Source organism: Bacillus coahuilensis m4-4, assembly GCF_000171615.1.
Lineage (GTDB): Bacteria > Bacillota > Bacilli > Bacillales > Bacillaceae_K > Bacillus_T > Bacillus_T coahuilensis.
The window spans coordinates 1-56,306 of the sequence record NZ_ABFU01000046.1 but is presented as its reverse complement, the minus strand read 5'-3'; the positions used below and the strand labels follow the sequence as shown (position 1 = coordinate 56,306).

Annotated in this window: 49 protein-coding genes, 1 other RNA gene, 11 pseudogenes and 1 other annotated feature; of the genes and pseudogenes, 9 read left to right on the top strand and 52 right to left on the bottom strand. The window is 38.7% G+C overall.

Features of this window, described 5'->3' with window-relative positions; genetic code table 11:
- Positions 1 to 220: 220 nt before the first annotated feature.
- The 3 genes and pseudogenes from M44_RS22740 to gpr all read right to left on the bottom strand — a co-directional run bounded on the left by M44_RS22740 (position 221) and on the right by gpr (position 2,959).
- On the bottom strand, positions 221 to 526 hold the full coding sequence (locus tag M44_RS22740) for a DUF3679 domain-containing protein (protein ID WP_010173873.1): 306 nt from the start codon (positions 524 to 526) through the stop codon (positions 221 to 223).
- A gap of 20 nt (positions 527 to 546) precedes the next feature.
- Complete coding sequence (gene spoIIP, locus M44_RS11910) at positions 547 to 1,695, bottom strand: stage II sporulation protein P (RefSeq protein WP_010173872.1); 1,149 nt, start codon at positions 1,693 to 1,695, stop codon at positions 547 to 549.
- 152 nt (positions 1,696 to 1,847) lie between these two features.
- A pseudogene (gene gpr, locus M44_RS22735) lies at positions 1,848 to 2,959 on the bottom strand (GPR endopeptidase).
- 199 nt (positions 2,960 to 3,158) lie between these two features.
- Between gpr and rpsT the strand changes: the two are divergent.
- Positions 3,159 to 3,407, top strand: coding sequence for a 30S ribosomal protein S20 (rpsT, locus tag M44_RS11900; RefSeq protein ID WP_010173871.1), 249 nt, complete (start codon positions 3,159 to 3,161; stop codon positions 3,405 to 3,407).
- Between the two features lie 40 nt (positions 3,408 to 3,447).
- Here the strand turns inward: rpsT and holA are convergent.
- Positions 3,448 to 4,462: pseudogene (gene holA / locus M44_RS22730) on the bottom strand (DNA polymerase III subunit delta).
- Positions 4,463 to 4,757: 295 nt separating this feature from the next.
- Between holA and M44_RS26300 the strand changes: the two are divergent.
- Positions 4,758 to 4,892 carry a YqzM family protein gene (locus M44_RS26300; RefSeq protein ID WP_010173868.1) on the top strand — a complete coding sequence of 45 codons (135 nt, stop codon included), beginning with the start codon at positions 4,758 to 4,760 and terminating at the stop codon, positions 4,890 to 4,892.
- 64 nt (positions 4,893 to 4,956) lie between these two features.
- Here the strand turns inward: M44_RS26300 and M44_RS11885 are convergent, their stop codons facing one another.
- The 3 genes from M44_RS11885 to M44_RS11875 form a co-directional block, all read right to left on the bottom strand.
- Positions 4,957 to 7,176, bottom strand: coding sequence for a DNA internalization-related competence protein ComEC/Rec2 (locus tag M44_RS11885; RefSeq protein WP_010173867.1), 2,220 nt, complete (start codon positions 7,174 to 7,176; stop codon positions 4,957 to 4,959).
- Between the two features lie 49 nt (positions 7,177 to 7,225).
- The gene (locus tag M44_RS11880) at positions 7,226 to 7,786 is read right to left on the bottom strand and encodes a ComE operon protein 2 (RefSeq protein WP_010173866.1); all 561 of its coding nucleotides are present in this window, start codon (positions 7,784 to 7,786) and stop codon (positions 7,226 to 7,228) included.
- Positions 7,787 to 7,854: 68 nt separating this feature from the next.
- A complete protein-coding gene (locus tag M44_RS11875; protein ID WP_010173865.1) occupies positions 7,855 to 8,454 on the bottom strand; it encodes a helix-hairpin-helix domain-containing protein in 600 nt (199 codons plus the stop codon).
- Positions 8,455 to 8,539: 85 nt separating this feature from the next.
- Here M44_RS11875 and comER point away from each other — a divergent pair.
- Positions 8,540 to 9,384 (top strand): annotated as a pseudogene (gene comER / locus M44_RS22725) (late competence protein ComER).
- Between the two features lie 45 nt (positions 9,385 to 9,429).
- Here the strand turns inward: comER and M44_RS11865 are convergent.
- The 8 genes and pseudogenes from M44_RS11865 to M44_RS11830 all read right to left on the bottom strand — a co-directional run bounded on the left by M44_RS11865 (position 9,430) and on the right by M44_RS11830 (position 14,438).
- Positions 9,430 to 10,167: a class I SAM-dependent DNA methyltransferase gene (locus M44_RS11865; RefSeq protein WP_010173862.1), complete on the bottom strand. Its 738-nt coding sequence runs from the start codon at positions 10,165 to 10,167 to the stop codon at positions 9,430 to 9,432.
- Positions 10,164 to 10,523, bottom strand: a complete 360-nt coding sequence (gene rsfS, locus M44_RS11860; RefSeq protein ID WP_010173861.1) for a ribosome silencing factor — start codon at positions 10,521 to 10,523, stop codon at positions 10,164 to 10,166. Before rsfS ends, M44_RS11865 begins: the two co-directional genes overlap by 4 nt.
- Positions 10,524 to 10,538: 15 nt before the next feature.
- Positions 10,539 to 11,102 carry a bis(5'-nucleosyl)-tetraphosphatase (symmetrical) YqeK gene (yqeK, locus tag M44_RS11855; RefSeq protein ID WP_010173860.1) on the bottom strand — a complete coding sequence of 188 codons (564 nt, stop codon included), beginning with the start codon at positions 11,100 to 11,102 and terminating at the stop codon, positions 10,539 to 10,541.
- Positions 11,095 to 11,658 carry a nicotinate-nucleotide adenylyltransferase gene (locus M44_RS11850; RefSeq protein WP_010173859.1) on the bottom strand — a complete coding sequence of 188 codons (564 nt, stop codon included), beginning with the start codon at positions 11,656 to 11,658 and terminating at the stop codon, positions 11,095 to 11,097. Before M44_RS11850 ends, yqeK begins: the two co-directional genes overlap by 8 nt.
- A gap of 14 nt (positions 11,659 to 11,672) precedes the next feature.
- Complete coding sequence (yhbY, locus tag M44_RS11845) at positions 11,673 to 11,963, bottom strand: ribosome assembly RNA-binding protein YhbY (RefSeq protein ID WP_010173858.1); 291 nt, start codon at positions 11,961 to 11,963, stop codon at positions 11,673 to 11,675.
- A pseudogene (gene aroE, locus M44_RS22720) lies at positions 11,957 to 12,807 on the bottom strand (shikimate dehydrogenase). The gene yhbY and the pseudogene aroE overlap by 7 nt, the downstream one beginning before the upstream one ends.
- A gap of 12 nt (positions 12,808 to 12,819) precedes the next feature.
- Positions 12,820 to 13,935: pseudogene (gene yqeH, locus M44_RS22715) on the bottom strand (ribosome biogenesis GTPase YqeH).
- Positions 13,917 to 14,438, bottom strand: coding sequence for a YqeG family HAD IIIA-type phosphatase (locus M44_RS11830; protein WP_010173851.1), 522 nt, complete (start codon positions 14,436 to 14,438; stop codon positions 13,917 to 13,919). The pseudogene yqeH and the gene M44_RS11830 overlap by 19 nt, the downstream one beginning before the upstream one ends.
- Before the next feature lie 327 nt (positions 14,439 to 14,765).
- Here M44_RS11830 and sda point away from each other — a divergent pair, with 327 nt between their 5' ends.
- Entirely contained in the window at positions 14,766 to 14,906 is a 141-nt protein-coding gene (gene sda, locus M44_RS11825; protein WP_010173850.1) for a sporulation histidine kinase inhibitor Sda, read from the top strand.
- 634 nt (positions 14,907 to 15,540) lie between these two features.
- Here sda and sigK read toward each other — a convergent pair.
- Positions 15,541 to 16,240: pseudogene (gene sigK / locus M44_RS22710) on the bottom strand (RNA polymerase sporulation sigma factor SigK).
- Positions 16,241 to 16,424: 184 nt separating this feature from the next.
- Here sigK and M44_RS11815 point away from each other — a divergent pair.
- Positions 16,425 to 16,871 carry a Dps family protein gene (locus M44_RS11815; RefSeq protein WP_010173849.1) on the top strand — a complete coding sequence of 149 codons (447 nt, stop codon included), beginning with the start codon at positions 16,425 to 16,427 and terminating at the stop codon, positions 16,869 to 16,871.
- Between the two features lie 206 nt (positions 16,872 to 17,077).
- On the opposite strand, the gene M44_RS11810 is transcribed toward M44_RS11815, so the two are convergent.
- From M44_RS11810 to M44_RS11790, 5 genes are all read right to left on the bottom strand, one after another.
- Positions 17,078 to 17,302 carry a YrhC family protein gene (locus M44_RS11810; RefSeq protein WP_010173848.1) on the bottom strand — a complete coding sequence of 75 codons (225 nt, stop codon included), beginning with the start codon at positions 17,300 to 17,302 and terminating at the stop codon, positions 17,078 to 17,080.
- A gap of 80 nt (positions 17,303 to 17,382) precedes the next feature.
- Positions 17,383 to 18,519, bottom strand: coding sequence for a bifunctional cystathionine gamma-lyase/homocysteine desulfhydrase (locus M44_RS11805; RefSeq protein WP_010173847.1), 1,137 nt, complete (start codon positions 18,517 to 18,519; stop codon positions 17,383 to 17,385).
- Positions 18,520 to 19,443 (bottom strand): PLP-dependent cysteine synthase family protein, encoded by a 924-nt coding sequence (locus tag M44_RS11800; protein WP_010173846.1) that lies wholly within the window; start codon positions 19,441 to 19,443, stop codon positions 18,520 to 18,522. It abuts the gene before it with no gap.
- 65 nt (positions 19,444 to 19,508) lie between these two features.
- Positions 19,509 to 20,198 carry a 5'-methylthioadenosine/S-adenosylhomocysteine nucleosidase gene (mtnN, locus tag M44_RS11795; RefSeq protein WP_010173845.1) on the bottom strand — a complete coding sequence of 230 codons (690 nt, stop codon included), beginning with the start codon at positions 20,196 to 20,198 and terminating at the stop codon, positions 19,509 to 19,511.
- Between the two features lie 14 nt (positions 20,199 to 20,212).
- Positions 20,213 to 20,851, bottom strand: coding sequence for a class I SAM-dependent methyltransferase (locus M44_RS11790; protein ID WP_010173844.1), 639 nt, complete (start codon positions 20,849 to 20,851; stop codon positions 20,213 to 20,215).
- Positions 20,852 to 21,055: 204 nt separating this feature from the next.
- On the opposite strand from M44_RS11790, the gene M44_RS11785 reads away from it, so the two are divergent.
- Positions 21,056 to 21,262, top strand: a complete 207-nt coding sequence (locus M44_RS11785) for a YrzA family protein (protein ID WP_010173843.1) — start codon at positions 21,056 to 21,058, stop codon at positions 21,260 to 21,262.
- 38 nt (positions 21,263 to 21,300) lie between these two features.
- Here the strand turns inward: M44_RS11785 and M44_RS11780 are convergent, their stop codons facing one another.
- The 22 genes and pseudogenes from M44_RS11780 to cymR all read right to left on the bottom strand — a co-directional run bounded on the left by M44_RS11780 (position 21,301) and on the right by cymR (position 40,878).
- Entirely contained in the window at positions 21,301 to 21,951 is a 651-nt protein-coding gene (locus tag M44_RS11780; RefSeq protein ID WP_010173842.1) for a YrrS family protein, read from the bottom strand.
- 63 nt (positions 21,952 to 22,014) lie between these two features.
- Complete coding sequence (locus tag M44_RS22705; protein ID WP_010173841.1) at positions 22,015 to 23,337, bottom strand: penicillin-binding transpeptidase domain-containing protein; 1,323 nt, start codon at positions 23,335 to 23,337, stop codon at positions 22,015 to 22,017.
- 41 nt (positions 23,338 to 23,378) lie between these two features.
- On the bottom strand, positions 23,379 to 23,666 hold the full coding sequence (locus M44_RS22700; protein WP_155814958.1) for a hypothetical protein: 288 nt from the start codon (positions 23,664 to 23,666) through the stop codon (positions 23,379 to 23,381).
- A 134-nt stretch (positions 23,667 to 23,800) separates the two neighbouring features.
- Positions 23,801 to 24,277, bottom strand: coding sequence for a transcription elongation factor GreA (greA, locus tag M44_RS11770; protein ID WP_010173839.1), 477 nt, complete (start codon positions 24,275 to 24,277; stop codon positions 23,801 to 23,803).
- Between the two features lie 139 nt (positions 24,278 to 24,416).
- Positions 24,417 to 25,058 (bottom strand): uridine kinase, encoded by a 642-nt coding sequence (gene udk, locus M44_RS11765; RefSeq protein ID WP_010173838.1) that lies wholly within the window; start codon positions 25,056 to 25,058, stop codon positions 24,417 to 24,419.
- A 10-nt stretch (positions 25,059 to 25,068) separates the two neighbouring features.
- Positions 25,069 to 26,339, bottom strand: a pseudogene (locus M44_RS22695) (peptidase U32 family protein).
- 26 nt (positions 26,340 to 26,365) lie between these two features.
- Entirely contained in the window at positions 26,366 to 27,295 is a 930-nt protein-coding gene (locus M44_RS11755; RefSeq protein ID WP_010173837.1) for a peptidase U32 family protein, read from the bottom strand.
- A 5-nt stretch (positions 27,296 to 27,300) separates the two neighbouring features.
- Positions 27,301 to 27,939 carry an O-methyltransferase gene (locus tag M44_RS11750; protein WP_010173836.1) on the bottom strand — a complete coding sequence of 213 codons (639 nt, stop codon included), beginning with the start codon at positions 27,937 to 27,939 and terminating at the stop codon, positions 27,301 to 27,303.
- A 220-nt stretch (positions 27,940 to 28,159) separates the two neighbouring features.
- Positions 28,160 to 29,248: an endolytic transglycosylase MltG gene (gene mltG / locus M44_RS22690; RefSeq protein WP_010173835.1), complete on the bottom strand. Its 1,089-nt coding sequence runs from the start codon at positions 29,246 to 29,248 to the stop codon at positions 28,160 to 28,162.
- A 134-nt stretch (positions 29,249 to 29,382) separates the two neighbouring features.
- Positions 29,383 to 29,670, bottom strand: coding sequence for a DUF1292 domain-containing protein (locus M44_RS11740; RefSeq protein WP_010173834.1), 288 nt, complete (start codon positions 29,668 to 29,670; stop codon positions 29,383 to 29,385).
- Between the two features lie 15 nt (positions 29,671 to 29,685).
- Positions 29,686 to 30,102 carry a Holliday junction resolvase RuvX gene (ruvX, locus tag M44_RS11735; protein WP_010173833.1) on the bottom strand — a complete coding sequence of 139 codons (417 nt, stop codon included), beginning with the start codon at positions 30,100 to 30,102 and terminating at the stop codon, positions 29,686 to 29,688.
- Position 30,103: 1 nt separating this feature from the next.
- On the bottom strand, positions 30,104 to 30,370 hold the full coding sequence (locus M44_RS11730; RefSeq protein ID WP_010173832.1) for an IreB family regulatory phosphoprotein: 267 nt from the start codon (positions 30,368 to 30,370) through the stop codon (positions 30,104 to 30,106).
- A gap of 81 nt (positions 30,371 to 30,451) precedes the next feature.
- A pseudogene (alaS, locus tag M44_RS22685) lies at positions 30,452 to 33,084 on the bottom strand (alanine--tRNA ligase).
- 310 nt (positions 33,085 to 33,394) lie between these two features.
- Positions 33,395 to 33,940, bottom strand: coding sequence for an AI-2E family transporter (locus M44_RS29490; protein WP_337444096.1), 546 nt, complete (start codon positions 33,938 to 33,940; stop codon positions 33,395 to 33,397).
- Positions 33,924 to 34,472, bottom strand: a complete 549-nt coding sequence (locus tag M44_RS29485; protein ID WP_010173828.1) for an AI-2E family transporter — start codon at positions 34,470 to 34,472, stop codon at positions 33,924 to 33,926. The genes M44_RS29490 and M44_RS29485 overlap by 17 nt, the downstream gene beginning before the upstream one ends.
- 92 nt (positions 34,473 to 34,564) lie before the next feature.
- Complete coding sequence (locus tag M44_RS26295) at positions 34,565 to 34,690, bottom strand: DUF3918 family protein (RefSeq protein ID WP_010173827.1); 126 nt, start codon at positions 34,688 to 34,690, stop codon at positions 34,565 to 34,567.
- Positions 34,691 to 34,706: 16 nt separating this feature from the next.
- On the bottom strand, positions 34,707 to 34,892 hold the full coding sequence (locus tag M44_RS11710; RefSeq protein ID WP_010173826.1) for a hypothetical protein: 186 nt from the start codon (positions 34,890 to 34,892) through the stop codon (positions 34,707 to 34,709).
- 122 nt (positions 34,893 to 35,014) lie between these two features.
- Complete coding sequence (gene recD2, locus M44_RS11705; RefSeq protein ID WP_010173825.1) at positions 35,015 to 37,414, bottom strand: SF1B family DNA helicase RecD2; 2,400 nt, start codon at positions 37,412 to 37,414, stop codon at positions 35,015 to 35,017.
- Between the two features lie 13 nt (positions 37,415 to 37,427).
- Complete coding sequence (locus tag M44_RS11700; RefSeq protein WP_010173824.1) at positions 37,428 to 38,093, bottom strand: tetratricopeptide repeat protein; 666 nt, start codon at positions 38,091 to 38,093, stop codon at positions 37,428 to 37,430.
- A 67-nt stretch (positions 38,094 to 38,160) separates the two neighbouring features.
- A complete protein-coding gene (gene mnmA, locus M44_RS11695; RefSeq protein WP_010173823.1) occupies positions 38,161 to 39,276 on the bottom strand; it encodes a tRNA 2-thiouridine(34) synthase MnmA in 1,116 nt (371 codons plus the stop codon).
- Positions 39,277 to 39,289: 13 nt separating this feature from the next.
- Positions 39,290 to 40,441 carry a cysteine desulfurase family protein gene (locus M44_RS11690; protein ID WP_010173822.1) on the bottom strand — a complete coding sequence of 384 codons (1,152 nt, stop codon included), beginning with the start codon at positions 40,439 to 40,441 and terminating at the stop codon, positions 39,290 to 39,292.
- 17 nt (positions 40,442 to 40,458) lie between these two features.
- Positions 40,459 to 40,878: a cysteine metabolism transcriptional regulator CymR gene (gene cymR / locus M44_RS11685; protein WP_010173821.1), complete on the bottom strand. Its 420-nt coding sequence runs from the start codon at positions 40,876 to 40,878 to the stop codon at positions 40,459 to 40,461.
- Between the two features lie 147 nt (positions 40,879 to 41,025).
- Here cymR and M44_RS22675 point away from each other — a divergent pair.
- Positions 41,026 to 42,302, top strand: a pseudogene (locus tag M44_RS22675) (replication-associated recombination protein A).
- Between the two features lie 109 nt (positions 42,303 to 42,411).
- Positions 42,412 to 43,386: a nuclease-related domain-containing protein gene (locus tag M44_RS11675; RefSeq protein WP_010173818.1), complete on the top strand. Its 975-nt coding sequence runs from the start codon at positions 42,412 to 42,414 to the stop codon at positions 43,384 to 43,386.
- A gap of 381 nt (positions 43,387 to 43,767) precedes the next feature.
- Here the strand turns inward: M44_RS11675 and M44_RS11670 are convergent, their stop codons facing one another.
- The 5 genes from M44_RS11670 to M44_RS22665 all read right to left on the bottom strand — a co-directional run bounded on the left by M44_RS11670 (position 43,768) and on the right by M44_RS22665 (position 48,610).
- Positions 43,768 to 44,529: a tRNA threonylcarbamoyladenosine dehydratase gene (locus tag M44_RS11670; protein WP_010173817.1), complete on the bottom strand. Its 762-nt coding sequence runs from the start codon at positions 44,527 to 44,529 to the stop codon at positions 43,768 to 43,770.
- Positions 44,530 to 44,727: 198 nt separating this feature from the next.
- Positions 44,728 to 44,917, bottom strand: a non-coding RNA gene (ssrS, locus tag M44_RS26285) — 6S RNA.
- A 58-nt stretch (positions 44,918 to 44,975) separates the two neighbouring features.
- Positions 44,976 to 46,751 carry an aspartate--tRNA ligase gene (gene aspS, locus M44_RS11665; protein ID WP_010173816.1) on the bottom strand — a complete coding sequence of 592 codons (1,776 nt, stop codon included), beginning with the start codon at positions 46,749 to 46,751 and terminating at the stop codon, positions 44,976 to 44,978.
- 16 nt (positions 46,752 to 46,767) lie between these two features.
- Positions 46,768 to 48,033, bottom strand: coding sequence for a histidine--tRNA ligase (gene hisS / locus M44_RS11660; RefSeq protein WP_010173815.1), 1,266 nt, complete (start codon positions 48,031 to 48,033; stop codon positions 46,768 to 46,770).
- 84 nt (positions 48,034 to 48,117) lie between these two features.
- Positions 48,118 to 48,345, bottom strand: a binding site (T-box leader).
- A 79-nt stretch (positions 48,346 to 48,424) separates the two neighbouring features.
- Positions 48,425 to 48,610, bottom strand: a complete 186-nt coding sequence (locus M44_RS22665; protein ID WP_337444093.1) for an RNA polymerase subunit sigma-70 — start codon at positions 48,608 to 48,610, stop codon at positions 48,425 to 48,427.
- Between the two features lie 127 nt (positions 48,611 to 48,737).
- Here M44_RS22665 and M44_RS11650 point away from each other — a divergent pair, with 127 nt between their 5' ends.
- Complete coding sequence (locus M44_RS11650; RefSeq protein WP_010173813.1) at positions 48,738 to 50,408, top strand: N-acetylmuramoyl-L-alanine amidase family protein; 1,671 nt, start codon at positions 48,738 to 48,740, stop codon at positions 50,406 to 50,408.
- Positions 50,409 to 50,453: 45 nt separating this feature from the next.
- Here M44_RS11650 and dtd read toward each other — a convergent pair whose 3' ends face one another.
- The 4 genes and pseudogenes from dtd to recJ all read right to left on the bottom strand — a co-directional run bounded on the left by dtd (position 50,454) and on the right by recJ (position 56,193).
- Positions 50,454 to 50,897 (bottom strand): D-aminoacyl-tRNA deacylase, encoded by a 444-nt coding sequence (gene dtd / locus M44_RS11645; protein ID WP_010173812.1) that lies wholly within the window; start codon positions 50,895 to 50,897, stop codon positions 50,454 to 50,456.
- 13 nt (positions 50,898 to 50,910) lie between these two features.
- Positions 50,911 to 53,108 (bottom strand): annotated as a pseudogene (locus M44_RS22660) (RelA/SpoT family protein).
- A gap of 220 nt (positions 53,109 to 53,328) precedes the next feature.
- Positions 53,329 to 53,841, bottom strand: coding sequence for an adenine phosphoribosyltransferase (locus tag M44_RS11630; protein WP_010173810.1), 513 nt, complete (start codon positions 53,839 to 53,841; stop codon positions 53,329 to 53,331).
- A pseudogene (gene recJ, locus M44_RS22655) lies at positions 53,832 to 56,193 on the bottom strand (single-stranded-DNA-specific exonuclease RecJ). Before recJ ends, M44_RS11630 begins: the two are co-directional and overlap by 10 nt.
- Positions 56,194 to 56,306 lie beyond the last annotated feature (113 nt).

Below are 56,306 nucleotides of genomic sequence, written 5' to 3'. Positions count from 1 at the left end.
AAAGATATAATAAGAATTCAACTAATCGAGCATTCAATCTCTTTTTTCGAATAGAATTATTACTATTTCGAGCGTATTCCTACTTAATTCGATCAATTCGTTATCCAATTCGAGCGTTTAACTCTCAGCCAACGTTTCCCACGCCCCTTCCGCCACAGAATCAACTACTCTAGTATGAAGAACTCAGTTCCCAAAAGAAAAAGGCCCTTTAAAAGGACTTTTACTCTAGCATTCCACCGACCAAATCTATTCCTAGCTCAGTTGCAGAGGTAACAGTAGAAGCAAATTTTTTACCTAAATCAGAAAAAAGATTATAGGAACCCATTTCCTTAAGCATCTGATCCTTCTCTTCTATTGTCAACTCAGAAGGTAATTCACTTAGCGAGGCTTCACCTTCAATGGAAACCAGCTCAAGTCCTTCTCCTCGAACGTTTTTAATTCCTTCTTTGGCTTGCTCTAACCCAATTAATACACCAATAAATAGCAGGCAAACTAATAGGATGGTTTTTGTCATAAATTTAAACACATTAGCACCTCCAAGTTCGTTTACTGAGTGGCATTTACTCGGTCAGCCTTCCAGTAAAATTGCGCAAAGATATCCGCAAAGGCTTCGGCTGATCGGTTGAGTTCTTCAAATGTATTATCTACTCCCCCAAATTCAATAAGCATGGCATTTTTGGATAAGTCTTGGTTGTAAACACCATTCACCCCTGACCCCTGCTTCACGAAAATCCCACGAGAAAGACCCGGATAATGCTCTTGTAACAATTTGTGAAGTTCAGCAGCTAATTTATTATTTTGTTCATGGTTTTCGTGCTCTGCTCCTACTACGAACGCAAGTTTTGCATAGTCTTTACCGTCGATTGTTACGGTTGTCACATCTTTTCTTCTAGAGTCTCTATGAATATCGATTAAATATAAGGATTCCTTGTCTTCTAATGCACTAGCTTGTACAACTTCTTTGGAAACACTGTAGGAGTCGTTATATCCTAACCCTTTCTTAGACAGCAGGCTTACGATATCCGTTTTTTCAACAACGGTTCCAATCCCGAGGGTTTCCAGTTCTTTCTCTAAAGTATCTCCTATTTTTGTTACATTTATTTCTGGATGCTGAGCAAGATCGGGGTCAGTCACATCTAGATATGGAAGAAAAGATTCTCTGGTGTGGGTAAAGTAAACCAATACCTTTTCATCTCCATTACCTGTATAAGGAGAGACCTCCACTTCTTTGATGTCCTCCGTGTTTTTTAAATTTGGTACTTTATCAAACACATCCATTGACGGAACGGATTCAATGGGCATGTTGGTGTAATTAGTTCCTGCTCCCGCAACAACGATTGAATTATCAAAAATAGAAAATCCAGGCAACTCTCTTCCTAAGAAGCTTCTTGGGTCTTTAAATCGTAGATTAGCAGCTACATCAAATAACACTTTTGATATCGAAGGGATAGTACTCCCATCATGTTGAAAAGAGTGATTCTCTAGAGTGTATAGAGTAAATAACATTTCTCCAGTTAACTGCTCCGTTGCTCGGTTGACGGATTGAGATGAAATTCTGTACTCTGGCTGCAAAGAAGTCAGAACCCCCGAAAGGACAAACATGGTGAAAAGGGACGCTATGAATAGGACAATTCCTTTTATTATATTTGCTAAACTAACAGTCACCATATATCGATTTGATTTGTGCGTTTTCATATATCCACCCTCTTTTTTGTACTCTACTTCACTCTATGTTTTTACTAGAATTAGTAGAACTAGAAGAGAATGATTTTACTAGAATATGTATGAGACTAAAAAAAGAGCTCTCAGACAGGCTGAAAGCTCTCAAATTTGATAGAGGGAAAATGTTACCTTGTATACATTCCAACATTATCTTGGTTGATGGCATCATGAAGAGCTGCATTTAATCCATTTGCAATGACGTTGGCCATATCTTCGATAAATATATCTACCTCTTTAGGAGTGACCATTAAATTGTGGCCAATAGGGGCTAACACTTCATGTATAAGCTTGCGCTTTTCTTGATCTTCAAGTGTTCCGATGATTCCTAGAAATGTTTGACGATGTTCATTTGAAGGTAGGTCATCATCGGTGAATTTTTTCTTTTCACCAAACGTCATTCCGGCTGGTGCTAAAGCTCTAGAAGGTTTGTCTCCTTCTTTTAACTCGCGTCCAAAATGCTTTAATAGAAAATCAACCGTATCACTCACAATGGATACAGCATCTACAACTGTTGGAACACCTATGGCAATGACTGGTATTCCAAATGTTTCTTCGCTTAATTCTTTTCGTTTATTGCCAACACCGGAACCCGGATGAATGCCGGTATCAGAAATCTGAATGGTTGAATTCACTCGTTCAACAGACCTTGCCGCTAACGCATCAATCGCAATGATAAAATCTGGTTTAGATTTCTCCACTACACCTGCAATAATTTCACTTGTTTCAATTCCAGTCATCCCCATTACTCCCGGAGAGAGAGCACTGACACGTCTATAGCCGTCTTCAACACTTTCTGGTTGAAGCTCAAACAAGTGGTTCGTGATAACCGCATTTTCACAAACTAGTGGACCTAAAGAATCGGGTGTAACATTCCAGTTTCCAAGTCCTACCAACAAGCAGCTTGCGTTTTTAGCAATCCCTCTCTTATCAAGAAATGCGCTAAATTCTTTTGCAAATACTTTTCGACATCATGTTGCAGATCTGTATTTTGATTACGAATACCTAAAGCTTCAATTGTTAAATAGTTTCCAGGTTTTTTTCCAACGACTTCCGTTCCTTTTTCAGTGATTTCTATATTTGTAATAGTAATACCATTTTCTTCACGTTCGTGAATAATAACACCCTCAAGGTGGGATTGATTTTCCACCTCGTTCTGGTCTAATACTTGTTGTCTCGCTTCAACGGCTAAATCCGTTCTAACGCTGTAGCATGATAAATCTAATGGTTCTCCTGACATGGGGAAACTCCTCCTCGTTTCTTTGTGCCCCTAGTTTTACCTCGTATGGGCTGAAACATGTATTAATTAGCTTTTCCAATGAAAGAGTATTGCAATATGCCTCTCTGTTTGATAAAATATCTCTTGTTCTCAATATGTTATTGGAATTGTTATCGAGTCTTAAATAGAATCTCGATTTGCATTTTAGGAGGTGACAGGAATGCCAAATATTAAATCTGCCATCAAGCGCGTTAAAACAAGCGAAGCTCGTAATGCTCAAAACACAGCAGTTAAATCTGCTATGCGTACAGCTGTTAAGAAATTTGAAGCTGCAGTTGAAAATGACGACAGCAACAAAGCTGAATACCTAACAGAAGCTATTAAGCACGTTGATAAAGCTGCTCAAAAAGGGCTTATTCACAAAAATGCTGCTAATCGCACAAAGTCTCGCTTAATGAAAAAAGCTTAATACAAATAAAAAAACGATCTGAATTCAGATCGTTTTTTTGTTAGGCTAATTTTAGTATAAACATCTCTACTATCAACTTCTTATCACGCTTTCCCGTCTTCATTTCGTAATCCCCTTCAGCTAAAAGAAGCATTATTTTTTGCAATTGCTCGAATGTAAATGCTCTAGCTTGTCCGGCTGCTAGTTTTACTCTATATGAATGTACTTTCAACGTGCTTCCAATTGACTGCTGTCCGTATCCTTTACTTGTCAATTGCTTTACCTGATAGATTAACCTGAATTGTCCAGCTAAGATTGCAAGAATTTTGATGGGTTCTTCATTTTGTTTTAATAAATCATAATAAATTTGTACAGCCCCGCCGATATCTCTAGAAATTACTTTATCAACTAATATGAATATATTTTGCTCTATTGATCGCGCTACCAGTTTGTCTACCATTTCTGTCGTTATTGATACTTGATGCCCCCCGTACAAGGCTAATTTATTTACTTCATTTGCCACAACTTGAAGATTAGTTCCTGTTAAAGTTAGCAATAAGTCTAGAGCTGCCTCTTCAATTGATACTCCAAGAATTTTCACTTCATATGCAACCCATTTTTTGAGTTCTTGCTCTGTTAGTGGTTTAGCTTCTACAACAACACTCTCTTTTTTTAAGGTTTTCGTAAGCTTTTTTCGTTCATCTAATTTTGGATAAGGAGCCACTATGACTAATATTGTATAATCAACAGGTGACGCTAAGTATTCTTGAAGTCTATCTGTGTTATGTTCTACTTTACTTTTCGTTTTTTCGTCTTGTTAAAAACGTCGGATTATGTAAAAAAACAAGCCGTCTTTCCCCAAGGAATGGGAATGTTTCAGCATCTTCAAGCGCTACTTCAATAGGAGTTTCTTCTAAATCAAAAACGGATAAATTGAAATCCAATTCCTCTTCTTGCAAAGCACCTGCAATCATTTTTTGTTTTGTTTCATTTAACAGGTATTGCTCTGTTCCATAAAGTAAATAAACAGGAGAAAAGCGACCACGCTCAATATCGTTCCAAATTTTATTAATCACAGCTATCTCTCCCTTTAAAAAATCGTCATATTAATGGTAAAGAACAGGGGAGAAAATAGCAAGAAAAAGAAGAGAAAACCCCATTTAGAGGCTTTCCCAGCTAAATTTATGTGAACGTCAAAACATAGGGTCTAGAACTCCTATTGCTTTAACGGTATCTCTTGTGAAGATTAGTATGGCCAAAATTCTTTTACGTATAGTTGACAAGTGTTTCTAAGAGTGGAAAAAGTGTAGAGGAGTATAGATTTTTTGTCGTTTATGTTCTATACTAAAAGATGATATAGGAGGGGTACTTGTGAACGAATTTGAAAAAAATGTGCAATCCACTCGTAACGACGCAGTAGACTCTGCTGTTGGTTTTATTGTTAGCTTTGGATTCTTTGCTACAATGTTCATTATTGCCACTGTCATTAAACTTATTGGCGCATAATGCTACTTGTAGAGATGAAGGAAAGGAGATCGAATCATTTCGGTCTCCTTCTCTTTTTGTTGTACTACATCTTATGGATGGACGATTGAAAATGTTCCACCACTTCCGGTAAAGTATAAGTAATTCCTCCATTTTCTCTGGTTGAAAGAATCGTCACCCCTTCAGCTTTTAAACGTTCGACTACGTCTTTATGAGGATGACCAAATGAATTATTTTTCCCCGCTGAAATAATGGCATATTCAGGGCTTACTTCTTTTAGAAAGGAGAGGCTTGTAGACGTGTGACTACCGTGATGACCTACTTTTAATACATCTGCATCTATTTCATACTTTTTAGTGATTACAGATTCACCCTCCGATTCTAAATCTCCTGTAAATAACCATTTTACCCCACCTAACTCTGCTAAGATGACCAATGAATCGTTGTTCCCCTCATATTGATCATCACTAGGATGTAATAATTGGAAGGTGCTACTAGGTGTTTCCCATTTGAAAGGTGCACGTATTGGACGATGTATGACACCCCTCGTTTCCGCTACTTTTAAAATTTTCTGCATTTCTTCAACTTTTTCTGATCCTGTTGAATAGACAAGTTCCTTCACTTTACGATCTAGGATTAAATCTTTGGCGCCACCAATATGGTCATAGTCTCCATGAGTTAATAGTAATAAATCGATGGCACCAATTCCTTTACTATTTAAAAATTGATCTAACGTAAGCTTATAGATGGATGCTCGTTCTATCTCCTCTCCAAACGAAACAATCCCTCCTGTATCAATCATAATTACTCCTTCGTTGCGCGGCAAATCGATGATTATGCTGTCTCCTTGTCCTACATCTACTATGTAGACATACCCTTTGTTATCAAGTCTTTCATCTACCACCACATAAAACATTAAGCTTAAGCTAATCAGTAAAAGGCCTAGTAAACGCTTCTTCTCCCAGAAAATATAGAAGGCAATGACACCTAAGATAAGTCCTATCATCTCCATTAGGTTTAGTTTTCCAGTAATAAACGTAGTGACCCTCCTCTCACTAATCCAAAGAGTTAGACTATCAGTCCACTGTACAATGGAATTTAATAGACGAATAGGGATTTCAGCCCACGATGTAGAAAGCAGAGTACACAAATAGCAGAATAAGGATAATGGGAGAAGAATGACTGTAAATAGAGGAACATACACCACATTTACAAGTAATCCAATGAGTGATACTTCAAAAAACGTATTCACAAGTATGGGAAGTGAGCCTAAAAAGGAGGTAATAGAAATGGTTAGCATGGAATACATATACGAACCTGTATTTGTTAAAATTTTAGGAGCAGAGAGAACCAATGCATAGCAAACCATGTAGGTCAATTGAAAGCTAACAGTCATGATTTCATATGGTGAGAGGATTAGCTGCAGGAGAAAGGTGATACTTACTAAATCAATCATCGCGATTTTAAAACGCATAAAGGAGAAGAAAAAAAGTAGCATTGCCATACTTGATGCTCGAATGACTGGGGGTGCAGCACCTGTGAGTAAAACATATAGAGGAAGAACAATCAAGAGAAAGCCTTTAGCCCACTCTTTCGTGATTCCTAATCGAATGAATAGAAGAAATAACCAAACCGTTATGACACTAACGTGCAAACCGGATATAGCTAATAAATGAATGACTCCAATTTCTTGATAGGCGTCTAAGATTGATTCTTCTATACCTTCTCGGTGTCCAAATACTAAAGCTTGAACGAGGGGCACTGAGTACCCAAATATCCCTTCAATCCTCTCAATTTGATGTATTCGCCATTCTGAAATTTGCCGATAAGTATCCTGTAACCAAAATGAGTTAAGTGGTTCACAATAGGTGATTCTTTTCACTTCAAATATCCAGTGAACATTCTCATAATAAAGGAACTTTTCATAGTTAAAGCCATGATCATTCCTAGCGCCTTCTGGTTCTTGTAAATGTCCTTCCAACAGACACTTTCCCACAAGACTCTGAAGGTCTATTTCCTCATCCGTATATAGTCTTAGTGCTATTTTTTCCCCAGACTGCGCGGTAGACTCTCCTTTGAATCCATAGGAGGTTGCTAGTAAAGGGGAAGATATGTCTAATAATAATGATTGTTCTTGACCGGTTAATTCCGTATTATTTTCTGTTTCTTCAAAGAAATACATAACCGAACCGAAGACTGCTATTGTGGCCGCTAAGAGGAGAGTGGTAAATGAGGGTTTCAATAGGAAGGAAATATAGATAGAAAAGAGGAGAAGGATAATGCCTCCTTGAATATGAAGAATCATTATCCCTCCTGATGTGTAACACAAAGCAAAAAGGAATAGGCTTCCTTTTTCATGAGAGTCCCATGGCTTGAAGTTTGTTTTTGAAACGTGTTACTTCTTCAGAAGAACCACACTGTTCAAGTGCTTGGACCATTTCGTTAATTACGGCAAGTTCTTCTGACTGTCGACTTATCAAGCTGATTTCTTCTAGCTTCACTTGCTTTATTTCTATTCCCGCTTTTGCAAAAAGCTCCACAGCATATGGGTGGTTTTTATAGTTTTCTGCAAAGTATACTTTTTTAATGCCCGCTTGAATTATGGTTTTACAACATTGTAGACAAGGGAAATGCGTTACATACAGCTCTGCACCTTCTGTTGGTACACCAAATTTGGCACATTGAAGTATTGCATTTACTTCTGCGTGTATCGTTCTGACACAGTGATTTTCAATCACATAACATCCATTATCAATACAGTGGTCCCCACCAGCGATTGAACCATTATAACCACCGGCAATCACACGTTTCTCTCTAACAATCGTTGCTCCAACAGCTAGTCTCGTACATGTACTACGTAATGCTAACAAATGGCTCTGCGCCATAAAGTATTGATCCCAGGAAATCCGGTTCATTGTGGTGTGCCCCTTTTTTTCTTAAGTGTAGTATGTCTTTTAGTAGACAGTCAATAAGATTTTTGTCGTTAATTCACGGTAATATAGTCTTTTAACGACTCAAATGTTTTTGTACCAATGCCTGGAACATTTTCAATCTCTTCTATACTAGAAAACAATGTTTCATCTCTGTAGGTTATGATTGCCTCTGCTTTGGCTGGTCCGATTCCAGGTAGTGTTTCCAATTCTTCCTTCGTTGCAGTGTTAAGATTGATGAACAGCTCCCTCTTTTCCTCTGTCTGAGATACACCATATTGAAATTCTACCTCCCCTTTTTCTGGAATATAGATCACCATTTCATCTTGAATTTTTTGTGCAAGGTTTATTACTCGTTCGTCCGCTGTTTCCGTTAATCCTCCTGCTACTGTTATGGCATCTAACACTCTTGATTCAGAGGGTAATTCATAGAGGCCAGGAGATTGAACAGCTCCTTTAATATCAATCAGTATATTCTCAGTTTTCATCTCTTCCTTTTGATTTAAATCACCCTCCACTGTGTCTATTGAATGATCTGAAGGTGTGATCGTTTCTATCTGTTTATTGGGATTTAGAAAAGATAAGAGGAAGAATAGAAGTCCGAGTGTGAGGAACAAGATCCATATTTTATACCGAATCAAAATATTCTTCATAAATGCAACAGCTCCATTTGCATAATTTTACACTTCCTTACATAGGTTTTAGGAGAGTAGGTGAAAGTAAAGGAGGGGAAGACCGGTGAAAATTGGGATCATTGGAACAGGAAATATGGGAACAATCCTTATTGAAGCCATGATAAAAACAAGTATTATTGATCCTAACCAGCTTGTTATCACCAATAGGACCATCGATAAGGCGTACACTTTAAAAAAGACGTACCCTTCCATACATGTTGAAGAAAATGTGAATATATTACTCTCATCGTCTGATATTATCTTTCTATGCATAAACCTTTAGACATACAGCCTTTTATAAAACAATATAAGGAACAATTTACAGAAGAAAAAATAGTGGTCTCTATTACAAGTCCTATTTCGGTAGAGCAACTCGAATCGTATATTCCTTCTCAGTGTGTTCGTTTGATTCCAAGCATTACAAATCGAGCTTTAGCTGGGGTATCTTTGTTAACTTTTGGGGAAAGCTGCTCTGACACTACAATGGAAGTCATAACTAGGCTAGCTGATTCTTTTTCATCTCCCATTCGAATTGAGGAGGAAATTACTCGCGTCTCATCCGATATTGTTAGCTGCGGACCAGCGTTCTTTAGTTATCTAACTCAACGATTTATTGACGGAGCGGTGGCAGAAACAAGCATCACAAGGGAAAAAGCAACCGAATTAGCTTCTCAAATGCTTATCGGGCTAGGAGAACTATTAAATCAAGATATTTATACATTACCATCATTACAGGAAAAAGTGTGTGTCAAAGGTGGAGTAACTGGAGAGGGAATTAAAGTTTTAGAGGCAAATGTAGGGACAATGTTTGAAGACTTGTTCAAAGCGACTCATGATAAATATGACGAGGACGTAACCGAAACAACTAATCAGTTTTCTTCCCAACATAATATTCTAGACCGGAAGTAAAAAACCTTACAAAAAAAGAAACAAAATTGTTCTTTTTTGTAAGGTTTATTTTTTACAAGAGAAAAACAGACGTTCAGATGTTTCCGTAACGTGTTCAGTAAAGTCTCCAGTAACTTCAATAGAAGAGTATCCTACTTCTCTTAACCAATTTGTGTAGTCAGCAATGGGAAAGGTTCGCTGTTCATGTGTTTCTTCAACTCGTTCGTACAAACCGTTGTCCTCTTTAACGAAAAATGTTAATTCATGTATGACACTATGTGGTTCCTCACCTGCAAAACTATCCCAGATATAGGATATTTCCTCACCTGCAAACGAAAATGATTGATCAATAAACAACTCATCTACTTTGAAAGGGCTGTGTACATCAAAAAGAAGCATGCCTCCAGGTTTTAAATGGTCATATATTCGTTTAAAGGTAGCTAGAACATCTTTAGGACCACTAAGATAATTAAGAGAGTCACAGTATAAGACGACTAAGTCAAACTCAGAAAGTCCTTCTAACTCCTTCATATCTTGTTGATAATAGTCCACAGATACATTCGCCTCATTTGTTTTATCCTTCGCTACCATGAGCATGGTTTCCGAAAGATCTACTCCTGTGACATTCATTCCCTCTTTCGCAAAACGAATAGACATTTCTCCCGTCCCACAGGCTAAGTCGAGAATCGCTTTCCCTTTTAGATCACCATTCTCCACCTTAGATTTTGTGAAGGAGAGCCACAGGTCGTAGGGAGCATCCTGCATGAGTTCATCATACAAAAATGAAAAACGGTGATAACTCATTGAGTTAACTCACTTGGAACGTGAACAATTGGAGCATCTCCCCATAGTCTTTCTAAGTTGTAATAACTGCGTTCTTCATGATGGAAAACATGTACGACAACATCGCCAATATCCACTAATACCCAGCGAGCTTCATTAAAACCTTCCATACGCTTAACTGTATATCCGTTTTCTTCAGCTGCTTCTTTTACTTCTTTTGCAATAGCTTGAACTTGTTTATCTGAATTCCCATGACAAATGATGAAATAATCAGAGATTAAGGAAACACCTTTCATATCTAATGCTACTATATCTTCTGCTCGTTTATCGTCTGCCGCTTTGTAAGCTACGTTTAATAAATTATTGTTATCTCCCAATCAAAACCTTCTCCTTTACTTTATACTTTTTATGATTGAATTATATGCTTTCAATGTGTCAGGGTAGATGAGTTGATTTTTATTTAGAAGGAATTGCATTGTATTCTTTAGCGAAACAAGTAGGACCTTATCTAGACCATCATAAGCCATTGCTCTAGCATCCTCAACACCCGGAAAGTTACGGTTTGGTTCAATATAGTCTGCTACATAGATTACTTTTTCGAGTGGTGTCATATTCTTCCTACCACTCGTGTGATACCTGATGGCATCTAGTACAGTTGAATCATGAATACCCACTTCTTTTTCCACTAAATAGGCCCCTACTGGAGCGTGCCAAAGTTCTTGATTGTATTTCAACAATTTCTTATCTTCTAGTTGATCCTGTATGATTTCTTTCATCTCTTCTAATGGTCGAAATTTAGCATAGTCATGGAAAATAGCAGCAAGTTCAGCCTGCTTTTCATCTACACCGTAATGACTTGCTAATAAGATACTTGTCTCCATCACACCCAGTGTATGAATATATCGTTTTTCGGTTAGCTGTTCTTTGACTATATCTAATGCTCTTTGTCTATTCATATAGCTTCTCCCTCTCAATATATTCTCGTACCCTGTCTGGGACATAATACCGAATACTCTTTTTCGACTTCACTCTTTCTCGTATCATCGTGGAAGAAATGTCAACCCCAGGCATTTCTACCATGATAACTCCATCAACAGGGTCTACTTCGACATGAGGTCTATTCACACCTACAAACGTAACAAGCTCCACGAGTCGTTCGTATTGAAACCAAGTCGGAAGACTTTTGACACTATCTCCACCAATGATGAAGAAAAACTTGTGCTCACTCTCTTGTTCTGTTAGCTCTTCCAACGTTTTAACTGTATAGGACAAACCCTTTCGTTCTAATTCAATGGTTTCAATATGAAAGCGCGGATGTTCCCATAAAGCTGCTTTTAACAGTTCATATCGGGTGGTAGCTGTTATTCCTACAACGTCTTTATGGGGCGGTTCATAGTTAGGCATGAATCGAACTTCGTCTAACGAGAGTGCATCCATTACTTCCGTGGCCATTAGAAGATGACCTATATGTGGAGGGTTAAATGTGCCACCAAGTAAGCCAATTCTCTTCACATTTTTCAACCTCTTTAAGGTAATTGAATTCGTTTTTGCTCTTTTGATTCCTTGTATAAAATGATTACTTTCCCGATAACTTGAACTATTTCTGCACTTGTTCCTTCAGAGAGAGCTTTAGCTACTTCATCTCGGTCCCAGTCACAATTTTGAAGTATTTGAACTTTCATTAGCTCTCTCGTCTCTAATGCATCTGCAATTTGATTCGTCATGTTTTCATTCACTCCGCCTTTGCCTACTTGAAAGATAGGTTGAAGGTTATGAGCTTCACTTCGTAAATAGCGTTTTTGTTTTCCTGTTAACATTTTGATTCCTCCGAGTTGTTTACTATTGCTTGTTTCATTATTTCGATTTCAGGGTCAATACCTGTCCATTTCGCAAAGGAAAGGGCCCCCTGGTTTACGAACATGCCTAGCCCATTTTGAACAAAGGCACCTAAAGATTTAGCATTCTTTAAGAATAACGTTTCAACTGGGTTATAAATAATATCAATACATGCGGCTTGTTCTTTTATTTTGTTCATTTTAATTGGCGACACATCAACATTTGGATACATCCCAACACTGGTGGTTTGAATGACTATGTCATATTGGTCAAGATTTGACTCTGCCTGCACGATGGTCATGGCATGACCCCTATGGTGATGCATTTTGTTTTTTTACAGTGATCAATAGTTCCTGAGCTTTATTTAATGAACGATTGCACACATCTATTTTAGCTAAACCACTTTCTAAAAGGGCATAGATTATACCCTTCGCTGCTCCGCCCGCCCCAATAATTAGAACGTTATGCTCTGGACTTAGACGTGTTAATTCTTTTAATGAGCAAACGAATCCTGGACCATCCGTGTTGTAGCCTACTAATTTCCCATTTTCATTCACTACAGTGTTCACAGCACCAATTCGCATTGCATAAAGATCTACCTCATCTAACATTGGAATGATGGTTTCTTTGTGGGGAATGGTAACGTTAAATCCCTTAATTCCCAGTGCTTTCATTCCTTTTTATTGCATCTTCTAAATGTTCCGATGTGACATGAAACTTTGCATAAAATGCGTCGATGTTATTGGCTAGAAAGGTAGCATTATGCATTGTAGGAGACAGCGAGTGACCAATCGGATCTCCTATTACACCATACAGTGTTGCCATATTACCCTCTCCTTAAATAAGAGAATTACGTAAGAATACACTTACACCTTTTGGAACATGGGCAGCAATTTTAGCACCAGGATCATTTACAGTAATCCACCCTAGTCCAGAGAATACGATATCAGTCTTTCCTTCTTTAATGACGAATTCATGGCGAACGAGTTCAGGGAAATGGTCCATTTCTTCTTCACCAGGAGGTTGTAATAATTCTCCAAGATGCTGATCGTATAAAAGATCTGCTTTTTCAAGCTTCGTTCTATGAATGTTTAACTCATTTGAGAAATGACACACAAATGATTGTCTCTCACCTTTTATAAAGTCAAATCGAGCTAGTCCACCAAAAAAGAGTGTTTGCTCTTCATTCAATTGAAATATTTTAGGCTTTATTTCTTTTTTAGGTGTAATGGTTTAAGGCTCTTTTTGTCAACATAGTGTGCCATCTGATGGTGATTAATAATTCCAGGTGTGTCAATTAACGCTTGACCATCATCTAGTGGAATTTCAATCATATCAAGAGTAGTACCTGGAAAGTGAGACGTAGTAATGACGTTTTTCTCTCCTGATACTTCTTGGATAATGCGATTAATGAAGGTAGACTTTCCTACATTTGTACACCCTACAATGTATACATCTTGACCTTTTCTGTATGTTTCAATTAACTCTAGTGCTTTTAGAATATTCGTTCCCTTGTCAGCGCTAATTAACTGTACATCCACAGGTTTTAAGCCTAATTCTTTTGCTTCTTTTTTCATCCAATGAACAAGCTTAGAAGGCTTCACACTTTTAGGAAGTAAATCGACTTTATTTCCGATTAACAGTACAGGGTTGCTTCCTACAAAACGGTGTAATCCAGGTAACCAGCTACCATTAAAATACAAAAATGTCTACAACTTTTACTATTAAGCCTTTAGACTTTCCTAGACCGTTTAATATTTTTAAGAAGTCATCATCTGTTAAAGAAACATCTTGAATTTCATTATAATTCTTTAAACGAAAGCATCGCTGACAAATGACCAATTCTTTTTCTAATGAAGAAGCTGGGGCATATCCAATCTCATTCTTATTTTCCGTTTGAATTTTAACTCCGCAGCCTACGCATACTACATTACTCACTGCTCGTCCTCCCATTGTAGTAACCCTTTTCTTTTAAACCAATTTAATATTCTTCTCTCAACTGATCGATTAAACTTAGTGATCTTATCGTCTGTTTTCCCAACAGGAACCACTAGAATCGTATGATAACCATTACGATTACCACCCAAAACATCCGTTAGTAGCTGATCACCGATTACAACCGTTTCATCCTTCTTCAGGTTCATCGTAGATAAAGCCTTGTTAAACGCTTTTCCCATCGGCTTTCGAGCTTTATAAATATAAGGAATACCCAAAGGTTCTGCAAAGGCTTTAACTCTTGTTTCATTATTATTCGAAACAATGGTCACCGCCATTCCTTGTTCTTTCAGATGTTTGAACCACTCGATTAATTTTGGAGTAGCATTTGGACGGTCCCATTCCACTAACGTGTTATCTAAATCTGTTATAACACCCTTAACCCCTTTATCTTTCAGGTCATCAACAGAAATTTCATAAATACTTTTAACATGTTGGTTCGGTAGAAAGTTTTTTAACATATATACACCTCTACATTTGTCTTTTCTATTGTTTATCATACTTAAAACATGTAAGATATTCAAAATATTCCTATTAAATAGGTGGTTTGTCCCAATACTTTTCGACAATATCCTACAATCATTTCAACTGTGGATAAAACCATCCACATTTTCCCACAAGATTTCATCTGGGTTTGCTCTCTTTATAAACAGATTAATCACAAGTTATCCACTCATCGTTGTGGATAACAGAACGGTTGTTCTGAATGTTCAATTTTGATAAAGTTAGGTTACAACGTTGTACAACTTACCATTCACATACGAATTACCTATTTTGGAGGTGACGATATGCGTAAGCTGTCAGATGAATTGTTGATCGAATCTTATTATAAAGCAAGAGAGTTAAAACTAAATTCAGATTTTATTCATTTAATTGAAAAAGAATTATACCGCCGTGGATTGCACTACATTTCCAAAGTATCTTCATAATTTTCTTGCAAATATCTCTTTTCTCTTCTTCCATTTGATTTCTTCTATGTAGGATGTTTCTAAGAAAACGGACTTCTTGATCACAAGAGGTCCGTTTTGATTAAGAAGCCATGAAAAAGCAATACTATTTATATTACTATAAGCTTACTGTTTTTTCTACATTAAAAGTGATATATTGTTCTCATTTGTAAGCAAATTGCAATACCTCTGTAGCTTTAGTGTGCTAAACTTATAACTAGGAGGTGGGTATAATTAAATTAGTATCAATTTGTACGAGTTGTGATGGTAAAGGATTTCTCCCAAGATTAAAGGTATTTAAGCTAGAATGTGCTAGATGTGAAGGTTCAGGTAGAACTAGCTCCGATCTTCAACAAGTCATGAAAGGCAAAGAGCTTCTTTAACAGTCCCTCATGTATTTACTCCAAAGGTATTCTTTTCTTACATTCCTAATATGCTTTCGTTTAAAAGGGCCATCCGCTAGGGGATAGCCCTTTTTCCATTCCCCATTCTTATGAGGTAGTAGGGGCTATTGAATTTCCGGTCATCTTCTCTTCAATAAGTCAACATCGGATCGCTAGCGCTCTCCGTGTTTCCTTTATTTTGAGAAGTTGCCCTCCAATTCATACGCCCCTGGTCAGTCGGCTCCGCTTTTCTTGTTTTTTTCCTTTTCTTCTCTGTAGAATTCGTGGAACATTTTCATGAGGGCTCGTTTTTCGATTCGGGAGACGTAGCTTCTTGAGATTCCGAGTTCTTTGGCGATTTCGCGTTGGGTTTTTTCTTCTTGCATGTCTAGGCCAAATCGTCCAACGATGACTTCTGTTTCTCGTTGATCAAGTACGTTAATGTATTTTTTTAGTTTTTCAATTTCCATTGTCAATTGAATCGTATCTATGACATCATCTGCATCAGATTTTAATATATCAATTAAGCTAATTTCGTTCCCTTCCTTATCTTGACCAATTGGATCATGGAGGGATACGTTCTTTTTTTGTTTTTCTTTAAGGCTCGTAAATGCATTAAAATTTCATTTTCAATACAACGGGCTGCATATGTGGCAAGCTTGGTTCCTTTCCCATCTGAATAGCTCTCTATTGCTTTAATGAGACCTATTGTCCCAATGGAGATTAAGTCTTCTGTGTCTTCTCCTGTATTTTCAAATTTTTTCACAATATGCGCCACAAGTCGTAAATTATGTTCGATGAGTTTGTTTCTAGCGCCCTCATCTCCTTCATACATTAACTTTAAATATTTCTTCTCTTCACTTGACGATAACGGCTGAGGAAATGCATTATTTTTTACATAGGATACCAAAAGATTAACTCTTTTACAAACATACCAAGAGCAGTTAAAAGTGTAGACACGTCGATCACCTCCGCCTAAAGACTATTACTACTCTATGCAGGAAAATGGTCGAGGTTGCACGTCCAGTACATTGTTTCTCATTCACCATATGAATAAAAATAATTCGTTATGACACACTAACGTTGACAAATTTAGGTGTTGAAAGGCGGGAGTAAGATGGAGTTAAATCAGGTGTTAAATCAACAGGTGTCTAATTGGTCGATACTGTATATCAAATTACACAACTATCATTGGTTTGTAAAAGGAGAAAACTTTTTTACGTTGCACGAAAAGTTTGAAGAGCTCTATACAGAAGCAGCGACATACATTGATGAGATTGCAGAAAGAATCCTTTCAATAGGCGGGAAACCTTTAGCTACTATGAAAGATTACTTAGAAACGTCTACTATTAAAGAGGCTTCAGGTACGGAGACGTCACAAGAAATGGTCGATCACTTAGTGTCTGATTTTACAACCGTTATTGATGAACTAGATTCTGCCATGAGCATTGCAGACCAAGAAAATGATGAGGCTACGTCTGATTTATTATTAGGCATACAATCAAGCCTTCAAAAGCATGTGTGGATGCTTGAAGCGTATTTAGGTAAAAAGGTGAAACAATAAAAAATAGCTGCCTTTAGGCAGCTATTTTTATTGTACGCTTAGTTCAGAAGCAATAATAACACCAATTGCTGTAGTTGTGACAAGGCCTAAAACCATTAATAGCATGTTCACCACTCCCTGTTTCAAATTGTTTTTCTTACTATTAGATTAGCATGAAAAGGACATTTCGAACGTGGAACTTGTGGCAAAGTCTTTACAACAATTTGTCAATAATTAGACGAAGAATCTTCCTCTACTTTCTTTTTACATTTAGCAGATAATAAGAAAAAGTACCCCGATGCACCTGTAAAAAGAACGGTTATCCATAGCATAATCGTGACTTGTTCTGAAGAAACTTCATTGATCTTTATTAGTACTCCTAAGTATAGGAAGACACTTACACATAAAAGGGTGAAACCAAAACGTTTATAATCCATTACTTTGTCTTTCATTCTATCACCTTTTATTATCATAGTATTATAGTTAACTATAACATAGGGTGATAGCCCTCTTTCGATGTAAATATCTCCAATTACTCAGCTAACGCTTGTTTAATGTCTTCCATTAGATCTTCTACATCTTCAAGTCCAACAGAGATTCTAACTAGTCCGTCAGTAATACCAAGCTCCAATCTTCTTTCCCTCGGGATGCTTGCATGGGTCATTCTTGCAGGAACAGAAATTAAGCTTTCAACAGCCCCTAAGCTTTCTGCTAAGGTGAAGTACTTTGTTTTTGCTAATAACTTATCTGCATTTTCTTCTGAACCCACATCAAATGAAACCATTCCACCAAAGCCACGGCTTTGCATTTTACTTAATTCATGCTGAGGATGGGAAGCTAGTCCTGGGTAGTATACTTTAGAGACACTAGGGTGCTCGTCAAGGAAACGAACTAGTTCAACCGTATTCGCTTCATGCTCTTCCATTCGTACACCTAATGTTTTAATTCCTCGGATCAATAGGAATGAGTCTTGAGGACCTAGCACGCCACCTGTTGAGTTTTGAACAAAGTGTAGCTCTTCACCAAGCTCTTTAGAATTCACAACGACTAAGCCTGCTACGACATCACTGTGGCCACCTAAGTATTTCGTTGCACTATGCAGAACGATATCAGCGCCAAGTTCAATAGGGTTTTGCCAATATGGCGTGCTAAATGTATTATCCACGATCGTTAACAAGCTATGTTTCTTAGCGATGTCAGATGCACCTTTTATATCTGTAACCTTTAATAGCGGGTTTGTTGGCGTTTCAATATAAATAGCCTTTGTATTTGGTTTGATTTCGTTTTCAATCGTGGCCAGGTCACTTGTATCAACAAATGTACTTTCGATACCAAAACGAGTTAACACTTTACTCATCACACGGTACGTTCCGCCGTATACATCATCCGTCATTAACACATGGTCACCTGTTTTAAATAGCATCATAATGGCTGTAATAGCTGCCATTCCAGAGCCAAACGCAAATCCTCTTTCTCCGCCTTCTAAATCTTTAATTAACTCCTCTAAAGCATGACGCGTGGGGTTTCCTGTTCGGGAATATTCATATCCTTTAAAGTTTCCTACTCCGTCCTGCTTATAAGTAGACACTTGATAGATTGGTACATTCACAGCTCCCGTTAACGGGTCAATTGGCTTCCCACCATGAATTAATTGTGTTTTCTTTTTCATTTAAATACCCCCCTGATAGATTTTCTTACTTAAATATCTTTCACTTGAATCTGGAAATATCGTCACGATATTTGTCCCTGGATTTGCCTTTTTCGCTTCTATTAACGCTGCATGTAAAGCTGCACCAGAAGAGCTACCTACAAGCAGTCCTTCCTTTACAGCAAGTTCTTTCACTCGGTTAAACGCATCCTCATCATATACGGTATGAACACTTTCAAAATAAGAACGGTCCATGTAGTCTGGAATAAATTCCATACCAATTCCTTCCGTTTTATGTGGCCCAGATTGACCGCCATTAATAACAGACCCTTCTGGCTCAACGATCACTGTTTTTATTGAAGGGTTCTTTTCTTTCAGGTACTTGGCTGTTCCCATAAAGGTTCCTCCAGTTCCTGCCCCTGCAACAAACACATTAATATGTCCATCTAACTGTTCCCATAACTCTGGCCCTAATGTTTTGTAATACGTTCTTGGGTTAGCAGGATTTTGGAATTGTTGAGGACAATAGGCTCCTTCTATTTCTTGCTCTAACTCTTTAGCCTTAGCAATGGCACCCTTCATACCTAGTTCAGTTGGAGTATTAATGACTTTTGCGCCTAAAGCTCTCATTAACTCTTGCTTTTCCATACTAAACTTTTCTGGCACTACTACCATTACTCGAACATCAGAATGAACTGCTGCAAGCGCTAAACCTATTCCAGTATTACCTGCTGTCGGTTCAATAATGGTACCTCCAGGTAATAATTTTCCCGTTTCTAATGCTTCTTGTAAAAGCTCTACCCCTAAGCGGTCTTTAATACTTCCACCAGGTTGATAGAATTCTAACTTGGCAAACAATCTTACTCCTTCAGGTAAAGGGAATTGAGTGATTTCCATTACAGGAGTATATCCAATTAATTCATGAACATTTTTAACAACCTTCATTTCTCCACCCCTTGTGTAAAAGATAGAAGGCCTTCTAAAGGCCTTCTACAAATGGCATCGTATACTTAAAGTGCTTTTACAATCTTCATAACAAGATCGCTGGAGTTCACCGCTGCTTTTTCTAGATATTGATCAAATGATACATTTGACTCTTTCCCAGCGATATCTGATAACGAACGAATTATAACAAATGGAACTTGGAACTGGTGAGCAACTTGAGCTACCGCGGCAGCTTCCATCTCAACTGCTTGTAATCCTACAAATTTATCCCGTAAGCTATCTACACGAGCAGGATCATTCATAAAGCTATCACCCGTTGCAATAAGTCCTGATTTCACTTGAATTCCTTCAATATCTTTAGCAGCCTTAACCGCAACCGACTGTAACATTTCGTCTGCTTTAAAAGCGGCTGGCATCCCTGGAACTTGACCATATTCATAATTGAATGCCGTTACGTCTACATCATGATGACGAACCTCAGTAGAGATAATCACATCTCCAACTTCTAATTGAGAGTCAAATCCACCAGCTGAACCTGTATTAATGACGTGATTGGGTTTGAAGTGATAGAGTAAAATGGTAGAGGATAACGCAGCATTCACTTTACCAATTCCTGAACGTAACAAGACAACCTCTTTGCCATTCATCCATCCTTTTGTATATTGATAACCTGCTAATTCCATTGTTTCGGCTTGCTCCATATGGCTTCTTAATAATGAAACTTCTTCTTCCATTGCTCCGATGATTGCGATCATAGTTTAACACCCTTCTATTCTTTAGTCGCTACCATGAGCCAGACAAAATCATTGCATCGTAAGAATTCTACACGAAAACCGGCATTCAAAAGACCTTCTTCTAAAACAGGTAATGTTGTGTAGTATTCTCGCTTAAGATCCTTAGCAAGATCTACAAATCCTTTTTGTAAAGCATCTTCAATGGCTTCGTTATACGATTCCTCTGACTCATAGCTAGTATCTGCAAAAACTATTTTACCACCTTTTTGGAGTAGCTTTCCATAGTGATGGAATGCTTCATGCTTTTCTTTATCTGTTAAATGATGAAATGCATACGTACTTACAATAGTTGATGGAATAAAGTCGATGGAGAAATCAAGAAAGTCACCATCTATAATCTCAACCAGGTCACCAAGCTTCTCTTTCCCTACTTCTCTCATCTCTGGTGAAGGCTCAACCGCCGTAACAGTAAGACCCCTATCCAACAGCTTTTTCGTTAAGTTTCCAGTACCACATCCAAATTCAAGAACATGGCCTTCTGATGCATCAGCAACCTTTGCTAAAATTTCTTCATAGCCTTGGAATACTGCTTTATATTGTTCATCCTGTCCTGTAACTGTATCATCATACGATTCAGCCCATTCTTCGAATATATCTAAAAACTCTCTTCCCATTTAAGAGCACCTCAGATCTAATTATAATAATTCCTATAAGTATACTATGAATTAAAATAAAAACTGATATTAATTTATCATATGAAGGTTGGTTCTGCAATGGAAATACTTTAAAACCCCCTTGAAATGTGACGTTAGCAAGACGCGAACCCTTTAATCATGGTACTATAATCAAGGAATAATCAAGAGAAGCAGGTGATCTAGTTGAACTTTCAATTAAATTTAATTCAGGATAAAATCGAGTTTTTTGAAGCTCGTGACATTCAAACTTTAGAGAAAAAAGTATCAGATAAAGTTGAACAGAACCAAGCCTTATTTTTAACGGTTGCTTCTGTAACTCATCAAGCCTCATTTGATCCCGATGGGAAGCCGCTTTATACAGCTGCTGTACACTTTAAGTTAAAAGCGTAGAAGAATGAAAAAAGGATGGCGATTTGGCCATCCTTTTCTTAGTTATATGGATTTGTTTCTAATACTTCGACTTTTTCTGGAATCCAACCTTGGTCGTTTTGCCAAGCCAAATATACACGATAGATAGTTGACCCAGATGAGACCACACCAACGGAGTGCTGAGGAGAGCCCCCATTTTCAATTCTCCAAACGGTCATGCTGTCTTGTGATAAATCAGTTGCATAAGCGATGGCTTTAAGCTTCTCTGTCCAGTCTATGTGAGTGGTATCATAAATTGAAACATGTTCGCCACTTTGTTCTGTCCCAACAGGTTCCCAAGCAGAATTAGTATACGTCTCGACTACATTAGGATCATTTGATTCTGTGTCCACAACCATAGAATCTTCTTCTGAGGGTTCTTCTTCTATGGATTCCTCTTCAGTGTTCGATTCAACCTCATCTGATTCATCTGATTCTATTGCTTCCCCAGACTCCTTCGATGAATCCATGTCTTTCTCTGTGTCAGACCCTGATATGTTTTGATCATTTTCTTCTGTTTGAGCCAAATCTTCCACCATTTCTTCAGGAGAAGAAATGATCGAATAGGCTACAACAATTATTGCAATAACGATGAGACCTATCAAACTGTTTAAGACGATATTGGTTTTTCTTCTTCTTGAATATCGGTCGGTTCTTGACTTATTCCCCATCACGTAACCTCCTAATCTTTCTCTATTTGAAGATTATCATACTTCACTTGAAGAAAAAAGAATTTATTCATGACTATACAATATGTTGACGATATCATAAAACATTTTTTGACCACTTATCCCAGCTTCCGATGTGTTTTCATTCACCACCACTAATACATATTTTGGTTGATGGAATGGAAAGTAACCTGCAAACCATTTATGATAGGTTTCATTACCTTGTTCCTCCATTACTTCGGCAGTGCCAGATTTACCAGCTACTGCAACAGGTAAAGAACGTAGTGAGTGACCAGTACCCTTTGGGGATTCTACTACATATCTTAGGTACTCCTGGAGTTTCATAGTGGTATATGGAGACAAACCGTCACCATCCATTCGTTGTTTGGAAAAGGAAAAGTAGGACGTACCGTTTTGAAATTGTATCTGATTTACTCCTTTCACACTATAGCGGTCTCCTCCATTTGCAATTACATTCATTAAACTGGCTACACCTAACGGGGTTACCTGAACATCACTTTGACCTATTCCTGTTTCTTTTAAGCGTTCAGAGTTAATCGGAGCTGAAGATAAAAAAACTCTACCTTGATCCTCATCTAGCTGGCGAAATTCTTCAACATGAAATACCGTTCCCTTCCAACCACTTCCTCCAATAAGCCCTAACTTATTAGCATATTTTTCAAGTAAAGCAGGATCTTTTTCACCAAGTCGTTGAGATAGCTCTGCAAATGTTCGATTACAACTAAAAGCTAAGCTTTCTTTTACTGTCAACATTCCTTCGGGGCGATCTACTTCTTCATGTCCGTATATATCCTTGCTGCAATCAAATGTTTCTCGCTCATCAATTAAGCCTTCTTCAAACGCTGCAGCTAATACCACCATTTTAAAAACACTTCCAGGTGTTACCTGTTTAAACATTTTATTTTCAATTCCTTTTGAGCTATACGGGTCTCCTATTGAAAGTTTTGGACGAGAAACGGAAGCTAAAATTTCACTCCTTTTAGCGTCTAACAGTAAGACCCCTCCCGAATGAATACCTATGCGGTCCAAATACGCTTCAAGTTTCTCTTGGATATTCTTATCAATTGTTGTTTGTATCATCAATGGAAAGTAAGGATTGGTTGGCGCGGTATATTTCACATCTAGCCCAAAAAGCGGTTGCCCTAATGCATCCACATGATAGAGGAGTTTCGTCGTCTGGTCAGAAATTAACCATTCATCAAATTGCTTTTGTAGTCCCGATTGTCCAATTGGCTGCGTATCCTTTCCTTCTGACCAAGGATATCTATTTAAAAACTCTTGTTCGTTTTCACCAACAATACCTAAAAACTGAGTCGCTAATTGATAAGACGGTAGGATTTTATTAATTTGAACACCATGTAAATTCATTTCTTCATCTACTGAATCATTTACTAAATAAGGGTTGACGGTTAAACTCTCTTTTTCTCTTCGTGAAAATACTTTCTGATGGAAGGAAATATGACGACTTGCTGAGATTTCTTAAAAGATAAAGGCTGGCCATTTCGATCCACAAAATGCCCTCTTCCTTCATCTATGGTATATTGAACGGTCCTCTGCTTTACACTAGCATTTAATAAATTTATACCCCTTTTTGAGTAATGTTCTGTCTCAAATAGCTGAATTTGAATGAGCTTCAATAGAAGAATAGAAAATCCTATTACATATACAAACGCAAGCGTTTTGACCCTACTATTCACAACCCCCACCTCATCACCATTTTGCACCAATTAATGTAGTATTATGTAATTTCACCTAATAATTCCTAATAATCTTTTCATCTTTCCATATAAAAAAAGAGACCGTTACTAAAACAGTCTCTTACTCCTCAAACTTATTTAATTCCTGTAATACGCACTTGCATTTCTCCACCTGGAGTTTGAATCGATACTTCGTCCTCAACTTTTCGACCCATTAAGCTTTTAGCAATCGGTGAATCATTTGAAATCTTGCCTTCAAATGGATCTGCTTCTGCACTACCTACAATGGTATAAGATTCTTCTTCACCGTCTGGTAGTTCAACAAATGTAACCGTTTTACCTAACGTCACTGTATCAGAGTTCATTTCGTCTTCTTGGATGATTTTTGCATTACGAATCATTGCTTCTAGAGTAACGATACGTCCTTCAACGAATGCCTGCTCTTCTTTGGCAGAATCGTATTCTGAGTTCTCAGATAGATCTCCAAAACTTCTTGCAATCTTAATTCTTTCTACAACCTCTTTACGTTTCACGGTTTTTAATTGTTCTAGCTCATTCTCTAATTTTTCTTTACCTGCCTGTGTCATCGGGTATACTTTCTCAGTAGCCAATTCCCTTCACTCCTTCTAAAATAACACCTCGAACTAATCGGGGCTGCGTTATATGGACATAGCGCGGCCTCTAGTAGGTCGCGCTTGTTTTGGGACATATTGAAAATCTGTCCAATTTTTGTTTATCTATGCTATCGTATTATAAAAATGTCTTTTGTTCAAGAATTGTTTGAATTTTTGTGACCATTAAATCTATTGCAACGTGATTATGTCCACCTTCTGGAATAATAACATCAGCATATCTCTTTGTCGGTTCGATAAATTGATTGTGCATTGGTCGAACCACATTGACGTATTGTTCGATCACAGACTCAATACTACGTCCTCTTTCTTTAATATCACGTAACATCCGTCTAATGATGCGAAGGTCTGCATCCGTATCAACATAAAGCTTAATATCCATTAGATTACGCAAACGTTCATCTTCTAATACCAAAATTCCTTCGACAATGATAACATCCTTAGGTGCAATCGTAATCGTTTCAGACGAACGTGTATGCATTTTGTAGTCATACACTGGTTTTTCAACGCTCTTATAATATATTAGTTGTTGTAAGTGCTCAATTAATAGATCATTATCAAATGCCAAAGGGTGATCATAATTTGTCATAAGTCTTTCTTCAAATGGAAGATGACTTTGATCTTTATAATAATAATCCTGTTCTAGCATAAGGATTGAGCGGTTTTTAAAGGATTCAAAGATAGATTTCGTTACACTTGTTTTACCAGAGCCTGAACCTCCGGCTATTCCAATTACTACAGGTTTACGTTCACGTTCCATGCTTTAATCTTTATTTCTCCTTTCGCATCATGTTGAATGCATATACTGGTTGGTCACATTTAAACTTAACAATCTGCAGAGGGTGGCGAGCAGCATCAAGCTCATTTCCTTTTTCATCCCAAATTTTATCAATCTTCACTTTAAAGTTCTTAATTTCTGGACCGAAAAATTCTACCTCATCTCCAGGGACGAAATGGTTACGTTGCTGTAATGTCACCATCGCTGTTTCTTGGTCATAATCTAATACTAGTCCAATAAATTCAGTGGTTGTTTTTCGACCATGAACACCATACATTTGCTCTTCAAAGCCTGGTACTCCTTCGAAGAAAGCAGATGCTGTATCGCGGTTTGCACATTTCTCTAATTCTTCTAACCATTCACGTTTGATTTTGAAGTTTTCTGGATCAGCACAATAAGCGTCAATCACTTTTCTATAAACACTTACTACAGTAGCAACGTAGTGTATAGACTTCATACGTCCTTCAATTTTAGTGAGTCAATTCCAAGCTCAATCATTTTAGGAATAGATTCTACTAGTTTTAAGTCTTTAGGACTCATAGCAAACGGCGCATCCTGGCTAGAAAATAAGGCTTGCTCCTCTGATTGATTTAGTTCATATAAATCGTAGTCCCAACGACAAGATTGACAGCATCCCCCGCGATTTGAATCTCTGGCTGTCATATGATTACTTAATACACAACGACCAGAATAGGCAATACACATTGCTCCATGTATGAAGGCCTCAATCTCGATATCCACTTTTTCTTTCATTTCTTGGATTTCATCGGCGCTTGTTTCACGCGCTAAGACAACACGCTCTAAGCCTTCTTCTTTCCAAAATTGAACAGCTTTCCAGTTAGAAAGCGATTGCTGGGTACTTAAGTGAATTTCAAGCTGAGGTGCTACCTTTTTACACGTTTCGATGATAAGTGGGTCTGCCACGATTATACCCGCAACTCCCGCTTCTTCAAGACCTCTTAAATACTCTTCTAGCCCATCAATATTTTCATTATGTGCGAAGATATTCGTCGTTACGTAGATTCTTGCCTTATACTTTTTGGCAAACTCTACGCCTTCTTTCATTTCCTCTTGAGTAAAGTTATCAGCATTTGAACGTAAACCGTATTCTTGTCCACCTATAAAAACAGCATCGGCACCGTACCGAACAGCTATCTTAAGCTTTTCAAGATTACCTGCTGGTGCAAGTAACTCAGGCTTTTTGACTATGACACGTTTCCCGTCAACTATTTTAGAAATTTTATCTTCTAGAATGGCTGTCATATTCTTTCCTCCTCTTTCGCTAATTATTAATAAACTGTCTCTTTAAAGAAGAATCCTGTATCAAGTGGACGATTTGCTGGCTGAATTTGTTGAGCTTTTTCAAGTAATTCGTCTTTACACCCTTCGTACTCTTCTTCACTAATTAGTAAGCTATTAATCGCTTTTCTGTATAGCTTCGTTATTTCTACAATATACTCAGGAGTTTTTAATACCCCGTCAATTTTAAAGGAATCAATCCCTGCTTCCACTAGTTCTTGTAGCTCGTCAATGATACATATATCATTTGGACTCATAATGTGCGTACCGTTAGCATCTTCAAAGATCGGATACTTATTTTGACGCTCTTTATCATGTAGGAACATATTCTTTTGTTCTTTTCGGTTTTCAATTTCCATCGCTTTACCTTGATACTCAAAGTAGTTCCCGAGTAAAGAACGTTTAGATTGGAACATACATGTCATTCCATGTACCTGTACTTCAATCTCTACTTCAGCATGCTCTTTTGTTTCAACGATGCTATCCATATTTAATTCTCTAGCTAGTACGGCACGATTTGCGCCTCTTTTCCCCCAATAATTGCAGGTAAAATAGTTCGTAGAGGTTGTTTCAGTATTCCATATTAATTGTATATGTGGAGCTACTTCTTTTACCGTCATTAAAACAGCAGGATCTCCAAAAATAATTCGGTCTACTCCTACTTCGGATAAAAATTGGACATAGCGTGATAGTTCCTCTACTAAATCATTGTGGAAGATAGCATTCATGGCTACATACACTTTTTTACCTTGAGAATGAGCCAGTGCAGTCGCTTCTTTCACATCTTCCTTCGTGAATTCACCGGCAAGACGAAGTCCAAATTTTTGTTCTCCAATCACAAAAGCATCGGCTCCTGCAGCCATTAGATCTCTCATATTCCTAACACTCGTAGGTGTTACTAAAAGTTCTGGTTTCTTCATTATTTTCACCTCTTTTTTGTTATCGCTAATCCATCTCCAACTGGGAGAATGGCCGTTTTATATTTTTCGTGATTCATTAGCCACTCATTGTATTGATGAATCTTTTTAACGAGTGACCGTTTATTTCGACTTTCTATTGATTCTATATCGGCGACATAGCCTTTAAAGAGAACATTATCTGTATAGATTACTCCCTCTTCTTTAAGCATAGGAGCATACAGGCTAAAAAACTTCGGATACTGACCCTTTGCGGCATCAATAAATAGGGCATCAAAGGGACCATGTTGCAGAACCATTTCACTTACTTCTAAGGCATCACCTTCGATTAGGTGAATCCGTTGTCCACTCTCGTGTTGAGTGAGATATTTTTTTGCATCCTTTATTCTCTTTTCGTCTCTTTCAATTGTTACAATTTCTACATTTGGCAAACTTGTAGCCATTCGTAAGCTTGAATAGCCAATCGCCGTACCTATTTCTAGTATTTTCTTTGGTTGTTGAAGAGACAGTAATTGAAGCAATGCTTCCATACCAACTATCTCCATTATCGGTACAGAATGCCAAACTGCATACTCTTCCATTTCCACAAAAAATGATTCTCGCTGAGGTATTAGCTTTTCTATATAGTGATGAAGTTGATCTTTCATATTGAAACCTCATCCTTTCTGATCACATTAAGATGCATTTATCATAAAAAAGAAAGCTCTATAAGCTTTCTACTCGTACATATGCGTGGCTAGGTATAAAAACACTTTGACTATTTTACCACAAACAAAGAGGAAAGAGAATATCTCTTTCCTCTTGTTCACAGATTAGTTATTTAAAATATATTCGCTTCGTTTGCTTTCATGTTCTTCATAACTTTCACTAAATAAAACTGTGATTTCCCCATTTACTTTTTGCAGCTAAGAAATAATAGAAGTTTGTATCATCAGGAAATAAAGCCGCTTCAATAGAGGACTTACCAGGGTTTGAAATAGGACCTGGAGTTAAGCCTTTATTTAAGTACGTGTTAAACGGTGATTCATATTGATAATCTGATTCAAAAACTCTTTCTTTATGCTCACCCATCCCGTATAAAACGGTAGGATCTGTTTGAAGGGGCATACCATCTTCCATACGATTATAAAATACAGAAGAAATTTTCTTTCTGTTCTCATCATCCGTTGCTTCTTCCTCAATAAGAGACGCTAGCGTAAGTAGTTCGTGTGTCGTCATTTCTTTTTCTACCATTACAGTATTAAATTCATTCACAATCTTACTAGTTTGAGCTATAAAGGTCTCTACTATTTCTTCAAGAGGAGGCTTTTCTTCGTAGAAGTCATACGTTGCAGGATATAAGTATCCTTCCAAAGCATAACGGATGTTTTCGTTATCCACTTCATCCGTAATGAGAGTAGGATAGGCCTCTTTCATCTTCTGAATAAAATCCGGGTTGGTGACGAGATTCATAAACTCTTCTTGACTGTATGGCGTGCTGCTATCAATGACCGTAGCGATAACGTCAAGGGTTAAGCCTTCTGGAACGGTCACTTTAAAGACCGCTTCTTCATAAACCTTACCAGATTTCAAAGACTCAATTATTTCATCTAACGTCATTGTTTTATTTAATGCATACGTGCCTGCCTGAAAATCTGACTGATTATTAAATTTCACATAATATTTGAAGATGGTGCTGTTAGAAATTACACCGTTCTCTTCTAAAATATTTCCAATAGTTGTTACACCAGAACCAATAGGAATTTCTACACTAATCGGTTCTGAATTTGTTTCACTGACTGGCTCTAATCCAGACTTCACATAGTAATACCCACCAAAGGAAACTCCTGCAATTACGATGATAAGTACCACCATTATGATCAGTACAATGCGTCTAATAATTTTCGCTTCTGCTTGTCTTTCTTTCAATCGTTTCCACCATATCTCTTTTTTCGTTTGGTTTTCGTTCTCAGCCATTTTCAAATTCCCCCTTTTTTCGAGCGAAACTGGCAGGTTATTTACGAATTTTCTACATACTATCCTATTATACAAAAAACAGGACAAAAAAAAATAAGAGATAGATGAGAACATCTATCTCTATTTTTTACCCGTTATTCTTCTTCCTCATTGTCTAAGAATGTATTAAGCATTTCTTCAATCAGATCCCATTCTTCTTCTGATTCAATTGGTTGAAGTTCTCCATCTTCACCATCAGCGTTTGGATTGAAAGCAGATGCATGAATTTCGATTTCCTCTTCATCATCTTCTTCTGCTCCAATTGGGTAGTAAAGAACGTAAGATTTGTTAAATTCTTCTGATTCAAATGTAAATAGTACTTCGCAAAGTTGCTCGTTACCTTCTTCATCAATAACTGTAATTTGTTTTTCACCGTGTTCCATTTTATTCACCTCTAATTATTTTTGACGGTCTAGATAGCCTTGAAGGATCATTACCGCAGCCATTTTATCAATAACTTTCTTTCTTTTACCTCTGCTTACGTCGGCTTCTATAAGAACTCGCTCTGCCTGCATCGTGGTTAATCGCTCATCGTAATAATCAACTGGAATTCCAAATTTTTCTCGAAGTCCTTCCCCATATCTTTGGGAAGCCTCTCCCCTCGGACCCATCGTATTATTCATGTTTTTCGGTAATCCTACTACGATTTTTGAAACTTCGTATTCTTTCACTAATTCTTTAATACGTTCATACCCTAGAAAACCAAGTTCTTCATGAATTTTAATGGTTTCAATTCCTTGAGCTGTCCAACCAAATGCGTCACTTACAGCAACACCAACCGTTCTTGTCCCAACGTCTAGCCCCATGATGCGCATATTATCCCTCTTTATGTTGTTTTAAATATGATTTCACTAATTCTTCTATCATTTCATCCCGTTCAAGGCGTCTAATAATGTTTCTTGCATCCTTATGTCTAGGGATATAAGCAGGGTCTCCAGATAATAGGTACCCTACTATTTGATTAATAGGATTATACCCTTTCTCATGAAGTGCTTCATATACCGTCATAAGAACCTCGGTTACATCTTTTTCAATTGGTTCTTCTGGAAAATTAAATCTCATCGTTTTGTCAAAAGAGCTCATTGTTCACACCTCGCTTAAGGGAAGTTTCTAGCGTACATCATATCAACCATTATCTACATTGTACACCAGTTTCATACAGAGTTAAATTGATTTGACCCACTCATAGACAAATTTCAACGCATCATCTAATTGTGCAGGATTTTTACCACCTGCTTGAGCCATATCCGGACGGCCACCGCCGCCGCCTCCACAACGACTAGCTACTTCTTTTACTAGTTTTCCTGCATGGTAACCTTTATCGAGTAAATCCTTTGTCACTGCTGCAATTATGTTCACCTTATCTCCTTGAACAGAACCTAATACAATCACACCAGAATGAATCTTTGTTTTTAAGTCGTCAGCCATGGAACGAAGACTGTTCATATCTACACCTTGAACGTTTGCTGAAAGTACATTGACTCCATCTATAGATTCGACAGAGTCTATTAAGCTTCCTGCTTCAATGTTCGCAAGTTTCGCATTTAATGATTCATTTTCGCGTTGAACGTCTTTTAACTCTCCTAATAAGCCATCAATACGTGTCAATAGCGAGTCTGGCTTAGTTTTCAGGCGGTCGCTTGCTTCTTCTAGCATCATGACTTTTTCATTTAATAACCTATACGCCCCTTCACCAGTTACGGCTTCTATTCTTCTCGTGCCTGCTCCAATTCCACTTTCAGAAGCAATCTTGAATAGTCCAATGCTAGCCGTATTTTCTACATGACATCCACCACAAAGCTCGATACTGTAGTCACCAACAGAAACAACTCGAACGACATCCCCGTATTTCTCACCGAATAGCGCCATAGCGCCCATTGCTTTCGCTTCCTCAATGGATTTACTTTGAATATCAACAGAGATACCCTTCCAAATCTGTTCATTTACATGGCGTTCCACTTGTTCAAGTTCTTCTTTCGTTACTTGACCAAAGTGAGAAAAGTCAAAGCGTAGGCGGTCCGTTTGTACTAATGAACCAGCTTGGTTAACATGCTCTCCTAAAACATCTTTTAATGCTCGATGTAATAAGTGAGTTGCTGTATGATTCTTAACAATTTGTTTTCTAGCCAGTTCATTAATAGTTGCCTTCACAGAATCAGCTACTTTTATAGTGCCTGCAACTACTCGACCACGGTGAACATGTTGACCATTAGGCGCTTTCTTCACATCTAGGACTTGGATCTTTCCATTTTCACTTTCTACTATTCCACCGTCAGCGATTTGACCGCCGCTCTCTGCATAGAAAGGCGTTTCTTTTAACACAAATTGAATTTCTTTCCCTTCGTTCGCTTCAGTGCTAAATGCTTCTTCTACGATTAGATCTGTCACAACAGTATCCACAGACATTTGGTTATAGCCGATAAATGTGCTATTCGTTTCAATTTCTCCCAATACTCCGCCTTGAACTTTCATGCTCCCTACATCTTGACGTGCATTACGAGCTCGTTCTCTTTGCTGTTCCATCTCATGTCTAAAGCCCTCTTCATCCACGGTCATACCAGCTTCTTCTGCATATTCTTCTGTCAATTCAACAGGGAAACCATACGTGTCATATAAGCGGAACACATCAGAACCAGGAATGACAGTCGATCCTTCTGATTTAGCGTTTTCTATAACAGTCGAAAGAATAGCTAATCCTTCATTTAACGTCTCATGGAAACGATCTTCTTCATTCTTCACTACTTTCTGAATGAATTCTATTTTCTCTTTTACTACTGGATAGAAATCTACCATGATTTCTGCAACAACTGGAACCAACTTGTACATAAATGGATCATTGATGCCAATAGCCTTTGCAAAGCGAACGGCTCTTCGTAGTAAACGACGTAAAACATAGCCTCTTCCTTCATTTGAAGGTAGCGCCCCGTCCCCAATAGCAAAGCTTACCGTACGAATATGGTCGGCAATGACTTTAAAAGACGTTGCTTCCTCTGAATGTGGATGATAGGTAACACCTGAAATTCCTTCAACTTCTTTGATAATAGGCATAAATAAGTCAGTTTCAAAGTTAGTAGGAACTTCTTGAACAACACATGCCATGCGCTCTAGTCCCATACCTGTATCAATGTTTTTCTTCGGAAGTGGGGTATATGTATGATCTGGGTTGTGATTAAATTGAGAAAACACTAGGTTCCACACTTCTAAGTAACGATCATTTTCTCCACCAGGATATAACTCCGGATCGTTTTCATCAGAACCATATTCATGGCCACGGTCATAGAAGATTTCTGTATTAGGTCCACTTGGTCCTTCACCAATATCCCAGAAGTTCCCTTCTAGTCGAATAATACGCTCTCCGGAACACCAATATCATTTTTCCACATATCATAGGCTTCATGATCCTCAGGATGTACCGTAACAGATAATTTCTCAGGGTCAAATCCAATCCACTTTTCACTTGTTAGAAATTCCCATGCCCAGTCGATAGCTTCTTTTTTAAAGTAATCGCCAATCGAAAAGTTTCCAAGCATTTCAAAAAATGTGTGATGACGAGCGGTTTTCCCTACGTTTTCAATATCATTTGTTCGAATGGATTTTTGAGCATTTGTAATACGTGGATTATCTGGAACAACAGAGCCATCAAAATATTTCTTAAGCGTTGCTACGCCAGAGTTAATCCATAATAATGTTGGATCTTCGTGAGGAACGAGGGAAGCACTCGGCTCTACACTATGTCCTTTTTCTTGGAAGAAATCCAAATACATTTGTCTAATTTGTGCACCAGTTAGTTTCTTCATCGTTTCATCTCCTTTTTCTTTTTTGAAAACACAAAAAGCCCTCATCCCTAAGCAGGGACGAGAGCACTCTCGCGGTACCACCCTGGTTACAAAAGAGCATTATTATGATCCTTTGTCACTTTGAGCACCGTAACGTGGCGAGACGGCAGGTTTTCGCCTGCACTCAGGAGTAGCGACCTATTACTACAAGTAGGATTCTTTTCAGCCTGGAGAATCCCTCTCTATAAAATGGTTTGTAATAGGTGGTTCCATCATTGCGTTGTTTTCATAATGTTCTATCACGAATTATAGTGAAAGAACACTCCATTTGTCAATTATACTCCTCACTCTTTTGTTTAAAATGATGCCGACCTTGAAGAATGGCTGTTTTGACTATAGCAAGTACCGGTACTGCAAAGATTAATCCGATCACACCACCAAGCTCTCCGCCAATTACGAGAGCGCCCATAATAAATAAGGGATGAAGATGCAAGCTTCTGCCGACAATGAGAGGCGATAAAATGTTTCCTTCTAAGAATTGAAGTAATAGAATAATTCCACCAACAAACAAAATCATGTTAACTGAAATGGTGCTTGCAATAATAACAGCAGGGACAGCACCCACAAGAGGTCCAAAATACGGAATAATATTGGTAACTGCCACAACGGCACCTAGTAACAATGGATACTTTAAGCCAATTAGCCAGAAAGCGACGAACGCACAGCCTCCAAGTATAAGGCATACGAGCAATTGCCCGCGTATGTACCCCCCTAAAGATTCATCAAGAGCTCGTGCAAATTCTCGACCTCTTTCCCTTTTCGAAGGTGGGACAAGCTTCCAAATGAATTCCTTTACCCTTTCAAAATCTTTTAGCAGGTAAAAAGAAATGAACGGAATGAGCAGAATAAAGAAAAAAATGATTCATGAATGAGAGTAATACACCTATGGTTCTTTCGACAAGACCTCCCCCCCATTTTTCTATAGAGACGATTCTTTCTTCTAATTGAACTTGCAGGGCTTCTGGCCACATAGATGTTTGGTCATGAATAAAGGACAACCACCCGCGATATTCTCGAATATATACTGGGACATTGGCACTTAGTTCTCTAAGCTGATCTAATATAGCAGGAAATCCTTTGTAGATTCCAATGCCCACTCCTCCAAAAAACAAGAGGTATATAATTAATAGTGCTACAACCCGGTGCAATCCTGCTTCATGTAATTTTTCTACCACTGGATGAAGAAGATATGTCACAAATGCACCAATGATAAAGGGAGTTGCAGCAAGGAGTAATATTCTTAAAAAGGGCTGCCAAACTGGCGCAAGAAGATAAATAATATAACAACTGGTTACACTGAATAAAAGCAATAGACATCTGTATAACCATTTTTTAATTGATGCTTCCATCTTCATCCCTCCTGTTTGTTAGTGTCCTTTAGGAAGGGATAATTATTCAACTTCCAATAAAAAAGGTGCTACCCCATAGGTAGCACACTCGGTTAAAACATTTTTTTCATACGCTTTTTTGCTTTGTTCCACTGTTTTTGATTCATTTTCGACTTTGAAAGGGCATTTACCGCTAAGCCTGCACCAAACCCAATAAGTGAAGATACTGTTCTATTCATCGTATGCACCTCTTCTTTAACTTAATTGACGTTCATCCTCTGAAAACAGATCATCAAGAGAGCTTAAAGAACCATCCTCTTCAACCTGATGTGTGTGAATCAAACCATGTGAAATCGTAAGTTCAATGTAGCAATTCCAGCAATAAAATTGGTTGATCCCAATTTTCCCAATATCTTTACTTGCACAGTTTGGACATTTCACTTAAACAGTAAACCTCCTGACCTTACAGTTTCTGTTAGAAGTGTGTCCAGTCTGCATATTTTTATACATCGGGATTAAAAATAACTGTTTTCGCTAACATGAACAGTCTTATTGTGTGTTTCTTACACAAAATCATAAGGGGTAAGGTTTTCCATCCCAATCATTGGGTCGATTTGATCTATTGTCCCTTCTGTTAACTCAATCTCACTAGGTTCAAACACTTGTCTAGCACTGTTTTCGCTGTGTTCTACTTCCATTAACTTCTCCATTAGAGTCGTTCGCCTTTTTACATCATCCACTCGCTCAATTCCTTGTCGAAAAGCATCTTCTTCCCCTACAAGAATCAAGAAGTTTTTACTACGAGTTATCGCGGTGTATAAAAGGTTTCTTCTAAGCATTCGGTAATAGCTTCTAACCACTGGAAGGATAACGATAGGAAACTCACTACCCTGAGATTTATGTATGGAACAGCAATAAGCTAACGTAATTTGATTCAAATCTTGCTTCGTATAGGTCACTTCCACACCATCAAATGACACTAGCAGCATATCCTGTTTTTCAATGTTTTCTTTTGCATAAAATATGGATACAACTTCACCAATATCTCCGTTAAATACATTGCTTTCTGGCTGGTTAACGAGCTGTAATACTTTATCACCAATACGGTACGTTGTTTCGCCAAACGCTAATTCCTTTCGTGTACCGTCAGTATTAGGATTAAGTACGCCTTGTAGCGCCTTATTTAACGCATCAATTCCAGCCGGCCCTTTGTACATAGGAGCAAGAACCTGGATATCTCTTGTGGCATACCCCTTCTTTTTTGCATTAGCTGCAACCTTTTCAACAACGTCTGCGATTTGACCGGTCTTACAAGAGATAAATGAACGATCCTTTTGAGGCTGTGTAATACTGTGAGGAACCTTGCCATTCTTTATGGTATGAGCAAGTTCAATGATCGATGACCCTTCTGCTTGACGATAAATATCCGTTAGTCGCACCGTTGGGATTACACGGGATAGAAGGAGATCCTTTAACACTTGTCCTGGACCAACTGAAGGAAGCTGGTCCTCATCTCCAACAAATATGACCTGAATATCATCAGGAAGTGCCTTTAGCAATTGATTCGCCAGCCACGCATCGAGCATGGACGTCTCATCGACAATTAACAGCTTTCCTTTTATAGGCGATTCATCATCATGTTCAAACGTTTCTTGTCCGTTCCAGCCCAATAAACGGTGAATGGTCGTAGCAGGAAGGCCAGTTGATTCGGTCATTCGTTTGGCAGCTCGACCAGTAGGTGCTGTTAATAAAATAGGAAACGGCTCATCTTTATAATCCTTTGGATTAAGGGAACATCCATGAAGATCTGAATACAGCTCAACGATCCCATTGATGACCGTTGTTTTCCCCGTACCAGGTCCCCCTGTTAAGAGCATCAAGGGTGAGCCTAAAGCTGTTTGGATCGCTTCTTTTTGAGAAGAGGCATATTCCACTCCTATACGCTCCTCAAGCCTCCCTAATGCAAGAAGAAACTCAGACTCAGGAAACTGGTCCTGGAATGCCGTTGAAGACAGTAAGCGTTGGATATTCGTCACAATCCCTTTCTCAGCGAAAAATAGCGAAGGTAAGAATACTCGCTTTTCACGATCTCCAATTAGCTTTCCTTCTTCCTCCAATTGAACAAGGCAGTTGGCGATTGAAGAAAACTCTATGGACTCTTTCTGATTCTTTTGAAGTAAGGCTTTCGTTTTAACTAAAAGTTCTTCACTGTCGGCATACACATGACCATCCTGCATACATAATTGCTCGATGGTGTAAAGAATTCCTGCTTTTACTCGGTCTGGATGCGAACCTGTAATTCCCAGTCGAACGCCTAATTCATCGGCACGACCAAACCCAACTCCCTCTACATCTTCAACCAATTGATATGGGTTTTTTTGAATACAGTCTAGAGTAGTTTCTTTGTATTGCTGATAAATTTTCATAGAAAGCTGGGGACCAAATCCTAATGCATTAAGCTTGATTAAGATTTGCTCTAAACCTTCATGTTCTTTTAAGGTGTCATATATTTCTTTGGCTTTGTCTTTTGAAAGCTTTGGAACTTGTTCCAAAGCGCTCTTATTTTGAAGGATTTGACTAATCGCATTGTCTCCAAGTACCTCTACAATGGATTCAGCCGTTTTTTTTCCTACCCCCTTGAACAAGTCACTTGATAAATAGTGAATGACCCCTTGCTTCGTTTGGGGAATATCCTTTTGAAAACGGTCCGCTTTAAATTGTTGCCCAAACTTCGGATGATCTTGAAATCCCCCAAAAAACGTATACGTCTCTTGTTCATGAATGGCGGGAAAATATCCTGTGACAACCGCTTCTTTCTCATCGTAAGTGGTATTTGTTTCATCTACGCGAATGCGTATGACCGAATACAAATTACTTTCATTATGAAAGATGGAGACAATGAGTCTGCCTTTTACAAATGGTTCATCCTCTTTGAATAGGTCTAACCCCCTCTGTTCCTCCATCTAACTCAACTCCTTACTCTTCATTCATCGCTTGTTCTATCATGGAGATCGCATAGCTTGAAAGCATATGATCTTCTTGAATTTCTAATGCTCGTCGCAAGAAGCTTAAGCCTTTTTCAACTTGTTCAAGGTGAATGGCATAAGCAACCCCTAGATTGTAGTACGCATCCGCGTGGTCCGGCTGTTGTTCAACAACTAGAAGAAGTTGCTTAACCGCTTCATCAATCTCCTCTAGTCCAGCAAGCGTTAACCCGTATTGGAAACGCGCTTCTACATCTTCAGGTGTTAATTCTACTGCTCGTTGAAGATATGGCATGGCAAGCTTTGGCTGATCTAGTTGAACCATTGTAAATCCAAACATAAAGTAGACATCCCCATTTTCCATACCTGTTCGAATCGCTTTTTCAAACTGATCCTTCGCCTCACTAAACTTTTCTTCTTGGAACAGTACGTTCCCTAAAGCATAGTAAGCCGCTCCCGCTTTAGGGTCTAACTCGATTGCTTTCTCATAAAAAATCTTCGCACGGACCGTCTCACCAACAGACGACAAAACATTTCCAAAATTTATGTAACCGACACTATCGCCAGGATTCTCTTCAATTGCTTCTGTAAATAATTTCAACGCTTCTTCCATTTTTCCTTCTTGCAACACTTGTATCCCTAGTTCATTTTTATTCATGTTCTTGCACCTCTTTCCCATGGGATTATAACACAAAAGGCATTGGATTTCTCCAATGCCTGATCATTTATCCAACGTATGTTAGCTTTTTACCTTGATTAAAAATTTCATCTATGGTCCCACCACCAAGGCAAACATCCCCGTCATAAAATACAACAGCTTGTCCTGGTGTAACAGCGCGAATTGGCTCATCAAATATCACTTCAACCTTATTGTTATCAAGCAGCTTAACCGTAACAGAGTTATCACTTTGACGATAACGAAATTTGGCTGTACAGTGGAACTCTTGTTCTTTTGGAAAATCGCTTGTCCAGCTTATATCCGTTGCTAGAATACTTGTAGAATAAAGGCTATCGTGGTCAAACCCTTGTTCTACAAACAACACATTACGCTCTAGATCTTTTCCAACAGCAAACCAAGGCTCCCCTGCACCACCAATACCAAGGCCATGGCGTTGGCCAATCGTATGGTACATTAGTCCTTCATGTTGACCCTTTACTTCACCGCTCAATGTTTCCATTGTACCCGGTTGAGCCGGAAGATACTGACCTAAGAATTCCTTGAAATTTCGTTCCCCAATAAAACAAATTCCTGTACTATCTTTTTTCGTAGCCGTCGCAAGCCCTGCTTCTTTAGCGATTTCACGAACCCGACTTTTATCAAGACTTCCAATCGGGAACAGCACTTTTTTCAATACGTCTTGGGATAGTTGATTTAAGAAATACGTTTGATCTTTGTTTTCGTCTTTCCCGCGAAGCATTTTTATTTCCCCATCACGCTCTTCTACTTGTGCATAATGACCTGTTGCCAAATAATCTGCACCAAGCTTCATGGCATGATCTAAAAAGGCTTTAAATTTAATTTCTTTATTACACATCACATCAGGATTCGGTGTACGTCCTGCTTTGTACTCATCTAAAAAGTACGTAAACACTTTGTCCCAATATTGCTTTTCAAAATTAACCGCATAATACGGGATACCAATTTGATTCGCCACACGGATTACATCTTCATAATCCTCCGTCGCTGTACAAACGCCGTTCTCGTCTGTATCATCCCAGTTTTTCATAAATATTCCGATGACATCATACCCTTGTTCTTTAAGTAGCAGTGCCGCAACAGATGAGTCTACTCCACCCGACATCCCAACTACCACTCGTGTATCCTTAGGTGCTTTATTCATCCTCTCACCTCTTTCATTCTGTTGATGTTGTTAATCTTTGAACAATAGTAGCAACGGCTTTTGCTGCCTTTTCTACTTGTTCTACTGTATTGTTATATCCGAAACTAAATCGAATAGAATTTCGTAAACGTTCAGATTCCTTCCCATGCATTGCTACTAACACATGTGACGGTTCTATAGAGCCCGCAGTACACGCTGATCCGCTTGATGCAGCAATGCCTGCCATATCTAAATTAACTAGCATTGCTTCTACATCCGTGCCTGGGAAGCTTAAGTTTAGCACATGAGGTAAAGATTCCTCAAGAAATCCGTTTAAGTCAAACATGACCCTATTTTCCTGTAAAATACGGCAGAACATTCGCTTATAGGACAAATACAATTCTTGTTTACTAGCCCGAGATTTCTCTCCCAATTCCACTGCCTTTGATAGACCTACCACTCCAGGTACATTTTCTGTCCCTGCTCGTCTTTTACGTTCTTGTTCTCCTCCATAAAGACTAGGAACAAATGGAACTCCTTCTCTTGCATAAAGAAAACCTATACCCTTAGGTCCATTAATCTTATGTGCAGACACAGATAGAAGGTCCACATTCAATTCATTTACATCAATGGGTAAAATTCCAAATGCCTGTACCGCATCCGTATGAAAATACGCAGGATGCTCTTGTAAAAGCTCCCCTATTTCCCCAATAGGCTGAATCGTTCCGACTTCATTATTGCCATACATAATCGTAACGAGAATGGTATCTTCTCTTAAAGCATCTTTTAATCCTTCTATGCTAATAAGCCCCTTCTCATCTACTGGCAAATAGGTTACTTCAAATCCTTCACCTTCAAGCATTTGACATGTATGCAAAACCGCATGATGCTCGATTTCAGTTGTAATAATATGCTTTCCTTGATGCTGTCTAGCTTTGGTTACACCGATAATCGCTAAATTATCCGCTTCCGTTCCCCCACTAGTAAAGATAATATCGTGAAAATTAGCACTAATGGCTTTTGAAATAGTCGTTCGTGCTTGGTCCACATGCATTCTGGACTCTCGACCGAATCCATGAATGCTCGATGGGTTACCGAATACTTCAGTCATAATAGGTAGCATGACATCCGCCACCACTGGGTGAGTGGGCGAAGTAGCTGCATGATCAAGATAGATTTTTTCCATTGGTATCACTCCAAATTTTATATATAAAACATATAGGCGTCCGATTCACCTTCGTCTGTATAACCCGCTAAATCTTCGATGGTGGTATTATCCAGAACATCCTTCACGGCATCACGAATTTTCTTCCAAAGTTCACGCTTTGCTGGTTCCTCGTCTTCAATTCCTTCAACTGGACTGATAGGTCCTTCAAGAACCCTAATAATATCCCCTGCCGTAATTTCCTTCGGCTCCATCGCTAAAACGTATCCACCATACGCTCCTCTAATACTACGAACTAACCCAGCATTTCTAAGAGGGGCAATTAATTGCTCTAAATAATGCTCTGAAAGCTCATGAGTTGTCGCAATCGTCTTTAAGGAAGTAGGCCCCTCTCCATGACGCTTTGCAAGCTCAATCATAATCGTCAGTCCATACCGACCTTTTGTAGATATTTTCATACTTTGCACTTCCTATCTATTCGTTCATCGTCCACTATTTTATCAATAAAGCATTATAGCATACTTCCTAATGAAGTGCATTCTACTCGGATTTATGGTAGATTATTCTATAAGCAGAACGTCAGTTTGGAGAGAAGACTATTGAGTATAAAACCTTTAGCATTTCGCATGCGTCCAAAAACAATAGATGACATCATCGGCCAGCAGCACCTCGTCGGTGAAGGTAAGATCATTAGAAGAATGGTAGAAGCTAAGCAGCTATCCTCCATGATCCTCTACGGACCACCCGGTATTGGAAAAACCTCCATTGCAAGCGCCATCGCCGGAAGTACGAAATACGCCTTCCGAATGCTAAACGCCGTTACAAGTAACAAAAAAGACATGGAAATCGTCGCAGCCGAAGCCAAAATGTCTGGCAAAGTTGTTCTCCTTCTTGATGAAGTTCACCGACTAGACAAAGGAAAACAAGACTTTTTACTTCCACATCTTGAGAATGGGAGCATTACACTAATTGGGGCAACCACAGCAAACCCTTATCACAGCATCAATCCCGCCATCAGAAGTCGGTGTCAAATCTTTGAGCTAGAACCTCTTAGCATAGATGACTTGAACAGGCTCTTATCCGGGCATTACGTGACACTAAAGAAGGGTTTGGCGACAAGAATATTCAGATAACCGATGAAGCCCTAAGCCATTTTGGTACAGGTTCAGGAGGAGATGTTCGCAGTGCACTAAATGCCCTAGAACTTGCCGTGATGTCAACAAGAGCCGATGATTCTGGTGAAATCCGCATTACTCTTGATGTTGCAGAGGAATGCCTTCAGAAAAAAAGCTTTCACCACGACAAAGACGGAGATGCACATTACGATGTTTTAAGTGGATTTCAAAAATCCATTCGGGGAAGCGACGTCAATGCAGCGCTTCATTATTTAGCTCGTCTCATTGAAGCAGGAGATCTTGTTAGCATCAGTCGCCGCCTCCTTGTCATTGCCTATGAAGATATTGGTCTTGCTAATCCACAAGCAGGTCCGCATACCCTAGCTGCGATTGAAGCCGCCGAACGAATCGGTTTCCCAGAGGCTAGAATTCCTTTAGGCCAAATCGTGATCGAGCTTTGTCTTTCGCCAAAGTCCAACTCAGCCTACTTAGCCATCGACCGAGCCTTACGGGACATTCGTGATGGTAAAATAGGCGATGTCCCTAAACATCTTAAGGATGCTCATTATAAAGGGGCGAGTGAGCTAGGACGTGGCATCGAGTACCTCTATCCACATGATTACGAAAATGGATGGGTCAAACAACAATACTTACCCGACCGAATCAAAAACTCAACCTATTACGAACCAAAGCAAACAGGAAAATATGAAAAAGCCGCTGCCGAAGTATACGAACGATTAATGAGAGGTCAGCGCGGAGGAAAATAGCCGATTACAGAGTGAGCCACTTTTTTGAGAGTGGCTTTTTTGTTTGGAGGGGATTGGGGTGGGGGTGGAGAATAATATTTAGTAGACTATTTAGAAAGGAAGAATTTTATTGATTACAAAACCGCTAACTACCCCTATCCCATTACTCCAGCTTCAAGTCTTAAAGCGAAGATTGCCATCACTTCACCCTTCACTTCCTCTTATTGAACAAAGCCTTCAGTTAAGAACATCTGGACATAAAGGAGAAACCACATCTGAATATTATTTTAAAGTTGCCGATAGTGACGACCTTTCGATACTTTTTGGATTAAGAATAAAATCTCCAAAAGGATACTACTTTCAGATGGATGTATTAGTTTTACATCAAAATTTCTATCAAATCTATGAAATTAAAAATGAAGCGGGTACTCATTTATTGGATCCAGAAACAAAGCAATATACAAAACTCGGACCTACTGGAGATGAAAACAGGAAAAACCCCTTTGAACAAGTCTCTATCCAAAACTATCTATTTAAAGAATGGTTGAAATTAAGGCAGCTTCCCGTCCCTTCTAATGAACAATTTGTTGTAAAAGCTAATAGAAATTCCATCTTTAAAATGACAGCCCCCAATAAAGAAATAACCTCACAATTCATTCCCGCCGAATCGATCGTACAAAAAATCCTTAACGCTCAACAATCTTACAAGCATCAACATTATTCCCAAGTGGGTTTAAAACAATTAACGCAATTAGTACTTGGTGATCATAATGAATATAAGATGAACTTATTTTCATATTTTCCAATAACCGAACAAGATATCGTTACTGGCGTATTATGCCCTCATTGTAGTCAAGTAATGAAAGCCAAAGACCTAAACCATTGGAACTGTGTCAAATGCGGATTTGTATCTGACATATGTATAGCAAAGGAGGCACTAAAGGAGCATTTTTATATTTTCCAAAGACCTGTAAATACTAGAGAATGTATGGAATTCTTAAAATTAAATTCAAGGTACCAAGCTCTCAGGATATTAAAACAAATGCACACTGTAAAGACAGGCAATCATAAAGATACGAAGTATTTTTTAAAGGATTTAATGTGAGGTAGGTGCTTCGCACTTTCAGTTTTGTTGTGCGAGACATATTGAGTTTGCAAGGAATTGAAGTTTGCGTGGGCGATCCACTGGTTGCGTGCGGATTCTTCGGCTTTGCGTGCACTTTTTGGCTTCTTGCGTGCACTTTTTCGGGCTTTGCGTGCACCTGCCCTTTCTTGCGTGCGGCATCCATCGGTTGCGTGCGGGTTCTTCGGCTTTGCGTGCACTTTTTGGCTTCTTGCGTGCACTTTTTCCGACTTTGCGTGCACCTGCCCTTCTTGCCTACGGCTGCCTGCTCTTTCGGTGCGGGTAAACCTTCATCTCGCGCGCTACACCGTACGCCCCAAAAAAACCAAAACCAGCCGTCCCCACGGCTGGCTCTACTTATGCTCAATCCTTTACTCGGCGTACAGGTATTTCCTTCACAATATCATTAAGAACATGACTAGCAGCAATCAACCCTGCAACGGATGGTACAAAGGCATTGGATGAAGGCGGTAATTGAGCTTTTCGGATAGGAGCATCCTTTTTCCCTACTACTTCTTTTACATCTTCACGTATGACAATGGGACTCTCGTCGGAGAAGACAACGGGGATTCCCTTATGGATTCCTTCTTTACGAAGACGAGTTCTGATTATTTTTGCCATGGGATCCGTGTGAGTTTTTGAGATATCTGTAATCGTAAAACGAGTAGGATCTGTTTTATTTGCGGCACCCATACTTGAGATGATTTGCACGCCTCGTTTTAAGCATTCTTTCATTAAATGAATTTTATAGGAAATGGTATCAGATGAATCAATCACATAGTCTAGGCCGTATGAAAAAAATTCCTTGTATGTTTCGTCTGTGTAAAACATTTTAAGAGCGATGACTTCGCACTCGGGATTGATATCGGCAATACGTGCTTTCATTAAGTCTGCTTTAGGTTGTCCAACCGTAGAAAGCAGTGCGTGTATTTGACGGTTTACGTTTGTAATATCCACATCATCTTTATCAACAAGGATGATACGCCCCACTCCTGTTCGGGCTAAGGCTTCTGCGGCGAAAGATCCAACCCCACCTACCCCAAGGACTGCAACTGTTGTGTTTTTTAATTTTTCTATTCCTTCTTTTCCTATCGCAAGTTCGTTGCGCGAAAATTGATGTAACAACATAATCAACTCCAAAATCTCTATAGTCTTGCATTAGAATAGCCCATTCGCTGTATAAAATCAATATATTCCGATATAAAAGGTATGATTTAAACTGAACAAATCCTGCTCACTTTATTTTTACCCAAACTAGAATGACAAAACACAATAAAAAGCTCCCCACCCGTATGGATGAGGAGCTGGGAAATTGTATGTAGCCCGAGTCCCAATCGTGCCGTCGCTTGAGAGACTAACGTTTTGAACCCGCACTCAAGCAGGTGGGTGTCCTATTCGAAGCGTTAGTACGTCCTTTCAGTGAAGGCATGTACGCCACTTCAAAACGTGAACTCCCTAGTTAGAAATGTTCGGTCAAAACAGATAGATTGAACGTCGAACACATCAGGACTCGTTGTTGTTAGTATAATATCACACTGCTTCATAAGAATCAATGAAACAAGCTATGGAATTTATTTACTTTCTTTGACACAGAGTGATAAGTGAAGCTCGTTTAATTGTTCATCACTTACTGTATTTGGAGCTTCCGTTAACAGACAGCTTGCGCTTGCTGTTTTAGGGAAAGCAATCGTATCACGTAAGTTCGTACGTCCTGCAAGGAGCATGACTAGTCGGTCTAAGCCTAAAGCAATTCCACCGTGCGGAGGAGTACCGTATTCAAATGCTTCAAGAAGGAAGCCAAACTGTTCTTTTGCTTCTTCTTTAGAAAATCCTAGTACTTCAAACATCTTTTCTTGGATATCACGCTGGTAAATACGAAGGCTTCCCCCACCTAATTCATAGCCATTTAACACTAAGTCATACGCTTCTGCACGTACGTTACGAGGATCTGATGTTAATTTGTCTACGTCCGCAGCTGCAGGCATTGTAAATGGGTGATGAGCAGCATAGTAGCGACCTTCTTCTTCGTCGTATTCAAATAATGGCCAGTCCGTTACCCAAAGGAAGTTGAACTTAGATGAGTCGATTAGACCAAGTTCTTTTGCAAGCTTTAGTCGTAATGCACCTAAGCTATCTGCTACTACACTTGGTTTGTCTGCAACAAATAGTAATAAATCCCCTACTTCTGCTCCAGCAGTTGCTTTAATTCCTTGCTGAACTTCTTCAGATAAGAATTTAGCGATCGGTCCTTTTACTTCTGATTCTTCTACTTTTACCCATGCTAGTCCTTTTGCTCCGTATACTGAAACAAATTCAGTTAACGCATCAATATCTTTACGAGAGTAGCGTTCAGCAGCACCTTTTACATTCAACAGTTTAACATGACCGCCAGATGCAATAGTTCCACTAAATACTTTAAAATCGGAATCCTTCACTATTTCAGCTACATCAATTAGCTCCATGGCAAAGCGTGTGTCTGGCTTATCAGATCCGTACCTGCTCATTGCTTCGTCATACGTCATGCGTGGGAACTCTGCAGGCAGGTCTACACCTTTCACTTCTTTCATCAGTTGCTTCATCATGTCTTCCATTAGAGCGACAATTTCTTCTTGACTCATAAAGCTCATTTCCATATCGATTTGTGTGAATTCCGGTTGACGGTCTGCACGTAAATCCTCATCACGGAAGCAACGGACGATTTGATAATATCGATCAAATCCTGAAACCATTAGTAGCTGTTTAAAAATTTGTGGAGACTGAGGTAATGCATAGAAATGCCCCTCATGAACACGGCTTGGTACAAGATAATCACGTGCACCTTCAGGCGTGCTTTTTGTTAACATGGGAGTTTCTACGTCATAGAAGCCTTGGTCGTTTAAATAGTTACGAATGCTTGTCGTTACTTGGTGACGCATCTTGAACGTTTCAATCATCTCAGGTCGACGAAGATCTAAGTATCGATACTTCAAACGAAGGTCTTCGGATACATCTGTGTTGTTTTCAATCATGAATGGAGGATTTTTTGCTTCGTTAATAATGGTTACTTCTTCAACAGAGATTTCTATCTTACCTGTTGGAATACTTGGGTTGATTGCTTTTTCGTCACGCTTAAGAACAGACCCAGATACTTGTAAAATATATTCGTTACGTGCTTTTTCTGCAATCTGAAGAGCTTCCATTGACGTTTCTGGATTAAATACCGTTTGGACGATACCCGAACGGTCACGTAGGTCTATGAAAATGAGTCCACCTAAATCACGACGCTTTTGAACCCACCCTTTTAAGACAACCTTTTCTCCAACTTGTACTTCTGTCACTTCACCACAATAATGTGAACGTACTGTCATGTTCCCATTCCTCCTCTTATCTCTCTTGTATGGCTTCTACTAATTTTGAGATTTCAATCGATTCTTGTTCGCCTGATTCCATATCTTTAAGATTGATGGTTCCAGAGGACAATTCTTCCTCACCCAATACAGCAACATAGCGTGCTTGAACACGGTCTGCTGCTTTAAATTGAGCCTTAAGCTTTCGATCTAAATAGTCTCTTTCAGCAGATAAACCAGCTTTTCTTAAGTCACTTACAATCTTCACACTGTAGTCTTTCGCTTGGTCTCCTAATGCCACCACATAGCAATCTACCTTACTTTCGACTGGAAGCTCTACCTCTTCTGCATCAACGGCTGCTAGTAATCGCTCAATACTTAGGGCAAATCCAATACCTGGTGTGCTTGGGCCACCGATTTCTTCGACTAGTCCGTTATAACGACCACCACCACATAACGTCGTAATCGCACCAAATCCTTCAGCATCACTCATGATCTCAAAGGCTGTGTGGTTATAATAATCTAAGCCACGTACTAGCGTTGGATCCACAACAAATTCTACATCCATTAACGATAAATACGATTGTACCTTTTTAAAATAAGAACGAGATTCTTCGTTTAAATAGTCTAAAATAGAAGGAGCTGTGGCCATTAACTCATGATCTCGGTCCTTCTTACAATCTAAGATACGTAAAGGATTCTTCTCTAAACGAGTTTGGCAATCTGTGCAAAACTCTTCGATTCTCGGTTTAAAGTGAGCAATTAATGCTTCTCTGTGTGCAACACGGCTCTCATTATCACCTAATGAGTTGACAATTAGCTTTAGCTTTTTTAATCCGACCGCTTGATATAAACTCATCGCAAGTGAAATGACTTCTGCATCAATCGCTGGATCTTCACTTCCTAGAGCTTCCACACCGAATTGAACAAATTGACGGTAGCGGCCTGCCTGAGGACGCTCATATCGGAACATAGGACCTGAGTAAAATAGTTTTACAGGTTGATTTGCATGACCGAACATTTTATTCTCAACGAAAGAGCGTACCACTGCTGCCGTTCCTTCTGGGCGTAAGGAGAGGTCTCTATCTCCACGGTCTTTAAATGTATACATTTCCTTTTGAACAATATCCGTTGTATCTCCAACACCTCGTGTGAATAATTCAGCATGTTCAAATATTGGTGTGCGAATTTCTTTATACTGAAAGTTACGGCAAATATCCTTTGCTACCTCTTCTATGTACTGCCATTTTTCTACAGTTCCTGGTAAAATGTCTTGGGTTCCTCTAGGAATCTTAATTGACATGAATACCCCTCCTTTTACAGTTCTTCTCTGAAAACCTTATAAGAATAATAAACAACAAAAAAACCCTCAGTCGCCTTGTATAAAACAAGGGACGAGAGTTATATACCCGTGGTGCCACCCTAATTGAAGCAAATTTCGCTTCCACTCATAACAGTTAACGCCTGTTCACGTTCATTCCTACTGTTTAAAAGTTCAGAATGAAACCTATTGAGTGTTCGTTCACAAGGTCATCATGTAGAAATGCTTTCAGCCTAAGACATTTCTTCTCTTTTCATGTGTTTCCAAGCTACTTTGCTCTGTCATTGGTTTTCTTACTATTTTCTTAAATATGATTGTACCTATCATATTACGTTTCTAGATAGTGTGGTGTCAAGCATATTTTTCTTAGGATTTAGTACTCTTCCAATTTCTTCTTTAACATCCGAACTTCTCTTAAGGATAATCCAAATTCAGAGGCTAGTTCAACTGAATTTGATGACTTCTCCTTTTCTAAAAAATGATGGAAATCTAACCCAAATACATCTCTGTCCTGAAGACTATTCATTGATTGCTTTTCGCTTGCTCTCATTCTTGACATCCTTTCACCCTTTTATCAATAAAACTAGTCTTTCCAATCCACCTTACTTTCATGTGGGAAAAAGGATTTTTATTTTCTATCAAGAATTAAGAAGGTAAGGGGTAAATCATATGAAAGGTGAGTGGTTATGAACCCAAAGCTCGGACTATTCCTTTTGCTACTATTTCTATTTTCATTTATACCTATAATCGTCTTGGCTAAAACAAATTCACTGCAACAAAATGAAAAACTTTCTATTAGAAGTGGACCTGGTTTAAGTTACCCAGTTCTTGCTACAACCCTACCTCCAAGTGTCATGATACTTGAACAAGAAGGAGATTGGTTGAAGATTCAATTAGATGAACAGATAGGATGGATTCCAAGCTGGCAATACGCAATCGAATCAACAGTTAATACGATTGGTAAGGTAACAGGAGACAGGCTAAATGTAAGAGAAAGTCCCAGCATTGAAGCTCCTATTGTTGGATTGCTTAGGCGCGATGAAGAAGTTATAATCTTCTCAAGTTCAACAGAAGAATGGACGAAAATACAGTCTTCTTCCTTTTCTGGATATGTATCTAGTCAATTTGTTACAGCACTTGATAGTGGAAGCCATTTGTTAAAAGCAGCTCAGGTTAACCAACATTCCGCAAATCTTTATTCTGGTCCTACAGAAGATTCACAGTTGATCAAGACACTCCTACCCGAAGAGCCATTATCTATTCTGCATGAGTGGAACGACTGGTTATTGGTCATGAATGATAGGTATGAAGGATGGATGAAAAGAGGTACTCTTTCTATCATTTCACCGGAAGTTCCTTCCTTTACACATACTATGGATCAAAAAGTAAGTATTTCTGCTCCAACACTTAGCGTTCGCAGTAGCCCTAATTTTTCAAGCGAAAAGCTTGGAGAAGTGGCTTATGGGGAAGAATTTAGCCTTCTAGATTCGTCTTCCTCCTGGTATAAGATACAGTATAAGGGCGAAACTGGCTGGATTCCTTCTTGGTTCTCGTTTGTCGGTTACGGTAGCATCAATCCAACGGATTCCTTCTCTTCTATATTTTTACTTTATGATAATACAAACATTAGAGAAGAGCCATCTACCCAAGCCACCACTATAAAAAATGGGAAGGCTGGAGAGGAATATACAGTAATTGAACCCTCTGGTGAATGGTATAAAATTCAATTAGATGAGGATCAAGTAGGGTATGTCGCAAGCTGGGTGGTCTTTTCACCATCAACTATGATGGATGACCGTCAATCACTAGAAGAATTTGCTGGAAGGCCTTTAATTCTGATAGATGCAGGCCACGGGGGCGAAGATAGCGGAGCCATAGGGGCAAATGAGTCGTTAGAAAAGGATTTAACGTTGAAAACCTCGAGGATATTAGCAGAAAAGCTAACTGAATTGCAATTTAATGTGGTCTTTACTAGAGAAAACGATCAGTATATCCCCCTTTCTACACGAACATTATTTTCTAATTACTATCAAGCTGATGCCTTTTTGTCGCTACACTTCGATAGTATTGCGGATGAAAGTATAACCGGCTTTACAACCTATTATTACCATGAAAACCAAAAAGACTTAGCTGATACGATTAATAAAGGTCTTGCTAGTAGTATTTCATTAAGAAATCGTGGGACCAAAAAGGAAGACTATTTTGTTTTACGTGAAAATACTCAACCAAGCGTATTGCTAGAGCTTGGCTATATTAGTAATAGCAAAGAAGAGAGAACCATTCATACGGACGAATACCTCGACCGTGCTACGGATGGAATCGTATCAGGAATTGAAGAGTATTTCTCATCACACTAATTGCTTCTCCTTTCAATAATAAAAGCTGAAGAAGGACGATCTTCTTCAGCTTTTACTTTCTATGATTAGGGTAACTGGGCCATCATTTACTAATGATACATCCATCATGCTCCCAAATTCCCCTGTTGCTACGTTTACTCCTTTATTTCGTAAGCAAAGATTAAAGTAATCGTACAATTCCTTAGCAATTGAAGGCTTTGCTGCTTCCATAAAGTTTGGGCGTCTTCCTTTTTTTGTATCACCATAAAGAGTGAATTGGGAAATCGATAAAATTTCTCCACCTTTATCAAGTAAGGAGTGATTCATTTTATCCTGTTCGTCTTCAAAGATCCGTAAATTCACTACTTTGTCAGCCACATACTCGGCATCTTGTTTAGTGTCCTCATGAGTGATTCCAACTAGTAACACTAATCCTGAATCAATTCTTCCTACAACTTCGCCACTGACTGACACACTAGCTTCTTTACTTCGTTGCAATACAACTTTCACTACTCTTCTCCCCTTACGTCATCGTACGGCGTACAGAGTAGACATCGGAAATCTGTTTAATCTTTTCCACAACACGTTGCAAGTGACTTACGTTCTGTATAGAAATGCTCATGGAAATGGTGGCCATTTTATTCCGGTCCGTTCTACCTGCAACAGCCGTTATATTCGTTTTTGATTCATTGACTACTTGAAGAACTTCATTCAGTAGACCTCTTCTGTCAAATCCTGAAATCTCAATATCTACATTGTACTCCTTACGATTGTTCACATCTGTTTCCCATTCGACTTCGATCAGGCGGTTCAATTCTCCATCACCTGTACCTACGTTTGGGCAATCACTGCGGTGAACAGAAACTCCTCGACCTTTTGTGATAAAGCCTACAATTTCATCTCCAGGAACAGGATTACAGCACCTAGAAAGGCGGATAAGTAGGTTATCAATACCTTTTACAGCGACACCTGCTTCTCCTCGGCGTTTCGTTGTCGGTTGGGCCTTAAGCTCTGCCATTGTTTCAAGAAGGGACTCTTCTTGGTTACGAAGCTTTCTTAACTTTTCGGTTAAGCGATTGGCAACTTGGGCGGCTGTTAAACCGTTATAGCCAACGGCGGCATACATATCCTCTTCTGTCGAGAAGTTGAATTTTTCATAAACACGTTTAATGTTTTCGTTCGTCATAACTTCTTTTAAGTCAAATTCCATTGAACGTATTTCTTTTTCAACAAGCTCTCGGCCTTTTTCAACGTTCTCTTCTTTTCGTTGCTTTTTAAAGAATTGTTTAATTTTATGCTTTGCTTGAGAGGTTTGGGCCAGCTTTAACCAATCCTGACTAGGTCCATAAGAGTGCTTGGATGTCAAAATCTCCAGAATATCACCTGTTCTTAAGCGATAATCTAATGTAACCATTTTACCGTTCACTTTTGCTCCAATCGTTTTATTCCCAATTTCAGAGTGGATACGATAAGCAAAATCTATCGGAACAGAGCCAGAAGGCAGTTCAATGACATCCCCTTTTGGCGTGAATACAAACACCATATCAGAGAATAGGTCGATTTTTAACGCTTCAATAAATTCTTCAGCGTCCGTTGATTCATTTTGGAATTCTAATATTTCTCTAAACCAAGATAGCTTTTTATCAAATGTATTTCTTGAAGCCACATGTTCTTTCTCTTCTTTATACGCCCAGTGAGCCGCTACCCCGTATTCAGCAATTCGATGCATATCTCTTGTTCGAATTTGAACCTCAAGAGGGTCTCCCTTAGGTCCTATCACTGTTGTATGAAGAGATTGATACATATTTGGTTTTGGCATTGCGATGTAATCTTTAAACCTACCAGGCATTGGTTTCCAACACGTATGAATAATTCCTAACACGGCATAACAATCTTTAATACTATTGACAATGATTCGAACAGCTAGTAAATCATAAATCTCATTAAACTGTTTGTTTTGTAGAACCATTTTACGGTAAATGCTATATATATGCTTCGGTCGTCCAGAAAGCTCAGCGTGAATGTCTACATCACGTAAGCTATCTTCCATCTCGTGTATAACATCATCAACGTATTGCTCGCGTTCATCTCGCTTTTTCTTCATTAGGTTCACAATGCGATAATATTGCTGTGGATTTAAATAACGTAACGCCGTGTCTTCAAGTTCCCATTTAATTTTACTAATCCCTAAACGGTGAGCTAAAGGAGCAAAAATTTCAATGGTTTCATTGGCAATTCTACGTTGTTTTTCCGCTGGCAGATGTTTTAATGTTCTCATATTATGGAGACGATCAGCTAGTTTAATTAAAATGACTCGAATATCCTGTGCCATAGCCACAAACATTTTTCGATGATTTTCTGCTTGCTGCTCTTCTTGAGATTTGAATTTAATTTTCCCTAGTTTGGTTACACCATCAACAAGCATTGCCACCTCTTCATTAAAAGTTTCAGCAATATCTTGTTTTGATATGGGTGTATCCTCAACGACATCATGTAGAAACCCAGCTGCAACGGTTGCCGCATCCATTTCTAAATCTGCGAGAATACCTGCTACTTGAATCGGGTGAATAATGTAGGGTTCACCCGATTTTCGAAATTGCTCTTTATGGGCTTTATCCGCATATTCATATGCTTTTTGGACCAAAGCCACATCATCTTCTTCTAAATATTTTTTGTACGTTCGATCACTTGATCAGAAGTAAGGACTTGGTCTTTGGCCATCATTTATCACCTTAACTTTTGTAATAGTATCTATCTTATCCATTAGAACTTTTTTAAGTAGTTTCTTACTATTATCGAAAAAAATACCTAAAGATGTAAAGGGAAAGAGTTTAATTTTATCGAATAATCTCCATTTATGTCGTTTGTTATACAGAATAGTGATCATTATAAAGAAAGAGCACTCGAAATCGAGCGCTCACCTTGTTGTTGTTAGCATGAATTAGTACTGCATTAGAGTTAAGATATCATAACCTTCAAGCTTGTCACGGCCTTCTAAGTAAGTCAATTCAATTAGGAAAGCAATCCCTGCTACGACTCCACCTAATTCTTCCACTAATTTAATGGTTGCTTCAATTGTTCCGCCTGTAGCCAGTAGGTCGTCTGTAATTAAGACACGTTGACCAGGTCTAATGGCATCTTTATGGATTGTAAGAACGTCTTTCCCGTATTCTAAGCCATAATCTACCTTGATCACTTCACGAGGTAGTTTTCCCTCTTTACGGACAGGTGCGAAACCTAATCCAAGAGAGTAGGCTACAGGACATCCAATAATAAATCCACGTGCTTCTGGACCTACAACTAGATCAATTTGTCTTTCTTTTGCATACGTTACAATTTGATCTGTTGCATATTTATAAGCGTCACCATTGTCCATTAGAGTTGTAATATCTTTAAAGCGAATACCTGGTTTTGGCCAATCCTCTACAATGGTAACATATTGTTTTAAGTCCATACTTCTGTTTCCTCCTCATTATGAACAGGCTCTTTAAGTTGTTCGTCAAACCATCGTTTTAATTCTGTGATGGAAGAATACACTAGTTCTTGTTCTAGCTTAAACAAAGCCTGTTTTTGCCGATACGATCTCGAATCGGATAAATCTTTTTTTAATTTATCAGGGTTTAAGGATAATAATCCATCCTCTATTGTAACAAAATTTAATTCAAAAACACCTGTGACATAAAATCAATTGTGTCTTTTGTCCATCCTTTGTGTGCTGCTAATTGCCCCCCGTGCTTCATTAAATCAAATTGACCCCGTTTAGACAGAAATCCATAATACCATTTAAAGTGATCCCGTGTTGGCATGGTTGAGAAATAGTCTGTTCCATCTGTGTAAAAGTGTGCATAAACACGTTCCGGCTTTAAATGGTTAAGTACGTCTCTTATTAAATTTTCTTTAGTTGGGATCGTTAAGAAAACGACGGTCGTATACTTTTCTTCTATAGCTTTTACATCTAATTCGTTCGTTATAACCACATTTTTTTCAATAGACGACAGTCCTACTTTTTCGCTTACATCCTCACCAAAAGAAATAAACAGAGCTTCTTTATTTAATGCATCATGTACCCATTTATCTTGCTTCAAGCCTCTAACATCAAAAAGCTGCCAGTCACTTACATTAATATCTTTAATAAATAACTGTGGTTTCTTCATAGAGTTCCATTCATTAATGGCCAGTTCACCCATCAGAGAAATCTGGGAGACAGGTGATAGCTGTTCTGTTAATTCACCTAAATGGAATCCAATTCCATCTAAAGACGTACCATTATGGATCACATTTAGTTTAAGGTGATTTCCGTTTCCACCAATTTTTTTCATATTGCCAATATGAACGTTATCAATAACAAACTTCGGTTTTGGATTGCCCATACCATATGGGGATAAAAGGTCTAGCTCTTCAATACTTTTTAACGACACTTCATCAAGGGTCACATGTGTATCTACTTCTGTAAGTGGTACAAAATCTTCTTCCGTAAGGGTTTCCTTGGCTAGAGTATTTAAGCGAGCACGAAGCTCGTTAACGTCTTCTATATTCAATGTCATACCCGCTGCCATTGGGTGACCTCCAAAATGAGGAAGAAGTTCTCTCATTGTCGATAAGTTTTGAAACAAATCAAACCCAACGATACTTCTAGCAGATCCTTTGGCTATTCCTTTCTCTGAATCAATGCCAAGAACAATTGTAGGACGATAGAATCTATCTACTAGTCGAGAGGCCACAATTCCTACTACCCCTGGATTCCATCCTTCCTTGGCTAGTACTAAAACTGAGTGGTCTTCTAATGGAAACTGGGTCTCCACCATTTCGATGGCTTCTTCCGTTATAGTCGAAACAATATTTTTACGCTCTTTATTCATCTGATCTATTTCTTCTGCAATGGCTAATGCTTCTTCCATATCATCGGTTAATAGTAAGTCAACGGCAGGATCAGCATCTGATAGTCTTCCGATGGCATTAAGTCTTGGACCAATTGTGAATCCTACACCTTCCTCATTTAACTTATCCACCGTCGTCCCTGCCACTTTGCAAAGTGCCTGTAAGCCTGGTCGGTTGGTGGATTGCAGCTTTTCAACCCTCTCTTAACCAAACTGCGGTTCTCTCCAAATAAGGGAACTAAATCCGCAATCGTACCAATCGTGACTAAATCCAATAAATGCTCAGGTACATGGCCATAGAGAGCGTGTGCCACTTTAAACGCAACGCCAACACCTGCTAGCTCATGAAATGGATAATTTGAGTTCGGTAGTTTAGGATGGATGATGGCTAACGCATCTGGCAATTCTGGGCCCGGTTCGTGATGATCCGTAATAATTAAATCTAAGCCCAATTCCTTCGCCACAGCTGCTTCATGGATGGCCGCTATTCCCGTATCGACTGTAATAATTAATGAATAGCCCATTTCATATGCCCATCTGAAAGCATTTTCATTAGGTCCATATCCTTCATTAAAACGGTTTGGAATATAAAAGTCCGCTTCTGCACCTAAGTCTCTCAAAGTAGAAAGTAATACAGATGTACTGGTTACCCCATCTGCATCATAATCACCAAAAACTAAAATAGCTTCTCCAAGTTCAATTGACCGTTTGATCCTATCTGTCGCAATATCCATTCCCTTTAAAAGAAATGGATCATGAAATTCTTGTTTTTCACTCCATAAAAAAGACCGTGCTGTATCACTATCTTTAATGCCACGGTTGTATAAAAGTTTCGCTATTATAGAAGAAACGGAAAGTTCCTGTTGTAATGTTTGTACAATTTGTTCAGGCGCTTCTTTCACAAGCCACCTACTCTTTGAATGTAACATTCGTTCACCCCTTTAGACTCTGTTAATTATACAGAATCAAAAGTTTACTTTCAATGTGAAGAAGTACCAAAGCACTTACGTGATTTCTCCTATGAATCATATGGACTCTTAGC

Bases quoted from the DNA above. Each gene is read 5' to 3' on its own strand.
- spoIIP (WP_010173872.1), bottom strand. From the start codon at position 1,695: ATGAAAACGCACAAATCAAATCGATATATGGTGACTGTTAGTTTAGCA.
- rpsT (WP_010173871.1), top strand. From the start codon at position 3,159: ATGCCAAATATTAAATCTGCCATCAAGCGCGTTAAAACAAGCGAAGCT.
- M44_RS11885 (WP_010173867.1), bottom strand. From the start codon at position 7,176: ATGATTCTTCATATTCAAGGAGGCATTATCCTTCTCCTCTTTTCTATC.
- M44_RS11880 (WP_010173866.1), bottom strand. From the start codon at position 7,786: ATGAACCGGATTTCCTGGGATCAATACTTTATGGCGCAGAGCCATTTG.
- M44_RS11875 (WP_010173865.1), bottom strand. From the start codon at position 8,454: ATGAAGAATATTTTGATTCGGTATAAAATATGGATCTTGTTCCTCACA.
- M44_RS11865 (WP_010173862.1), bottom strand. From the start codon at position 10,167: ATGAGTTATCACCGTTTTTCATTTTTGTATGATGAACTCATGCAGGAT.
- yqeK (WP_010173860.1), bottom strand. From the start codon at position 11,102: ATGAATAGACAAAGAGCATTAGATATAGTCAAAGAACAGCTAACCGAA.
- yhbY (WP_010173858.1), bottom strand. From the start codon at position 11,963: ATGTTAACAGGAAAACAAAAACGCTATTTACGAAGTGAAGCTCATAAC.
- M44_RS11830 (WP_010173851.1), bottom strand. From the start codon at position 14,438: ATGTTAAAAAACTTTCTACCGAACCAACATGTTAAAAGTATTTATGAA.
- sda (WP_010173850.1), top strand. From the start codon at position 14,766: ATGCGTAAGCTGTCAGATGAATTGTTGATCGAATCTTATTATAAAGCA.
- M44_RS11815 (WP_010173849.1), top strand. From the start codon at position 16,425: ATGGAGTTAAATCAGGTGTTAAATCAACAGGTGTCTAATTGGTCGATA.
- M44_RS11810 (WP_010173848.1), bottom strand. From the start codon at position 17,302: ATGAAAGACAAAGTAATGGATTATAAACGTTTTGGTTTCACCCTTTTA.
- M44_RS11805 (WP_010173847.1), bottom strand. From the start codon at position 18,519: ATGAAAAAGAAAACACAATTAATTCATGGTGGGAAGCCAATTGACCCG.
- M44_RS11800 (WP_010173846.1), bottom strand. From the start codon at position 19,443: ATGAAGGTTGTTAAAAATGTTCATGAATTAATTGGATATACTCCTGTA.
- mtnN (WP_010173845.1), bottom strand. From the start codon at position 20,198: ATGATCGCAATCATCGGAGCAATGGAAGAAGAAGTTTCATTATTAAGA.
- M44_RS11790 (WP_010173844.1), bottom strand. From the start codon at position 20,851: ATGGGAAGAGAGTTTTTAGATATATTCGAAGAATGGGCTGAATCGTAT.
- M44_RS11780 (WP_010173842.1), bottom strand. From the start codon at position 21,951: ATGGGGAATAAGTCAAGAACCGACCGATATTCAAGAAGAAGAAAAACC.
- M44_RS22705 (WP_010173841.1), bottom strand. From the start codon at position 23,337: ATGAATTTACATGGTGTTCAAATTAATAAAATCCTACCGTCTTATCAA.
- udk (WP_010173838.1), bottom strand. From the start codon at position 25,058: ATGGAACGTGAACGTAAACCTGTAGTAATTGGAATAGCCGGAGGTTCA.
- M44_RS11755 (WP_010173837.1), bottom strand. From the start codon at position 27,295: ATGAAGAAACCAGAACTTTTAGTAACACCTACGAGTGTTAGGAATATG.
- M44_RS11750 (WP_010173836.1), bottom strand. From the start codon at position 27,939: ATGAAAGATCAACTTCATCACTATATAGAAAAGCTAATACCTCAGCGA.
- mltG (WP_010173835.1), bottom strand. From the start codon at position 29,248: ATGGCTGAGAACGAAAACCAAACGAAAAAAGAGATATGGTGGAAACGA.
- M44_RS11740 (WP_010173834.1), bottom strand. From the start codon at position 29,670: ATGGAACACGGTGAAAAACAAATTACAGTTATTGATGAAGAAGGTAAC.
- ruvX (WP_010173833.1), bottom strand. From the start codon at position 30,102: ATGCGCATCATGGGGCTAGACGTTGGGACAAGAACGGTTGGTGTTGCT.
- M44_RS11730 (WP_010173832.1), bottom strand. From the start codon at position 30,370: ATGAGCTCTTTTGACAAAACGATGAGATTTAATTTTCCAGAAGAACCA.
- M44_RS29485 (WP_010173828.1), bottom strand. From the start codon at position 34,472: ATGGAAGCATCAATTAAAAAATGGTTATACAGATGTCTATTGCTTTTA.
- M44_RS26295 (WP_010173827.1), bottom strand. From the start codon at position 34,690: ATGAATAGAACAGTATCTTCACTTATTGGGTTTGGTGCAGGCTTAGCG.
- recD2 (WP_010173825.1), bottom strand. From the start codon at position 37,414: ATGGAGGAACAGAGGGGGTTAGACCTATTCAAAGAGGATGAACCATTT.
- M44_RS11700 (WP_010173824.1), bottom strand. From the start codon at position 38,093: ATGAATAAAAATGAACTAGGGATACAAGTGTTGCAAGAAGGAAAAATG.
- mnmA (WP_010173823.1), bottom strand. From the start codon at position 39,276: ATGAATAAAGCACCTAAGGATACACGAGTGGTAGTTGGGATGTCGGGT.
- M44_RS11690 (WP_010173822.1), bottom strand. From the start codon at position 40,441: ATGGAAAAAATCTATCTTGATCATGCAGCTACTTCGCCCACTCACCCA.
- cymR (WP_010173821.1), bottom strand. From the start codon at position 40,878: ATGAAAATATCTACAAAAGGTCGGTATGGACTGACGATTATGATTGAG.
- aspS (WP_010173816.1), bottom strand. From the start codon at position 46,751: ATGACAGTACGTTCACATTATTGTGGTGAAGTGACAGAAGTACAAGTT.
- hisS (WP_010173815.1), bottom strand. From the start codon at position 48,033: ATGTCAATTAAGATTCCTAGAGGAACCCAAGACATTTTACCAGGAACT.
- M44_RS22665 (WP_337444093.1), bottom strand. From the start codon at position 48,610: ATGTCAAGAATGAGAGCAAGCGAAAAGCAATCAATGAATAGTCTTCAG.
- M44_RS11650 (WP_010173813.1), top strand. From the start codon at position 48,738: ATGAACCCAAAGCTCGGACTATTCCTTTTGCTACTATTTCTATTTTCA.
- M44_RS11630 (WP_010173810.1), bottom strand. From the start codon at position 53,841: ATGGACTTAAAACAATATGTTACCATTGTAGAGGATTGGCCAAAACCA.